This window comes from Escherichia sp. E13S3, from assembly GCF_004212325.1.
GTDB lineage: Bacteria > Pseudomonadota > Gammaproteobacteria > Enterobacterales > Enterobacteriaceae > Escherichia.
The window spans coordinates 1-48,298 of record NZ_RHJR01000008.1 but is presented as its reverse complement, the minus strand read 5'-3'; the positions used below and the strand labels follow the sequence as shown (position 1 = coordinate 48,298).

52 protein-coding genes, 1 tRNA gene, 3 pseudogenes, 1 riboswitch and 1 other annotated feature are annotated in these 48,298 nt (G+C 49.2%); of the genes and pseudogenes, 24 read left to right on the top strand and 32 right to left on the bottom strand.

Annotated elements, in window-relative coordinates:
- From D9597_RS10260 to wzzB, 6 genes and pseudogenes are all read left to right on the top strand, one after another.
- Positions 1-457, top strand: a 457-nt coding sequence (locus D9597_RS10260; protein ID WP_032198334.1) for an ISAs1 family transposase, incomplete at its 5' end; no start/stop codon positions are given.
- Positions 458-468: 11 nt separating this feature from the next.
- Positions 469-1,001 (top strand): annotated as a pseudogene (locus D9597_RS10255) (ISAs1 family transposase); the annotation flags it as partial.
- A 77-nt stretch (positions 1,002-1,078) separates the two neighbouring features.
- Positions 1,079-2,698, top strand: coding sequence for a sulfatase-like hydrolase/transferase (locus D9597_RS10250; protein ID WP_240780428.1), 1,620 nt, complete (start codon positions 1,079-1,081; stop codon positions 2,696-2,698).
- Positions 2,699-2,832: 134 nt separating this feature from the next.
- Positions 2,833-4,239, top strand: a complete 1,407-nt coding sequence (gndA, locus tag D9597_RS10245; protein ID WP_000043455.1) for an NADP-dependent phosphogluconate dehydrogenase — start codon at positions 2,833-2,835, stop codon at positions 4,237-4,239.
- A 244-nt stretch (positions 4,240-4,483) separates the two neighbouring features.
- Positions 4,484-5,650, top strand: coding sequence for a UDP-glucose 6-dehydrogenase (ugd, locus tag D9597_RS10240; protein ID WP_130222311.1), 1,167 nt, complete (start codon positions 4,484-4,486; stop codon positions 5,648-5,650).
- A gap of 144 nt (positions 5,651-5,794) precedes the next feature.
- Complete coding sequence (gene wzzB / locus D9597_RS10235) at positions 5,795-6,775, top strand: LPS O-antigen chain length determinant protein WzzB (RefSeq protein WP_130216536.1); 981 nt, start codon at positions 5,795-5,797, stop codon at positions 6,773-6,775.
- A gap of 95 nt (positions 6,776-6,870) precedes the next feature.
- Here the strand turns inward: wzzB and hisIE are convergent, their stop codons facing one another.
- The 9 genes from hisIE to hisL form a co-directional block, all read right to left on the bottom strand.
- Positions 6,871-7,482: a bifunctional phosphoribosyl-AMP cyclohydrolase/phosphoribosyl-ATP diphosphatase HisIE gene (hisIE, locus tag D9597_RS10230; RefSeq protein WP_053886216.1), complete on the bottom strand. Its 612-nt coding sequence runs from the start codon at positions 7,480-7,482 to the stop codon at positions 6,871-6,873.
- Positions 7,476-8,252, bottom strand: a complete 777-nt coding sequence (hisF, locus tag D9597_RS10225; protein WP_130216367.1) for an imidazole glycerol phosphate synthase subunit HisF — start codon at positions 8,250-8,252, stop codon at positions 7,476-7,478. The genes hisIE and hisF overlap by 7 nt, the downstream gene beginning before the upstream one ends.
- Complete coding sequence (gene hisA / locus D9597_RS10220; protein WP_130216369.1) at positions 8,234-8,971, bottom strand: 1-(5-phosphoribosyl)-5-[(5-phosphoribosylamino)methylideneamino]imidazole-4-carboxamide isomerase; 738 nt, start codon at positions 8,969-8,971, stop codon at positions 8,234-8,236. Before hisA ends, hisF begins: the two co-directional genes overlap by 19 nt.
- Positions 8,971-9,561, bottom strand: a complete 591-nt coding sequence (gene hisH, locus D9597_RS10215) for an imidazole glycerol phosphate synthase subunit HisH (RefSeq protein ID WP_096842980.1) — start codon at positions 9,559-9,561, stop codon at positions 8,971-8,973. The genes hisA and hisH overlap by 1 nt, the downstream gene beginning before the upstream one ends.
- On the bottom strand, positions 9,561-10,628 hold the full coding sequence (gene hisB / locus D9597_RS10210) for a bifunctional histidinol-phosphatase/imidazoleglycerol-phosphate dehydratase HisB (RefSeq protein ID WP_130222309.1): 1,068 nt from the start codon (positions 10,626-10,628) through the stop codon (positions 9,561-9,563). The genes hisH and hisB overlap by 1 nt, the downstream gene beginning before the upstream one ends.
- Positions 10,628-11,698 (bottom strand): histidinol-phosphate transaminase, encoded by a 1,071-nt coding sequence (hisC, locus tag D9597_RS10205; protein WP_130222307.1) that lies wholly within the window; start codon positions 11,696-11,698, stop codon positions 10,628-10,630. Before hisC ends, hisB begins: the two co-directional genes overlap by 1 nt.
- A complete protein-coding gene (hisD, locus tag D9597_RS10200) occupies positions 11,695-12,999 on the bottom strand; it encodes a histidinol dehydrogenase (RefSeq protein WP_130222305.1) in 1,305 nt (434 codons plus the stop codon). The genes hisC and hisD overlap by 4 nt, the downstream gene beginning before the upstream one ends.
- 5 nt (positions 13,000-13,004) lie before the next feature.
- On the bottom strand, positions 13,005-13,904 hold the full coding sequence (gene hisG, locus D9597_RS10195) for an ATP phosphoribosyltransferase (RefSeq protein WP_000131780.1): 900 nt from the start codon (positions 13,902-13,904) through the stop codon (positions 13,005-13,007).
- A gap of 46 nt (positions 13,905-13,950) precedes the next feature.
- Positions 13,951-14,074, bottom strand: a sequence feature (His leader region).
- Positions 14,050-14,100 carry a his operon leader peptide gene (gene hisL, locus D9597_RS10190; RefSeq protein WP_001364200.1) on the bottom strand — a complete coding sequence of 17 codons (51 nt, stop codon included), beginning with the start codon at positions 14,098-14,100 and terminating at the stop codon, positions 14,050-14,052. (Overlaps the previous feature by 25 nt.)
- 434 nt (positions 14,101-14,534) lie before the next feature.
- Here hisL and D9597_RS10185 point away from each other — a divergent pair, with 434 nt between their 5' ends.
- From D9597_RS10185 to plaP, 4 genes are all read left to right on the top strand, one after another.
- A complete protein-coding gene (locus D9597_RS10185; protein WP_130222303.1) occupies positions 14,535-15,359 on the top strand; it encodes an SDR family oxidoreductase in 825 nt (274 codons plus the stop codon).
- 45 nt (positions 15,360-15,404) lie between these two features.
- Positions 15,405-16,334 carry a LysR substrate-binding domain-containing protein gene (locus D9597_RS10180; RefSeq protein WP_130222301.1) on the top strand — a complete coding sequence of 310 codons (930 nt, stop codon included), beginning with the start codon at positions 15,405-15,407 and terminating at the stop codon, positions 16,332-16,334.
- Between the two features lie 214 nt (positions 16,335-16,548).
- Positions 16,549-16,611 (top strand): membrane protein YoeI, encoded by a 63-nt coding sequence (gene yoeI, locus D9597_RS10175; RefSeq protein ID WP_010723108.1) that lies wholly within the window; start codon positions 16,549-16,551, stop codon positions 16,609-16,611.
- Positions 16,601-17,959, top strand: a complete 1,359-nt coding sequence (gene plaP / locus D9597_RS10170; protein WP_000019197.1) for a putrescine/proton symporter PlaP — start codon at positions 16,601-16,603, stop codon at positions 17,957-17,959. Before yoeI ends, plaP begins: the two co-directional genes overlap by 11 nt.
- Before the next feature lie 73 nt (positions 17,960-18,032).
- On the opposite strand, the gene sbcB is transcribed toward plaP, so the two are convergent.
- Positions 18,033-19,457, bottom strand: coding sequence for an exodeoxyribonuclease I (gene sbcB, locus D9597_RS10165; RefSeq protein WP_130222299.1), 1,425 nt, complete (start codon positions 19,455-19,457; stop codon positions 18,033-18,035).
- 211 nt (positions 19,458-19,668) lie between these two features.
- Here sbcB and dacD point away from each other — a divergent pair, with 211 nt between their 5' ends.
- The 4 genes from dacD to D9597_RS10145 all read left to right on the top strand — a co-directional run bounded on the left by dacD (position 19,669) and on the right by D9597_RS10145 (position 23,189).
- Positions 19,669-20,835 (top strand): serine-type D-Ala-D-Ala carboxypeptidase DacD, encoded by a 1,167-nt coding sequence (dacD, locus tag D9597_RS10160; RefSeq protein ID WP_130222297.1) that lies wholly within the window; start codon positions 19,669-19,671, stop codon positions 20,833-20,835.
- A gap of 118 nt (positions 20,836-20,953) precedes the next feature.
- Positions 20,954-21,427 (top strand): DNA gyrase inhibitor SbmC, encoded by a 474-nt coding sequence (gene sbmC, locus D9597_RS10155; RefSeq protein ID WP_130216383.1) that lies wholly within the window; start codon positions 20,954-20,956, stop codon positions 21,425-21,427.
- A gap of 202 nt (positions 21,428-21,629) precedes the next feature.
- On the top strand, positions 21,630-22,688 hold the full coding sequence (locus D9597_RS10150) for an FUSC family protein (protein ID WP_130216385.1): 1,059 nt from the start codon (positions 21,630-21,632) through the stop codon (positions 22,686-22,688).
- Positions 22,689-22,859: 171 nt separating this feature from the next.
- Positions 22,860-23,189, top strand: coding sequence for a DUF496 family protein (locus D9597_RS10145; RefSeq protein ID WP_000450409.1), 330 nt, complete (start codon positions 22,860-22,862; stop codon positions 23,187-23,189).
- A gap of 109 nt (positions 23,190-23,298) precedes the next feature.
- Here D9597_RS10145 and D9597_RS10140 read toward each other — a convergent pair whose 3' ends face one another.
- The 19 genes from D9597_RS10140 to pduA are packed head-to-tail and all read right to left on the bottom strand — an operon-like array spanning position 23,299 to position 37,830.
- The gene (locus tag D9597_RS10140; protein WP_130216387.1) at positions 23,299-23,742 is read right to left on the bottom strand and encodes a EutP/PduV family microcompartment system protein; all 444 of its coding nucleotides are present in this window, start codon (positions 23,740-23,742) and stop codon (positions 23,299-23,301) included.
- Positions 23,743-23,746: 4 nt separating this feature from the next.
- On the bottom strand, positions 23,747-24,097 hold the full coding sequence (pduU, locus tag D9597_RS10135; RefSeq protein ID WP_130216389.1) for a propanediol utilization microcompartment protein PduU: 351 nt from the start codon (positions 24,095-24,097) through the stop codon (positions 23,747-23,749).
- A complete protein-coding gene (pduT, locus tag D9597_RS10130) occupies positions 24,097-24,651 on the bottom strand; it encodes a propanediol utilization microcompartment protein PduT (protein WP_130222295.1) in 555 nt (184 codons plus the stop codon). Before pduT ends, pduU begins: the two co-directional genes overlap by 1 nt.
- A gap of 2 nt (positions 24,652-24,653) precedes the next feature.
- Positions 24,654-25,997, bottom strand: coding sequence for a 4Fe-4S dicluster domain-containing protein (locus D9597_RS10125; RefSeq protein ID WP_130216393.1), 1,344 nt, complete (start codon positions 25,995-25,997; stop codon positions 24,654-24,656).
- Complete coding sequence (locus tag D9597_RS10120) at positions 25,994-27,106, bottom strand: 1-propanol dehydrogenase PduQ (RefSeq protein WP_130222293.1); 1,113 nt, start codon at positions 27,104-27,106, stop codon at positions 25,994-25,996. Before D9597_RS10120 ends, D9597_RS10125 begins: the two co-directional genes overlap by 4 nt.
- Positions 27,107-27,116: 10 nt before the next feature.
- Entirely contained in the window at positions 27,117-28,502 is a 1,386-nt protein-coding gene (pduP, locus tag D9597_RS10115) for a CoA-acylating propionaldehyde dehydrogenase PduP (RefSeq protein WP_130222291.1), read from the bottom strand.
- On the bottom strand, positions 28,499-29,506 hold the full coding sequence (gene pduO / locus D9597_RS10110; RefSeq protein WP_130222289.1) for a two-domain cob(I)yrinic acid a,c-diamide adenosyltransferase PduO: 1,008 nt from the start codon (positions 29,504-29,506) through the stop codon (positions 28,499-28,501). Before pduO ends, pduP begins: the two co-directional genes overlap by 4 nt.
- 11 nt (positions 29,507-29,517) lie before the next feature.
- A complete protein-coding gene (locus D9597_RS10105; RefSeq protein WP_130222287.1) occupies positions 29,518-29,793 on the bottom strand; it encodes a EutN/CcmL family microcompartment protein in 276 nt (91 codons plus the stop codon).
- Between the two features lie 3 nt (positions 29,794-29,796).
- Complete coding sequence (gene pduM / locus D9597_RS10100; protein ID WP_130222285.1) at positions 29,797-30,288, bottom strand: microcompartment protein PduM; 492 nt, start codon at positions 30,286-30,288, stop codon at positions 29,797-29,799.
- Positions 30,285-30,917 (bottom strand): phosphate propanoyltransferase, encoded by a 633-nt coding sequence (locus D9597_RS10095; RefSeq protein WP_130216403.1) that lies wholly within the window; start codon positions 30,915-30,917, stop codon positions 30,285-30,287. Before D9597_RS10095 ends, pduM begins: the two co-directional genes overlap by 4 nt.
- 2 nt (positions 30,918-30,919) lie before the next feature.
- Entirely contained in the window at positions 30,920-31,369 is a 450-nt protein-coding gene (locus D9597_RS10090) for a BMC domain-containing protein (protein WP_130222283.1), read from the bottom strand.
- Entirely contained in the window at positions 31,366-31,641 is a 276-nt protein-coding gene (pduJ, locus tag D9597_RS10085) for a propanediol utilization microcompartment protein PduJ (protein WP_001057752.1), read from the bottom strand. Before pduJ ends, D9597_RS10090 begins: the two co-directional genes overlap by 4 nt.
- Positions 31,642-31,660: 19 nt before the next feature.
- Positions 31,661-32,011 carry a glycerol dehydratase reactivase beta/small subunit family protein gene (locus tag D9597_RS10080; RefSeq protein WP_130222281.1) on the bottom strand — a complete coding sequence of 117 codons (351 nt, stop codon included), beginning with the start codon at positions 32,009-32,011 and terminating at the stop codon, positions 31,661-31,663.
- Positions 32,001-33,833 (bottom strand): diol dehydratase reactivase subunit alpha, encoded by a 1,833-nt coding sequence (locus D9597_RS10075; protein WP_130222279.1) that lies wholly within the window; start codon positions 33,831-33,833, stop codon positions 32,001-32,003. The genes D9597_RS10080 and D9597_RS10075 overlap by 11 nt, the downstream gene beginning before the upstream one ends.
- Positions 33,834-33,842: 9 nt before the next feature.
- Positions 33,843-34,361 carry a propanediol dehydratase small subunit PduE gene (gene pduE / locus D9597_RS10070; protein ID WP_085458842.1) on the bottom strand — a complete coding sequence of 173 codons (519 nt, stop codon included), beginning with the start codon at positions 34,359-34,361 and terminating at the stop codon, positions 33,843-33,845.
- 14 nt (positions 34,362-34,375) lie between these two features.
- The gene (gene pduD, locus D9597_RS10065) at positions 34,376-35,044 is read right to left on the bottom strand and encodes a propanediol dehydratase medium subunit PduD (RefSeq protein WP_130222277.1); all 669 of its coding nucleotides are present in this window, start codon (positions 35,042-35,044) and stop codon (positions 34,376-34,378) included.
- Positions 35,045-35,053: 9 nt separating this feature from the next.
- A complete protein-coding gene (gene pduC / locus D9597_RS10060; RefSeq protein ID WP_130222275.1) occupies positions 35,054-36,718 on the bottom strand; it encodes a propanediol dehydratase large subunit PduC in 1,665 nt (554 codons plus the stop codon).
- An 18-nt stretch (positions 36,719-36,736) separates the two neighbouring features.
- Positions 36,737-37,549, bottom strand: coding sequence for a propanediol utilization microcompartment protein PduB (gene pduB / locus D9597_RS10055; protein ID WP_064529394.1), 813 nt, complete (start codon positions 37,547-37,549; stop codon positions 36,737-36,739).
- On the bottom strand, positions 37,546-37,830 hold the full coding sequence (gene pduA, locus D9597_RS10050; RefSeq protein ID WP_001183614.1) for a propanediol utilization microcompartment protein PduA: 285 nt from the start codon (positions 37,828-37,830) through the stop codon (positions 37,546-37,548). Before pduA ends, pduB begins: the two co-directional genes overlap by 4 nt.
- Before the next feature lie 513 nt (positions 37,831-38,343).
- On the opposite strand from pduA, the gene pduF reads away from it, so the two are divergent.
- The 7 genes from pduF to ldtA all read left to right on the top strand — a co-directional run bounded on the left by pduF (position 38,344) and on the right by ldtA (position 44,704).
- Positions 38,344-39,153: a propanediol diffusion facilitator PduF gene (pduF, locus tag D9597_RS10045; protein WP_130216413.1), complete on the top strand. Its 810-nt coding sequence runs from the start codon at positions 38,344-38,346 to the stop codon at positions 39,151-39,153.
- A 203-nt stretch (positions 39,154-39,356) separates the two neighbouring features.
- The gene (gene pocR / locus D9597_RS10040; protein ID WP_130222273.1) at positions 39,357-40,271 is read left to right on the top strand and encodes a regulatory protein PocR; all 915 of its coding nucleotides are present in this window, start codon (positions 39,357-39,359) and stop codon (positions 40,269-40,271) included.
- Positions 40,272-40,354: 83 nt separating this feature from the next.
- Positions 40,355-40,530, top strand: a riboswitch (cobalamin riboswitch).
- Between the two features lie 218 nt (positions 40,531-40,748).
- A complete protein-coding gene (locus D9597_RS10035; protein ID WP_130222271.1) occupies positions 40,749-41,183 on the top strand; it encodes a cobalamin biosynthesis protein in 435 nt (144 codons plus the stop codon).
- A gap of 134 nt (positions 41,184-41,317) precedes the next feature.
- A complete protein-coding gene (gene cobU, locus D9597_RS10030) occupies positions 41,318-41,863 on the top strand; it encodes a bifunctional adenosylcobinamide kinase/adenosylcobinamide-phosphate guanylyltransferase (RefSeq protein WP_130222270.1) in 546 nt (181 codons plus the stop codon).
- Positions 41,860-42,603, top strand: coding sequence for an adenosylcobinamide-GDP ribazoletransferase (gene cobS, locus D9597_RS10025; protein WP_130208645.1), 744 nt, complete (start codon positions 41,860-41,862; stop codon positions 42,601-42,603). The genes cobU and cobS overlap by 4 nt, the downstream gene beginning before the upstream one ends.
- A 24-nt stretch (positions 42,604-42,627) precedes the next feature.
- A complete protein-coding gene (cobT, locus tag D9597_RS10020) occupies positions 42,628-43,707 on the top strand; it encodes a nicotinate-nucleotide--dimethylbenzimidazole phosphoribosyltransferase (RefSeq protein WP_130222269.1) in 1,080 nt (359 codons plus the stop codon).
- Between the two features lie 61 nt (positions 43,708-43,768).
- Positions 43,769-44,704, top strand: coding sequence for a L,D-transpeptidase (gene ldtA / locus D9597_RS10015; RefSeq protein ID WP_130216425.1), 936 nt, complete (start codon positions 43,769-43,771; stop codon positions 44,702-44,704).
- A 56-nt stretch (positions 44,705-44,760) separates the two neighbouring features.
- On the opposite strand, the gene D9597_RS10010 is transcribed toward ldtA, so the two are convergent.
- A tRNA-Asn gene (locus D9597_RS10010) sits at positions 44,761-44,836 on the bottom strand.
- 324 nt (positions 44,837-45,160) lie between these two features.
- On the opposite strand from D9597_RS10010, the gene nac reads away from it, so the two are divergent.
- On the top strand, positions 45,161-46,078 hold the full coding sequence (gene nac, locus D9597_RS10005) for a nitrogen assimilation transcriptional regulator NAC (RefSeq protein WP_130222268.1): 918 nt from the start codon (positions 45,161-45,163) through the stop codon (positions 46,076-46,078).
- A gap of 101 nt (positions 46,079-46,179) precedes the next feature.
- Positions 46,180-47,130, top strand: a complete 951-nt coding sequence (gene cbl / locus D9597_RS10000; RefSeq protein WP_130222267.1) for an HTH-type transcriptional regulator Cbl — start codon at positions 46,180-46,182, stop codon at positions 47,128-47,130.
- Between the two features lie 98 nt (positions 47,131-47,228).
- On the opposite strand, the pseudogene D9597_RS09995 reads toward cbl, so the two are convergent.
- A pseudogene (locus D9597_RS09995) lies at positions 47,229-47,603 on the bottom strand (integrase core domain-containing protein); the annotation flags it as partial.
- A gap of 5 nt (positions 47,604-47,608) precedes the next feature.
- Here D9597_RS09995 and D9597_RS09990 point away from each other — a divergent pair.
- A pseudogene (locus D9597_RS09990) lies at positions 47,609-47,881 on the top strand (SymE family type I addiction module toxin); the annotation flags it as partial.
- On the opposite strand, the gene D9597_RS09985 reads toward D9597_RS09990, so the two are convergent.
- A partial coding sequence (locus D9597_RS09985; RefSeq protein ID WP_032198334.1) for an ISAs1 family transposase occupies positions 47,842-48,298 on the bottom strand: 457 nt, incomplete at its 5' end. The pseudogene D9597_RS09990 and the gene D9597_RS09985 sit on opposite strands and share 40 nt — an antisense overlap.

Sequence of the window (48,298 nt, the reverse complement as noted above, 5' to 3'; positions counted from 1 at the left end):
AAAGAGTCACGGCAGAGAAGAGATCCGTCTTCATATTGTTTGCGATGTCCCTGATGAACTTATTGATTTCACGTTTGAATGGAAAGGGCTGAAGAAATTATGCGTGGCAGTCTCCTTTCGGTCCATAATAGCAGAACAAAAGAAAGAGCCAGAAATGACGGTCAGATATTATATCAGTTCTGCTGATTTAACCGCTGAGAAGTTCGCCACAGCGATCCGAAATCACTGGCACGTGGAGAATAAGCTGCACTGGCGTCTGGACGTGGTAATGAATGAAGACGACTGCAAAATAAGAAGAGGAAATGCAGCAGAATTATTTTCAGGGATACGGCACATTGCTATTAATATTTTGACGAATGATAAGGTATTCAAGGCAGGGTTAAGACGTAAGATGCGAAAAGCAGCCATGGACAGAAACTATCTCGCGTCAGTCCTTGCGGGGAGCGGGCTTTCGTAATCTTGCCCTGGCTTAATAAATCCTTTGAGGAAAAATTCCCGCAGAAAGAATTAAATAATCCAAAGCATGACAGTTACGCAATTAGTGAAAAGTGTCAAGGCAGAGAGGAAATCCGTCTGCATATTGTTTGCGATGTCCCTGATGAACTTATTGATTTCACGTTTGAATGGAAAGGACTGAAAAAATGATGTGTGTAGTCTCCTTTCGGTCAATAATAGCAGAGCTAAAGAATGAGCCAGAAATGACGGTCAGATATTATATCAGTTCTGCTGATTTAACAGCAGAGAAGTTTGCGACAGCGATTCGAAATCACTGGCACGTAGAGAATAAGCTGCACTGGCGGCTGGAAGTGGTAATGAATGAAGACGACGGCAAAATAAGAAGGGGAAATGCAGCAGAATTATTTTCAGGGATAAGGCATATCGCCATTAATATTTTGACGAAAGATAAAGTATTCAAGGCTGGGTTAAGACGTAAGATGAGAAAAGCAGCTATGGACAGAGACTACCTCGCGTCAGTCTTTGCGGGGAGCCGGAGTTCGTAATCTTGCTCTGGTGATACAATGCTGAATAAATAACATTAAAAATTTCAAATTAAATGGTTTAACCCAATATGAACTTTATGAGTATTATTAGAATAATTTTACCTTTCTGTATCTTTTTGAGTATTTTACTTTACTCTGGAAGGGCGGATTGTGTTTTTTTATTTACTATTGAATACACACTTACAAGTGTGGCAATCTTTCTAATAAAGAGAAAGTTTGTAAGCAATGCTTTGTGGGGGATTTATCTATCCATTTTAGGTGTGCAGGCAGCGTCGCTATTTAGTTCAGGACAATATTTGATGCCTCTTGCTTTGTCGAATGCTGCAGAAATTGAATCCCTAGGTATTGGTGAGGTAATTAAAGTTTTTTTTGTTTTTATTTTATTTGTTATAGTTTCATTCCTTACGATGCCTTCAGGTGCTCTAATCGAGCGTATTAAATATTATAAATTTAATCTTCTCTGTATAGTATTATTGCTTGTGTGTTCTTTCATAAGTGCGGGGCCAGTATATGCTTTTTATGAAACGGCAAAATTGTTCTATTTACAGCAAACCTTTGAGCCTAGTAAGAAGATCGGAGATGCAGGGAAATCTTTTTTAAAAAGAAGTGTTTTTATTAACCCTATAGGAAATAACTACAATTTCAAAGGTCGTAATGTTATTGTAATATTTACTGAGGGGGTTTCATCTGAAATTATGGGCAGCTCAAAACCTGGAGCATTTTCAGTTACGCCTAATTTAAATAAGTTATCTACTGAAGCACTAAGCTTTAAAAACTATTATAACCATACAGCTGCAACCTTTCGCGGGTTAAGAGGTCAGTTAACTTCTGGCTATCAATTTCGGGATGGTTTTACTGATACTGGTACTGGTATTGGACAATTATCTAACTCAGAAATTAATAATATTTATCTTCACCGTCAAACCTCATTACCGGATATATTGAAAGAGTATGGTTATAAAAGTTATTTTATAGCATCCACCGAAAAAAACAACCCACTCAACACAATGTTGAAAACACTTAATTTTGATAAAGTTCTTGGTATGGGGGATTTTATTGGTTATCAACGAGACAGAATGACGGATAAGCAAACATTTAATGCACTGCAATATTTTTTACGTTCTCAGGAAAATAAAAAAGAACACTTCTTTATTGGTGTCTATCCATCTGGTACTCATCATGGTCAAGATAGTCCAAATGAAAAATATTTTGATGGTAAGAACCCGCTCTACAATAAATTCTATAACTATGATTTTCAGTTAGGGAAATTTGTTGACTTCTTTAGGCGTAGTTCATTTTATAATAATACATTATTAATAATAACGTCAGATCATTCAACATTTCCTTCGACAGAATATAAAAAAGCATTTAATAGCGATTCTCGTTACTTTGTAGGCGAAATACCATTTCTGGTTATTGGAGGAAATATCACTCCTGAAACTTTGGATGCAGACGGTAAAAATTCATTAAGCTTTGCGCCAACAATATTGCACATGTTAGGGATTCAGTATTCAATGAACTATTTTTTGGGATGTTCTCTTTTTGATAAGGAATGCACATCGCCATTTTCACATCTTTCTGCTATTGGTAGTGACTATTTCATTACAAGCAAAGAAAATCATGTTGAACTAATGCCAAATAATAGTGATAGTGAATTAATAAAACTTGTTGAACGTTTTTATAATATCAGTGGATAAGTAGATGATTGGGTAAGAAATAATCGATCCCCTAATTATGAAAAATATGACTGTAAAATAAGATATAAATTAAGCTATTCTTTATCTTAAATAAGCCGCAACCCCGCGGTGACCACCCCTGACAGGAGTAAACAATGTCAAAGCAACAGATCGGCGTCGTCGGTATGGCAGTGATGGGACGCAACCTCGCGCTCAACATCGAAAGCCGTGGTTATACCGTCTCTATTTTCAACCGCTCCCGTGAAAAGACGGAAGAAGTTATTGCCGAAAATCCAGGCAAGAAACTGGTTCCTTACTATACGGTGAAAGAGTTCGTTGAATCTCTTGAAACGCCTCGTCGCATCCTGTTAATGGTGAAAGCAGGTGCAGGCACGGATGCTGCTATTGATTCCCTGAAACCATATCTCGATAAAGGCGATATCATCATTGATGGTGGTAATACCTTCTTCCAGGACACCATTCGTCGTAACCGCGAGCTTTCTGCAGAAGGCTTTAACTTCATCGGTACGGGGGTTTCCGGTGGTGAAGAGGGCGCGCTGAAAGGACCTTCTATCATGCCTGGTGGGCAGAAAGAAGCCTATGAACTGGTTGCACCTATCCTGACCAAAATCGCCGCCGTGGCTGAAGATGGTGAACCGTGCGTTACCTATATTGGTGCCGATGGCGCAGGTCACTATGTGAAGATGGTTCACAACGGTATTGAATACGGTGATATGCAACTGATTGCTGAAGCCTATTCTCTGCTGAAAGGTGGTCTGAATCTCTCTAACGAAGAACTGGCACAAACCTTTACCGAGTGGAATAACGGTGAACTGAGCAGCTACCTGATCGACATCACTAAAGACATCTTCACCAAGAAAGATGAAGACGGTAATTACCTGGTTGATGTGATCCTGGATGAAGCAGCAAACAAAGGTACGGGTAAATGGACCAGTCAGAGCGCGCTGGATCTAGGCGAACCACTGTCGTTGATTACTGAGTCTGTGTTTGCTCGTTATATCTCTTCCCTGAAAGATCAGCGCGTAGCCGCGTCTAAAGTACTGTCGGGTCCACAAGCGCAGCCAGCAGGCGACAAAGCAGAGTTCATCGAAAAAGTTCGCCGTGCGCTTTATCTGGGTAAGATTGTTTCTTACGCGCAGGGCTTCTCGCAGTTACGTGCGGCGTCTGAAGAGTACAACTGGGATCTGAATTATGGTGAAATTGCGAAGATCTTCCGTGCCGGTTGTATCATTCGCGCTCAGTTCCTGCAGAAAATCACGGATGCTTACGCCGAAAATCCGAAGATTGCTAACCTGCTGTTAGCCCCGTACTTTAAGAAAATTGCCGACGATTACCAGCAAGCTCTGCGTGATGTTGTTGCTTATGCGGTGCAGAACGGTATTCCAGTACCTACCTTCTCTGCAGCGGTTGCTTATTATGACAGCTATCGTGCCGCAGTACTGCCTGCAAACTTGATCCAGGCACAGCGTGACTATTTCGGTGCGCATACCTATAAGCGCATTGATAAAGAAGGTGTATTCCACACGGAATGGCTGGATTAATCTGATTTAATCAGTATTAAACTAAGGCCCGGCATTTATCGCCGGGCTTTTTTTTGCTATCAATCTTATTGATTTAAATTCATTGCTTAATACTAACTTAATAAATAGCAGCTATTCTTATAAAGAAAATCTGAAATGTTTTTCGTTTCGTTGACCAGACATCATCGTGGCGTTAAAACTTTTAACTCTTATCAGGATGCTAAAACATCATGATTCATAGTTAAGTTAATTCTGAGAGCATGAAATGAAAATCACCATTTCCGGAACCGGTTATGTTGGCCTGTCTAATGGGCTATTAATCGCACAAAATCATAACGTTGTAGCATTAGATATTTTACCATCTCGCGTTGCAATGCTAAATGATCGGATATCTCCTATTGTTGATAAAGAAATTCAGCAATTTTTGCAATCAGACAAAATACGTTTTAATGCCACGTTAGATAAAAAAGAAGCCTACCGGAATGCTGATTATGTAATCATCGCAACCCCGACCGACTATGATCCTAAAACCAATTATTTCAATACATCCAGCGTAGAATCAGTAATTAAAGATGTTACAGAAATAAACCCTCATGCAGTAATGATTATTAAGTCCACGGTTCCGGTAGGTTTTACGGCCGCGATGCAAAAAAAATTCAAGACAGAGAACATCATCTTCTCCCCTGAATTCCTCCGAGAAGGCAAAGCCCTTTACGATAACCTTCATCCTTCCCGTATTGTGATAGGCGAACGTTCTGAACGTGCACAGCGGTTTGCCGCGTTATTACAGGAAGGGGCAGTTAAGCAAAATATCCCGACTCTGTTTACTGATTCAACAGAAGCAGAGGCCATTAAACTTTTTGCCAATACTTACCTTGCAATGCGCGTGGCGTACTTTAACGAGCTGGACAGTTATGCAGAAAGCCTTGGATTGAACACCCGTCAAATCATTGAAGGTGTTTGTCTTGATCCTCGTATCGGCAATCATTACAACAATCCATCATTTGGTTACGGTGGTTACTGTTTGCCGAAAGATACCAAGCAGCTTCTGGCAAATTACCAGTCTGTGCCAAATAACATCATTTCTGCCATCGTTGAAGCTAACCGTACCCGCAAAGACTTTATTGCCGATGCTATCTTGTCGCGTAAACCAAAAGTCGTAGGGATATATCGCCTAATTATGAAGAGCGGTTCAGATAACTTTCGTGCGTCTTCCATTCAGGGGATCATGAAGCGTATCAAAGCTAAGGGGGTAGAAGTGATTATCTATGAACCGGTAATGAAGGAAGAAATGTTTTTCAATTCACGTCTGGAAAGTGATCTCGCGACTTTTAAGCAACAGGCTGATGTCATTATCTCTAATCGAATGTCAGAAGAGCTTAAAGATGCAGCAGACAAGGTCTACACCCGCGATCTTTTCGGTAGCGACTAACTATCTGTAATCAGATGATTTTTGGCGGTAGTTGGTATCTATGTTCATGTAACAATTCATTATATTTATTGTTTATCCTATGGCATTCATACGGATTATCGCTAAACTATGGCGACCTGAAATTTTCCGTCTGTTAGGGTAATGATGAAAGTTGAAAATAATAATATTTCTGGGCACAACAATGACCCGGAACAGATTGATTTAATTGATTTACTGATGCAACTGTGGCGTGGGAAGATGACCATTATCGCCACAATCATTGTGGCTATCGTGTTGGCTATTGGATACCTGGCAGTAGCGAAAGAGCAATGGACATCAACAGCCATTGTCACTCAGCCCGATGTGGGGCAAATTGCCGGCTATAACAACGCCATGAATGTAATTTATGGCCAAGCTGCGCCAAAAGTAGCTGATTTACAGGAGGCGTTGATTGGTCGCTTCAGTTCCGCTTTCTCTGCATTAGCGGAAACGCTGGATAATCAGGAAGAACGCGAAAAACTGACTATCGAGCCCGCTGTTAAAAACCAGCCGTTACCGTTAGCTGTTTCTTATGTCGGGCACACTGCGGCGGATGCACAGAAAAAGCTGGCTGAATACATTCAACAAGTTGATGACCGAGTGAATGAAGAGCTGGAGAAAGACCTGAAGGATAATATCGCTTTGGGTATGAAAACCTTGCAGGACTCCCTGAAAACTCAGGAAGTGGTGGCTCAGGAGCAAAAAACGCTGCGTATCCGCCAGATTCAGGAAGCGTTGCAGTATGCGAATCAGGCGCAGGTAACAAAGCCGCAGATTCAGCAGACTGGTGAAAATATTACTCAGGATACGTTGCTTTTGTTAGGTAGCGAAGCGCTGGAGTCGATGATAAAGCATGAAGCGACCCGTCCGCTGGTTTTCTCGCCTGGTTACTATCAGACTCGTCAAAACCTGCTGGATATCGAAAGTCTGAAGGTTGATGATCTTGATATTCATGCCTACCGTTACGTTATGAAACCCACACTGCCAATTCGTCGCGATAGCCCGAAAAAGGCCATCACACTGATTCTGGCTGTACTGCTGGGCGGCATGGTTGGCGCGGGAATTGTGCTGGGGCGTAATGCTCTGCGTAATTACAACGCGAAGTAATCTTTTCGGTTTTAAAGAAAATGGGCAGGGTGGTGACACCTTGCCCGTTTTTTTGCCGGATGCGACAACAACATCACATCCGGTCAGCCTGCAACTCACTGATGCCGTTTACGCAGGTTCTCAATCACCGTCGTTAAATCCAGGTCCTGATCCTGCAACAGTACCAGCAGGTGATACATCAAATCCGATGCCTCGTTGGTCAGTTCAAAGCGGTCATTTACCGTCGCGGCCAGTGCGGTTTCCACGCCTTCTTCGCCCACTTTCTGCGCAATGCGTTTGGTGCCGCTGGCATACAGTTTGGCTGTGTAAGAGGTTTCCGGGTCGGCAGATTTACGTTCGGCGAGCAGTTGTTCCAGTTGATAAAGGAACAGCCACTGGTGAGCGGTGTCGCCGAAGCAGCTGCTGGTGCCTTTGTGGCAGGTGGGGCCGATGGGATTCGCCAGCACCAGTAACGTGTCGTTGTCGCAGTCCGGGGCAATACTCACCACATTGAGAAAATTGCCCGACGTTTCGCCTTTGGTCCATAGTCGCTGTTTAGTGCGCGAGAAGAAGGTGACTTTGCCGCTTTCGATGGTTTTGTCTAAGGCTTCCGGGTTCATATAGCCCAGCATTAACACTTCGCCAGATACCGCGTGTTGCACAATCACCGGCATCAGTCCGTCGGTTTTTTCCCAGTCCAGTTCGCGGCGTTGTTGTTCTGTTAACATATCCTGATCTCCACGCCCTGTGTTGCCAGGTACGCTTTTAATTCACCAATATTGATTATTTGTTTGTGGAATACCGAAGCTGCCAGCGCGCCGTCAACGTCGGCATCGCGGAAGGCTTCAAGGAAGTGCTCCATAGTGCCCGCGCCGCCGGAGGCAATCAGCGGAACGTGGCAGACTTCACGCACTTTTCTCAGTTGTTCGAGGTCGTAACCGTTACGCACGCCGTCCTGATTCATCATGTTGAGGACGATTTCTCCGGCACCGCGTTTTTGCACTTCCTCTACCCAGTCGAGTGTTTCCCACTGAGTGACGCGGGTGCGGCTTTCATCGCCGGTATATTGATTCACATGATATTTACCGGTTTCGGCGTCGTACCAGGTATCAATGCCGACCACAATACACTGCACGCCAAAGCGATCTGCCAGGCGAGTAATTAATGTTGGGTCTGCCAGCGCAGGGGAGTTGATGGAAATTTTATCCGCGCCAAAGGAAAGAATTTTGGCGGCGTCATCCAGCGATTTAATCCCACCCGCCACGCAGAACGGAATGTCGATTACTTCCGCCACGCGAGATACCCAGCTTTTATCTACTACACGGCCATCGCTGGAAGCGGTGATATCGTAGAACACCAGTTCGTCTGCACCTTCTTCGGCGTAGCGTTTTGCCAGCGGCACGATATCGCCAATGATTTCATGGTTACGAAACTGTACGCCTTTCACCACCTGACCATCACGAACGTCGAGACATGGGATTATGCGTTTTGCCAGCATGCGATGGCCTCCTTCACGGTGAATTTACCTTCCAGTAATGCCCGACCAACTATTACGCCGCGTACGCCAGTACCACGCAGGGCAGCGACATCATCAATGTCGCCAATGCCGCCGGAGGATTGAAATGCCACCTGCGGATATCTGGCGCAGACTTCCTCATATAAAGAGACGTTAGAACCTGCCAGCGTGCCGTCGCGCGAGATATCGGTACACAGCACATGTTTCAGGCCGACGGGCAGATAGGTTTCCACCAGTTGTTCCAGCGAAACGCCCGAGTTCTCTTGCCAGCCGCTAACCGCCACCTGCTTGTTGCCTTGCTCGTCAATGCGTACATCCAGCGCCAGCACTAACGCATCCGCACCGAAGCGTTCAAACCAGCCTTTCACCATTTCTGGTGATTTCACTGCGGTGGAGCCGACCACCACGCGCGCAACGCCTGCTTCCAGTAACGTCGCCACATCTTCTTTGCTACGCACGCCGCCACCAACCTGCACAGGGACGTTAACGCCTGCGACCAGCGTTTTAATCAGAGAAATTTGTCGTTTAGCCGGATCTTTTGCCCCGGTCAGATCCACCAGGTGCAGCACTTCGGCACCCTGCGCGGCGTAATCCTGTAAGCGCGGCAGCGGGTCGTTACCGTAATCGCGCTGTTTGCCGTAATCACCCTGATGGAGACGCACCACAGTGCCGTCGATTAAATCTAATGCCGGAATAATCATCACATCTCCAGGAAGTTTTTCAGCAGCTTAGCGCCAGCGGCACCAGAACGCTCCGGGTGGAACTGCACGCCGTAGAAGTTATCTTTTTGTACCGCCGCGGTGAACGGTTCGCCGTAATTACACTGGGCGATGGTCCACGGATTGACCGGCATTGCGTAACTGTGAACAAAGTAAAAGTACGCGCCGTCTTCAATCCCCTGAAACAGGCGGTTGCCTGCCTGCGGGTAAACGCGGTTCCAGCCCATATGCGGCAGGGGCAGACCAAAGTCGGTCATTTTCGGCACGTCTTCGTCGATGATGCCCAGCAAGTCGACGCCGTTGCTCTCTTCGCTGCGCCGCCCCAGCAGCTGCATCCCTAAGCAGATGCCCAGCACCGGTTGGGTACAGGCTTTGATGAGTTCAAACAGCTCGCGTTCACGCACCTGATCCATCGCTGCTTGCGCAGTGCCAACGCCGGGCAAAAACAGTTTATCGGCCAGCAACACCACGTCCGGGTCACGGCTGACTTTTGGTTCATAACCGTGGCGCGCAATGGCTGATTTCACCGAGTTCAGGTTGGCGCAGCCGGTATCAAGGATCACCACGTTCATTACAGCACTCCTTTCGACGAGGGCAGGGTGTCGCCTTCCACGCGGATGGCCTGGCGCAGGGTGCGACCAAAGGCTTTGAACAGGCTCTCTACACGGTGGTGATCGTTTTTACCTTTGGTTTTCAGGTGCAGGGTCACGCCCATGGTGTAAGAGAGCGAACGGAAAAAGTGCTCGATCATTTCGGTGCTGAGATCGCCTACGCGCTGGTAGGTAAATTCAGCTTTATATTCCAGGTGCGGGCGACCAGAGATATCCAGCGCGCAGCGGGCAAGGCATTCGTCCATCGGCAGCACAAAACCAAAGCGGCAAATACCGCGTTTGTCGCCGAGGGCAATTTTTAACGCTTCGCCCAGCGCCAGGCCGGTATCTTCGACGGTGTGGTGATCGTCGATATAGAGATCGCCTTTGACGTTGATTTCCATGCGGAAACCGCCGTGGGTGGCAATCTGGTCCAGCATGTGATCAAAGAAGCCAACGCCAGTGTTAATTTTGCTGCCGCCTTCGCGATCCAGCCACACCTGAACGTCAATCTGCGTCTCTTTGGTGTTACGTACTACGTGAGCGTAACGGTCGCGTTTAGTGAGCTGCTCGCCAATCATCGGCCAGTTCAGGGTTTCGCGGTCGTAGCGTAAACCATTAATGCCCATGTTTTCCGCCAGTTGAATATCGGTCGCGCGATCACCAATCACATAACTGTTAGCGCGATCCATCGCTTGCTCAGCCAGATAACGCTCCACCAGTTTTACTTTCGGCTTACGGCAGTCGCACTCATCTGCGGGCAGGTGCGGGCAAATCAGCACTTCATCAAACTGCACGCCTTGCGAGGTGAAGATCTGCATCATTAAATTGTGCGGGCCATCGAATTCCGCCTGCGGGAAACTTTGTGTTCCAAGACCATCCTGATTGGTGATCATCACCAGTTTGTAGCCCGCTTTTTGCAGCTTCAGCAGCTCCGGGATCACACCCGGTTCAAAGGCGAGTTTGTCAAAACGGTCCACCTGAAAATCACTCGGCGGTTCGCTAATCAGGGTTCCATCGCGATCGATAAAAAGATACTTCTGACTCATTAAACTTGCTCCGCACGTAAGGCGTCAATGACGCGCTGGCTTTCTTCTCGGGTTCCGACGGTAATTCGCAGGCAGCCGCTTAAAGAGGGTTGTTTATTCTGATCACGTAAGATAATGCCCTGATCCCACAAAGATTTAAATACTGCGCTGGAGGCTTTAAAGCGCGCCAGAATGTAGTTGGTTTCAGAGTCAAAAACCTGCTCCACGCAGGGGATCTCTTTCAGTACGGCAATCAGGTATTCACGTTCAGCAATAATTTGCGCCACCCGTTCACGCATGGCGACGATCCCCTGCGGGCTTAACGCCTGGGCCGCAATGTCGGCAACCGGCGTCGAGAGCGGGTAGGGGGCGATCACTTTCATTAGCAGGTTGATGACTTCTTCGTTTGCCAGCGTAAAACCGCAACGAAGGCCCGCCAGAGCAAAAGCTTTTGACAGTGTGCGCAAAATAGCCAGGTGCGGATATTCCGCCAGCCAGCCAGCCAGCGATGCCTGCGGGCAAAACTCGATATAGGCTTCATCGGCAACCACAATGGCTTTACCGCGCGTTAACTCCAGCAGCGTGCGAAAATCCTGCGGATTGATCAGTTGCCCGGTCGGGTTGTTGGGGCTGCAAACATAGACCACTTTTACGCCATCCAGCTTGTCGGAAATGCCCTGCAAGTCCAGTTGCCAGTTGTCCAGCGTTGGCACTGTGCGGCACTCGACGCCAATGGTTTCGGCGCTGACGCTGTACATGCCGTACGTTGGCGGGCAGTAGAGGATGGCGTCTTTACCTGGTTCGCAAAAGGCGCGGATCAGCAGTTCAATACCTTCGTCCGCGCCACGGCTGACCAGCACCTGCTCCGGCTTCACGCCTGCATACTGCGCGTAATTTTCAATCACCGTTTTCGGCTGGCATTCCGGGTAGCGGTTGAGCGTTTGCTGAGTAAGCTGAAACTCCACGGCTGTGGGGTATTCGTTGGCGTTCAGCCAGACATCGCCGTTACCGCCCAGACGACGCGCCGATTGATACGGCGTCAGGTTGCGGACGTTTTCACGCACTAAATCGGTAATAGTCACGGTGCTCATGCTTGCTCCTTAAGGGCGTTAACACGCAAAGTAACGGCATTTTTGTGGGCGGTCAGGCGCTCGGCGGCGGCCAGTGTTTCAATGGTCGAAGCCAGCGCGGAGAAACCTTCTTTCGACAGTTCTTGCACGGTCATGCGCTTCTGGAAATCCGCCAGCCCGAGGCTGGAACTGGTGGCGGTGTAACCGTAAGTCGGCAGTACATGATTGGTGCCGGAGGCGTAATCACCTGCCGATTCCGGTGACCAGTCACCAAGAAATACCGAACCGGCACTGGTGATGCCATCGACCAGTTCGCGGGCGTTGCGGGTCTGAATGATCAGGTGCTCCGGGCCGTACTGGTTAGAGATCTCTACGCACTGCGCTAAATCGTTGGTCACGATCAGGCGGCTGGCGCTCAGTGCCTGACGTGCGGTTTCAGCTCTCGGCAGTTCTGCCAGCTGGCGTTCGACAGCTTCGGCAACGCGACGCGCCATATCAGCATCGGGCGTCAGTAAAATCACCTGTGAGTCCGGGCCGTGTTCAGCCTGGGAGAGCAAATCAGATGCCACGAAATCCGGCGTAGCGCCGCTGTCGGCAATGACCAGCACTTCCGACGGGCCTGCGGGCATATCGATCGCCGCACCGTCCAGACGCTGGCTTACCTGACGTTTTGCTTCGGTGACAAAGGCGTTGCCAGGCCCGAAGATTTTGTCCACTTTCGGCACAGATTCAGTACCAAACGCCAGTGCGGCAATGGCCTGTGCGCCGCCGACGTTAAACACGTCCTTTACGCCACACAGCTGCGCCGCGTAAAGGATCTCATCGGCAATCGGCGGCGGTGAGCACAGCACCACTTTTTTACAGCCCGCAATACGCGCCGGAGTCGCCAGCATTAATACCGTTGAGAAGAGCGGGGCGGAGCCGCCAGGAATATACAAACCAACCGAAGCCACCGGGCGCGTGACCTGCTGGCAACGCACGCCTGGCTGCGTTTCTACATCTACCGGCGGCAGTTTTTGCGCAGTGTGGAAGGTTTCAATGTTCTTTACTGCCACCGCCATCGCCTGTTTTAGCTCGTCGCTCAGGCGTTCGCTGGCGGCGGCGATCTCCTCAGCAGACACCTTCAGCGCGGTAACCGTGGTTTTATCAAACTTCGCGCTGTATTCCCGCAGGGCCTCATCGCCGCGTGCTTTCACGTTATCGAGAATATCGTTAACGGTGCGGGTAATGCTTTCAGAAGCGGAGATCGCCGGGCGCATTAACAGCTGGCGTTGTTGCTCCGCAGTACAGCTATTCCAGTCAATGATTGTGTTAAAGCTCATGGCGATCACTCCATCATCTTCTCAATCGGCAGGACCAGGATTGAACTGGCACCCAGCGCTTTCAGTTTTTCCATCGTTTCCCAGAACAGGGTTTCGCTGCTGACCATGTGCATCGCTACGCGCTGTTGATCACCTGCCAGCGGCAGAATAGTTGGGCGTTCGGCACCTGGCAGCAGGGCGATGACGTCATCCAGGCGCTCGGTCGGTGCGTGCATCATGATGTATTTTGATTCGCGCGCCTGGATCACGCCCTGAATACGGGTCAGCAGTTTGTCGATCAGCTGCTGTTTGGATTCTTCCATTTCGCCATCGCGCTGGATCAGGCAGGCTTTCGAGCGGTAGATAACTTCGACTTCGCGCAGGCCGTTAGCTTCCAGCGTGGCACCGGTGGAAACCAGATCGCAAATCGCATCCGCCAGTCCGGCGCGCGGGGCGACTTCGACAGAACCATTCAGTAAGCAGGATTTAAAAGAGATGCCTTTCTGGTCGAGATAACGCTTGAGCAGGTGAGGATAAGAGGTGGCGATACGTTTACCGTTTAAGGAGAGCGGGCCGTCCCAGGCTTCATCAACTGGCGTTGCCAGCGAAAGGCGACAACCGCCGAAATCGAGACGACGCAGGGTAAAATAACGCGGATCTTCACCCTGGGCGCGGCGGTTAAGCAGTTCTTCTTCCAGCACGTTTTCGCCGATAATCCCAAGATCTACCACGCCGTCCATTACCAGACCGGGAATGTCGTCGTCACGCACGCGCAGAATATCAATCGGCATGTTTTCAGCCATTGCGATCAGGCGCTGAGTGTGAAGATTAATTTTTATGCCACAGCGCGCCAGCAATTCGCGTGAGTCATCACTTAAACGTCCGGATTTCTGCATAGCTATGCGTAAACGAGTGTTGTCTGTCATTTTCTTTTTCCTCTTTATACCTGTCTGAACCGTTATCAACCGCGCAATAAAAAAGCCCCCGGAAGGTGATCTTCCGGGGGCTTTCTCATGCGTTCATGCACCACTGGAAGATCTGAATGTCTTCCAGCACACATCGCCTGAAAGACTAGTCAGGGTGATGGTGATGATGGTGGTGTTTAAATTGAACGCGTGTCATAAAAGTCTCTGTGAATGTTTATTCAACTGATGTCTTTTAACCTAAACCACTTTCACGTTAGAAAGCAAGGGCTTTTTTATATATTTTGTGGCGAGGGATTTGTTTAATGAATGAGCGGGGAAAGGAGGAGGGCTAAGAGTGAGTACTTTAAAAAAGTAATCGTGAAAACATGTCTTTAAAACCCTCAAGAACATTGTGTTCTGTAACTAAAGCGGGCTTTGTTCATGCCGGATGCGGCGTGAACGCCTTATCCGGCCAACAAATGTTGCGTAAATTCAATATATTGATGTTTTTGTAGGCCTGATAAGCGGAGCGCATCAGACAATTGTATAATTCTATATTTGCTAACAGTTTCGATTCATTCATAGAATGAATTGTCAGTTTTGATACGCTGGCGTAGCCTTATAGATCTAAGGTGTATCAGGAGAAAACGGATGAAAAAGGTCGCAATTGTCGGGTTAGGGTGGTTAGGCATGCCGCTGGCGATGTCACTTTCAGCGAGAGGCTGGCAAGTCACCGGGAGTAAAACTACACAAGATGGTGTAGAAGCGGCCCAAATGAGTGGCATTGATAGCTATCTGCTTCGCATGGAGCCCGATTTAGTTTGCGACTCTGACGATCTGGATGCCCTGATGGATGCCGATGCGCTGGTGATTACGCTTCCGGCACGCCGCAGCGGCCCCGGCGATGAGTTCTATTTACAAGCAGTGCAGGAGCTGGTGGATAGCGCGCTGGCTCATCGTATTCCCCGCATTATTTTTACCAGCTCAACGTCTGTCTATGGCGACGCACAAGGCACGGTGAAAGAAACCACCCCGCGTAATCCGCTGACCAACAGTGGACGAGTATTAAAAGAACTCGAAGACTGGCTGCATAACTTACCTGGTACTTCGGTTGATATTTTGCGTCTTGCGGGGCTGGTCGGGCCAGGGCGTCATCCCGGACGCTTCTTTGCCGGAAAAACCGCGCCTGATGGTGAACATGGTGTGAATTTAGTTCACCTGGAAGATGTTATTGGCGCTATCACTCTGTTGTTACAGGCACCTAAAGGCGGACACATCTATAATATATGTGCGCCAGCTCACCCTGCGCGCAATGTTTTCTATCCGCAGATGGCCCGTTTACTGGGGCTGGAGCCTCCGCAGTTCAGAAATAGTCTGGACAGCGGCAAAGGTAAAATTATTGATGGGAGTCGGATCTGTAATGAACTGGGATTTGAATACCAGTATCCCGATCCGCTGGTAATGCCGCTGGAGTAAACCATCACGCCAGCAGGACGCCGCATACACTGCAAGGGGGCGTGTATGAAACCACTGCTGGATGTGTTGATGATCCTCGATGCCTTAGAAAAAGAGGGCAGTTTTGCGGCGGCGTCGGCCAAACTCTATAAGACGCCGTCCGCTCTGAGTTACACCGTTCACAAGCTGGAAAGCGACCTTAATATTCAATTGCTTGATCGTAGCGGTCACCGCGCTAAATTCACCCGCACCGGAAAAATGTTATTAGAGAAGGGGCGGGAAGTTCTTCACACTGTCCATGAGCTGGAAAAACAAGCGATCAAACTCCATGAAGGCTGGGAAAATGAACTGGTGATTGGTGTTGATGATACCTTTCCCTTTTCACTGCTTGCGCCACTTATTGAAGCCTTTTATCAACATCACAACGTCACGCGTCTGAAGTTTGTCAATGGCGTTCTCGGCGGTTCCTGGGATGCCCTGACTCAGGGGCGAGCAGATATTATTGTTGGCGCGATGCATGAACCGCCATCTTCCAGCGAATATGGTTTCTCGCGGTTGGGCGATCTGGAGCAAGTTTTCGCGATTGCTCCTCATCATCCGCTAGCTCTGGAAGAGGAACCGCTAAATCGCCGTATCATTAAACGCTATCGGGCGATTATCGTGGGTGATACTGCGCAGGCTGGCGCATCTACGGCATCACAACTTCTCGACGAACAAGAGGCCATTACCGTATTTGATTTTAAAACCAAACTGGAATTACAAATCAGCGGTCTTGGTTGCGGTTATTTACCGCGCTATCTGGCGCAACGTTTTCTCGATAGTGGTGCGTTAATTGAGAAGAAAGTGGTTGCGCAATCCCTCTTTGAACCCGTATGGATTGGATGGAATGAACAAACCGCAGGGCTTGCCAGTGCGTGGTGGCGTGATGAGATTTTAGCAAATAGTGCTATTGCTGGTGTTTATGCAAAATATGATGACGGAAAATCAGCCATTTAAATAAAAAATTATATGACAAGCCTCTCATTCTCTTGTCATTTACCCCCCATTTAGGCACAATGCGCCGCTGTCAAAAAATGACTAAAAACCGACGTTTCATCCGCGTCGGTTATTTTTTGCTTCAAACCAATCATTCATACCAAGAGGCCGGGCTTCGTACCGGATAGATATTTACTAAAAATCGACAGTTGTTGTCGCTGAGGAATCCAAAAAAATGGGGCAATTTTTTGCTTACGCGACGGTTATCACCGTAAAGGAGAATGACCATGTCGCATAACGTTACTCCAAACACCTCTCGCGTGGAATTGCGTAAAACGCTTACGTTAGTTCCGGTTGTAATGATGGGTCTTGCCTATATGCAGCCGATGACGCTGTTTGATACTTTTGGTATCGTTTCAGGCCTCACGGATGGTCATGTGCCGACAGCCTATGCGTTCGCATTGATTGCGATCCTGTTTACGGCTCTGAGCTACGGGAAGCTGGTTCGCCGCTATCCTTCTGCTGGCTCTGCATACACTTACGCCCAGAAATCCATTAGCCCGACGGTTGGCTTTATGGTGGGTTGGTCTTCTCTGCTCGACTATCTGTTCGCGCCGATGATCAACATTCTGCTGGCGAAAATCTATTTTGAAGCTCTGGTGCCTTCTATCCCATCGTGGATGTTTGTGGTGGCGCTGGTGGCCTTTATGACCGCCTTTAACCTGCGTAGTCTGAAATCCGTAGCGAACTTCAACACCGTAATCGTGGTGTTGCAGGTAGTGCTGATCGCGGTGATTCTGGGCATGGTTGTTTATGGCGTATTTGAAGGTGAAGGCGCTGGTACGCTGGCGAGCACGCGTCCGTTCTGGTCCGGTGATGCGCATGTCATCCCGATGATTACCGGTGCGACAATCCTGTGCTTCTCCTTTACCGGCTTTGACGGCATCAGCAACTTGTCGGAAGAAACCAAAGATGCAGAGCGCGTGATCCCACGTGCGATTTTCCTGACCGCGCTGATTGGCGGCATGATCTTCATCTTTGCAACTTACTTCCTGCAACTGTACTTCCCGGATATCTCTCGCTTTAAAGATCCGGATGCATCACAGCCTGAAATCATGCTGTACGTTGCGGGCAAAGCGTTCCAGGTTGGCGCGCTGATCTTCTCCACCATTACCGTACTGGCGTCCGGTATGGCGGCGCACGCAGGCGTAGCGCGTCTGATGTACGTAATGGGTCGTGACGGCGTGTTCCCGAAAAGCTTCTTCGGTTATGTACACCCGAAATGGCGTACTCCGGCGATGAACATTATCCTGGTTGGCGCGATTGCTCTGCTGGCAATCAACTTTGACCTTGTAATGGCAACGGCGCTGATTAACTTTGGTGCGCTGGTGGCGTTCACCTTCGTTAACCTGTCGGTTATCTCTCAGTTCTGGATCCGTGAGAAGCGTAACAAGACGCTGAAAGATCACTTCCAGTATCTGTTCCTGCCGATGTGTGGTGCGCTGACTGTAGGTGCGCTGTGGGTTAACCTGGAAGAAAGCTCAATGGTTCTGGGGCTGATCTGGGCGGCTATCGGTCTGATTTACCTGGCTTGCGTGACTAAGAGTTTCCGCAACCCGGTTCCGCAGTACGAAGACGTTGCATAATCTTTAAAGCCGGATGACATAATCATCCGGTAAATCTAAAAAAGCCGGAGTTTATCGCTCCGGTTTTTTTATTTCAGACGATCTCTTCCGCGTACTGCCAAAGCGCTTTTAACAGCGCTACTTTCTCTTTGTCATCGGCATATTGTTGTGCCAGCATCTGCAATTCATCAGCATAACCTTGCAAAAATTCTGCGGTGAAGACCTGACGGCGGTGCTCCAGCCAGCGTTGCTGCTCGGCGTAATCCAGCGTCCCGGGGAAGTTACGCGCCCGATAATTGAACAACAGTTTCTCAATACGTTTATCGACAAAGGTGATATCCAGTGCCGGTAAATTACGCGGCTCGGTTTCCAGGACAATTTTCATTGCTGCGCGATCGGCGTCACTGAAAAAGCCATTATAGAGCTGTGCATCGACGTTATCTGAAGGTGTAAATGGTTCGGCTTCAGCAAATATCGCCACTACTTTTTCGCGGACTTGCGGGTTATCACGCAGAATTTTCAGGTTATCGAGACAATGCTGACGATTAATTCCTAACCTGTCGGCATCTTCCGGGCGTAGCGTATTCGCCTGTGCCAGCACCGGGCATTTATTGATATGCACCAGCTTAACCGGGACTGCGGCGTTATCGCCCAGATCGGCCTTTGCGGTGTACAGACGCTCGCGCAGCGTGTCGCTGTCCAGCTCCAGGAGTGGCGAGATATCTCCCGCCAAATCCACCATAATCACGGCATTGCGATTTTCAGGATGCCACGCCAGTGGCGCCACCCAGCTGGTATTGCCGCGCCATGCGCCAAACATACCGGAAACATGTACCAGCGGTTTCATCTGCGGCACATCAATCAACGCCGTCAGTTTGTGCTTATTACGATGGGTAAAGAGATAATCAAACAGGCGTGGTTGACGTGTTTTCACCAACTTCGCCATCGCAATAGTGGCGTACACATCGGCCATCGCATCGTGGGCGTTGCTATGTTCAATACCATTAGCTTTGGTTAAATGTTCAAGTCGAAAGCTCGGTAAACCATCTTCATTTTCAGGCCAGTTAATCCCCTCCGGGCGCAGGGCATAACAGGCACGCATCACGTCAAGCAGATCCCAGCGAGAGTTATCATGCTGCCAACTCCAGGCATAGGGATCGTAGAAATTACGATAAAAGATATTGCGCGTAACTTCGTCGTCAAAACGCACATTGTTGTAACCAAGAATACAGGTCTTCGGTATGGTAAAAAGCGAGTGAATACGGGCGGCAAAGGCAGCTTCGTTTTCCCCTTTTGCACGCGCTTCCTGTGGCGTGATTCCGGTGATTAACACCGCCCCTGGCTGGGGTAAATAATCGTCCGCAGGCTTACAGTAAAAGACTTCAGGTTCGCCGATAATATTGAATTCGCTATCAGTGCGAATGGCGGCAAACTGCGCAGGGCGATCTAACGCGGGGTGCGTGCCAAAGGTTTCGTAATCATGAAACAAAAAGGTAGATTGTTGCTTACCGTCATTCATCGTTAGGTTAAATCCGTTATTTCTGTTGTATGCCAGAGTATCAAATATCACCGTGCTAATCAGCTTTAGAGCGATATTTTGGCTGCGTGTGGAAACAGATAATGTCAGATTAAAATGAGATAAATGTCACATTTTCTTGCACTTTATTCCAGCCAGTTCATCAGGATTTCCGTAAAAAGAACAGCTATTGGAAACACCTGAGGATTTGCTGTTGAAACGCCGTCTTATTATTGCTGCTTCTTTGTTCGTTTTTAATTTATCGTCTGGTTTTGCGGCGGAAAATATTCCCTTTTCACCCCAACCTCCGGAGATTCATGCGGGATCATGGGTTTTGATGGATTACACAACCGGACAGATCCTCACGGCGGGTAATGAGCACCAACAACGTAACCCTGCCAGCCTGACTAAGCTAATGACGGGCTATGCCGTCGATCGCGCTATCGATAGCCATCGCATAACACCAGACGATATTGTCACTGTGGGACGCGATGCGTGGGCGAAAGATAATCCTGTTTTTGTCGGCTCTTCACTGATGTTTTTGAAAGAGGGCGATCGTGTTTCGGTACGTGATTTAAGCCGTGGATTAATTGTGGATTCCGGCAATGACGCCTGTGTGGCGCTTGCGGATTATATTGCCGGGGGGCAACGGCAGTTCGTCACAATGATGAACAATTACGCTGAAAAGTTGCATTTACAGGATACCCATTTTGAAACGGTTCACGGTCTGGATGCGCCGGGCCAGCATAGCTCAGCCTATGATTTAGCTGTGCTTTCTCGCGCCATCATCCACGGCGAACCTGAGTTTTACCATATGTACAGCGAAAAAAGCCTTACCTGGAACGGCATCACCCAGCAAAACCGAAACGGGCTATTGTGGGATAAAACCATGAACGTTGACGGCCTGAAAACCGGGCATACATCCGGGGCCGGGTTTAATCTCATTGCTTCGGCGGTGGATGGGCAACGCCGTCTCATTGCAGTGGTAATGGGGGCCGACAGCGCAAAAGCTCGCGAAGAAGAGGCTAGAAAATTACTGCGTTGGGGGCAGCAAAACTTTACTACGGTGCAAATTTTGCACCGTGGGAAAAAGGTCGGTACGGAACGCATCTGGTATGGTGATAAAGAAAACATCGCACTGGGAACGGAACAAGAGTTCTGGATGGTGCTGCCGAAAGCGGAAATCCCAAATATCAAAGCAAAATATACCCTTGATGGTAAAGAACTAACTGCGCCAATTGCTGCTCACAAGCGGGTAGGGGAAATTGAGCTGTACGACCGCGATAAATTGGTTGCGCATTGGCCATTGGTTACCCTGGAGTCTGTCGATGAAGGCGGTATGTTTTCCAGATTGAGCGATTATTTCCACCATAAATCCTGACCTTTATTTAGCGCCGACTGGCAGGAGTGCGAGTCTGCTCGCATAATCAACACTCATTCCTTGTGGTATTTACATTGCAAAATACACTGTACAAAAAAACAGTGTATGTGGAGGCGTCATGAACTACGAGATTAAGCAGGAAGATAAACGTACCGTTGCAGGTTTCCATCTCGTTGGCCCGTGGGAACAAACGGTGAAGAAAGGTTTTGAGCAGTTGATGATGTGGGTAGACAACAAAAAAGTTGTGCCTAAGGAATGGATCGCCGTCTATTACGATAACCCAGATGAAACACCTGCCGAAAAGTTACGTTGTGACACGGTGGTTTCCCTGGAGAACAACTTCACTCTACCGGAAAACAGTGAAGGCGTGATCCTGACGGAAATCTCCGGTGGGCAATATGCGGTTGCCGTTGCTCGCGTAGAAGGCGATGATTTTTCTACGCCATGGTATCAGTTTTTTAATACTCTCTTGCAAGACAGTGCTTATCAGATGTCACCTAAGCCCTGTTTCGAAGTTTATCTTAATAACGGAGCGGAAGACGGCTATTGGGATATTGAAATGTATGTCGCAGTGCAGCCGAAAATGGGTTAATGCTGGTGCAACAACAGGGTGTTAACCTGATTGCTTCGCTGTTTTTCGTCATGTAAAAGGGTAAAATTGGCCTTCAGACTTCTGATAATCCCTTCGGGAATGTTCCTGATTACTTGTTGTAAGTCGGCTGGACACCTGGTTTAGTGTCTGGCCGCAGTAATCGTTCTGAGTTAACTTTATCCTTATTTAACGGAGTTCCAGCGTGCGAGCTGATAAGTGCCTTAGTCCGTTTGAAATTCGTGTGTACCGTCATTACCGTATCGTGCATGGTACTCGCGTCGCGCTAGCATTCCTGCTGACTTTTCTCATCATTCGCCTGTTTACCATCCCGGAAAGCACCTGGCCGCTGGTCACTATGGTAGTGATCATGGGGCCTATCTCGTTTTGGGGTAACGTCGTCCCTCGCGCCTTTGAACGTATTGGCGGTACGGTGTTGGGGTCGATTTTAGGTCTTATCGCTCTGCAACTGGAGTTAATCTCTTTACCGTTGATGTTAATCTGGTGTGCAGCAGCCATGTTCCTTTGCGGCTGGTTGGCACTGGGCAAGAAACCTTATCAAGGCTTATTGATTGGTGTGACGCTGGCGATTGTTGTTGGTTCCCCGACAGGTGAAATTGATACGGCATTATGGCGAAGCGGCGATGTGATCCTCGGCTCTTTACTGGCAATGTTGTTTACCGGTATCTGGCCACAACGGGCGTTCATCCACTGGCGCATTCAACTGGCGAAAAGTCTGACCGAATATAATCGGGTCTATCAATCAGCATTCTCACCAAACTTACTCGAACGCCCACGTCTGGAAAGCCATCTACAAAAACTCCTGACCGATGCCGTGAAAATGCGTGGGCTGATTGCACCCGCCAGCAAAGAAACCCGTATTCCAAAATCGATATATGAAGGTATCCAGACGATTAACCGTAATCTGGTTTGTATGCTGGAGCTGCAAATCAATGCTTACTGGGCCACGAGGCCCAGTCATTTCGTGCTACTGAATGCGCAAAAACTGCGCGACACACAGCAAATGATGCAGCAAATAGTGCTGACTCTTGTTCATGCCCTGTACGAAGGTAATCCACAGCCGGTTTTTGCTAATACAGAAAAACTGAACGATGCTGTGGAAGAGTTGCGCCAGTTGCTCGCTAATCATCATGATCTGAAAGTCGTTGAGACGCCGATTTATGGCTATGTATGGCTAAACATGGAAACGGCGCATCAACTGGAGTTGCTGTCAAATCTGATTTGTCGGGCTTTGCGCAAATAAATTCCGACCTTCAGAATCAAATTGTTGCTGCTTCGATTCAGCAAGGATAAAGGGTATGATAGTGAATAGGGATAAAAGCATTGTCATCTGCGGCAGCTATGAGTAATGTTGGCCCTAACGAATAGCGGTTGCTTAAACGAATCCGACTCTCACATTATCAGGGGTATAAAAATGGAAACTACCAAGCCTTCATTCCAGGACGTGCTGGAATTTGTTCGTCTGTTCCGCCGTAAGAACAAACTGCAACGTGAAATCCAGGACGTTGAGAAAAAGATCCGTGACAACCAGAAACGTGTCCTGCTGCTCGACAACCTGAGCGACTACATCAAACCTGGTATGAGCGTTGAAGCAATTCAGGGCATCATCGCCAGCATGAAAGGCGACTATGAAGATCGTGTTGATGATTACATCATCAAAAATGCTGAGCTCTCCAAAGAACGCCGCGATATCTCCAAAAAGCTGAAAGCTATGGGCGAAATGAAAAACGGCGAAGCGAAGTAATTTCTACTTTATTCAATGAGGATTGCCGGGCAATCCTCATTGTTCATTGATTCTTTTCTCCGTGTCGTAAGTCATCATTCCCATCTCATAACATATTGAAATTTCTGGCTTAACGACTGCCTTCTTCTGTATGCAACAAGGCAAGAAGTTCTGCAACCCCGATGTTATTTACCGCACTGGTCACTAACACCTTTCGTGCTCCAGCTTCCCGTAGCCAGCATTTCACCAAAGATATCTGTTCTTCACTGGCTAAATCCACTTTGGTGACTACCCCAATGACCGGGCGATTCATTGACGTGGTAAAGCCTGGCGAAAAAGGTGACCACGGTGCGTCCGCATTAAGCACCAGCGCGATAATGTCTGCTTCACAGGCGCTGACCAGCAGCGCACTGTAAAGACTGCGGTTTTCGAGGTATTCCCCGGGAGTGTCAATGGTGGCCGGTGACCAGACGATGGCCTGCGTTTTCTGATACTGAATGTCTTCCCCGCGCAGGCATTGCGTGAGTGACGTTTTTCCGCACTGGCTGGGTCCGATGAGCATCATACGTTGCATCGAGTCAGGTCCGGGTAATGGGGCAGGCGGTAAAGCGCATCATTTCGCCCAGCGTTCGGGTAACCTGGCTAAGTGCATATTCGATAGCAGAAACATCGCCAGTCAGAACTACCGCGCCGGTAAAACGATCAAGAAAACCAATCTCTACAGCGCCTGACTTTGTGGCGATATCGCACGCGATGATAGATGCTTCGCTGGGGGTAATCGTCAGAATGCCAATAGCGGAAACGGTGTCCGGTAAGCCTAATTTTTTAAACAGATCCTTTCCAGGATTTGCAATAACATGTGCCAGCGTGACCTGTTTACCGGGGACATATTCCTGAATCATTCGTTCAGTCGTGTGCTGAGGTGACATTATCCCTCCACCATCTGACGCCACATGGCTTCATGCGGACGGGCAATTACTGAGCGATAGACCAACAAACCTTTTTCCCTCGCTCGCTCGCTGGCGACAGATACCGCGTTATTAACATCAGAAATATCGCCTGCCACTACCATGTAGCATTTACCGCCAATACCAAAGGCCATATGTACCCGTACGAGCGTGACGTTTGCCGCTTTCACTGCACAATCGGCAGCGTCAATGCAGGCCGCTACACTCCAGGTTTCGACTACACCGACAGCCCGTCGCTGGTCAACATGGTTCAGACCGCTGATTGCGGGCAGGATAGTGGGATGAATATTAGGAAGGACCAGACTGTCGACCAGCATTTCACCTGCAAGGGAAGCGCCGCTGTTGATGGCCTGCTGTACTGCACCGACATCGCCGCCGAGCATCAGCAGAAATTTACCGGGGCAAAGCGTTTTGCTGACCAGTAATTCAACGTTGGCGCTTTTCAGCATGGCATCGCCGGTTTCCATCCCTTTCGCGATACTACTAAGTTCTAAAATACCTACCGCTTTTGACATGGTTAACCTCTCACAAGCGTAATCGCGTTTTCTGTCACATCGCTGACCATGCCATCAATACTGGCATGAACAGGGGCACCTAATGTGCCGTGTGGAATTTGCCCCACGCATTGCCCACGAACGACGCAATCGCCTTTTTGTACACATGGAATTGCGCTGGCACCGATGTGCTGGCGTAACAATAACGTCACTTTTTCGGGTTGTGGTACGTGTTCAGACAATGGCGCGTCCTGATACCACGGGGTTAAGCCCAATCTGGTTACCAGCCGTTTTACTGGAATCAGCCGATAATTTGCCATGGCATCCTCAGGATTTAAGGCACCTTCGTAGCGGAGATTTTTGGCGCGTAATTCCTGCTTAAGCAGGCGGTTTATGCGCATGGGTGAAATACCTACCGGGCAGGCAACGCTGGCGCAGACGTTGCACTCCGAACAGGTGAGCGCTGTCAGTAACAGTTGCGGCGTAGCGAGCTGTTGGTAGTTAACCGCACGTACTAACAAATGCGGTGACAGTTCGTGACCGATTAAATGACGTGGGCAGAGATCGGTGCATAAGCGGCATTGTTCACAAACGGTTTTCGCGACGGCAAGTACGCTGCGGTCATCCTGCATTCGACGTTGGATCAGTGAATGAGAGTTGGGTAAAACCAGCAAGCCGCCAGTGGTTTTGCTGACTGGCGTATCGAGCGATGTGATCAAACTCCCCATCATCGGACCGCCATTGATAAAACCAGGATTATCTACCGTTGCGCCTCCCGCCAGCGCCAGTACTTCGCGTAAAGACATCCCTATGGGAACGGTCACCGTTACGGGTTTAGCAACTGCACCATTAACGGTTAGCGTGCGGCGCGTTACCGGATACTGCTGCTCAACGGCTCTGGCAATATTCAGCACAGTCTGGACGTTATTGACGACTACGCCGACGCTAACGGGTAACGCAGCGGGTGGAACGCGGCGACCAGTTGCCATCCAGATGGTCAGCACTTCGTCTCCTGCGGGGTAAACGTCGGGCAAAATATGCAGGCGGATATCAGGTGGTAACAGTGGCGTGAGTGCGTTTATTGCCAGTTGATACTTTTCTTTCAGCGCGATGATTCCGCTACTGGCCCCGGTGGCTTTCATCGCGTAGTGAACGCCGCGAAGCAGGCGACTGGCTTGCTGCGCCATTAACTGCTGGTCCACTTTCAGCATCGGTTCGCATTCCGCCGCATTCACCAGGAACGTATCAACACGTGCTTGTAGCTTGATATGTGTCGGAAAGCCAGCCCCACCAGCACCTACGACGCCTGCTGCTTGTACTCGCTCGCGGATCGTCTGACCGTCGCAGGAGGTTAACTCGACGTTCATAACAACTCCTCAAGCAGTTCTGCAATAGCATTGGCATCAGCCACACGTGGATTGGTACGCAATGTTGCATCCGCCAGCGCCGCCTGAACCATATCGGGAATACGTGATGACCATTCTGCTCTTTTTTCTTTCAGAGCATTGGCGAGAGTCGGTATTGAACACGCTTTTTTGAGCTGTTCAATATGTTGAATGAGTGCATTCAGGCTTGCGGTGTCATTGGCATTGTCCGGGCATAAATGACACGTTTTAGCCAGCCGGGCGTAGCGTTTGACGGCGCGAGGATCGCCAGCATTAAAACGAATAACTGACGTCAGCAGGAGCGCATTCGCCAGACCGTGGGGCAAATGAAACTGCCCACCGAGTTGATGGGCAATCGCATGATTTAATCCCAGTCCGGCCTGACTAAAGGCAATTCCTGCAAGTGTAGAGGCATTATGCATTTTACCGCGGGTGGCAAGACAATCGCCTTTCTTCACTGCAGTGGGCAGGTAACGAAAAACAATTTGCATGGATTTTTCGACCATTGCATCTGTGAAGTCACTGGCGCGGGGAGAAACATAGGCTTCAAGCGCATGGGTTAAAACATCCATTCCGGTATTGGCCGTTATCGCGGGTGGCACACTGACGACCAGCGAGGGGTCGAGGACTGCGATATCCGGATAAAGTGCATCATCGAAAAGGGGATATTTAATTCCCTTCTCAGGATCGCTGATGACACAGGCGCTGGTCACTTCTGAACCAGTGCCGCTGGTGGTGGGGATGGCTACGCAGGTTTCAATTTCGATAGCACACTGGCGACTAAACCAGACAATCGCTTTTGCGGCATCCAGTGCAGAGCCGCCGCCAAAACCGATAACCACATCCGGGCGTAAAGTTTGCATCTGAGTGATGCCTTTTACCACTGTCTGGATAGTTGGATCGGGCGTTATTTCGCTAAAAATACTGAGGCGATTGCTGTCGGGTAGCGCCAGGCGCAAGGTATCAATCAACGGCGATCGCGCCAGAAAGGTGTCGCAAATAATCCAGATGTGCTTATTCGTGAAACGGTTAAGTACTTTGAGACTTCCCGGTCCGCTGTATAAACGCGTCTGCAGTGAAAAAGTATTCATTTCCGTTTCTCTAGCGAATGGAAAAGCCGCTGGTTAACACACAGCGTCGTGAGCGGGCAAAAGTCCGGGCTGACGTTGTCCCTTCTCCGGTCGGTGTAGCAATGGTGAAGGTCGTAAAGCCTTCGCCGCCGACGCCAATACCCGCCCAGGAAGGACCGTTTTTGACAAAGATTGAAGTTTGCATAACGCGCGCGGCAAGGTTGAGCCGTGAGATGTTCTGCGAGTGCATGATTGCGGTGTGATGCAAACTGTCTTCTACATTCAGCGCAAGTGTGAGAGCGCTATCAAAATCGTTGACCTTCACAATGGGTAGCATTGGCATGAGTTGTTCGCTGGTAACCCAGCTATCATGGGCGTCAACAACAGCAATCAGCAAGCGGGGCGCTTTTGCTGGCAAAGGGAGGCCTGCGGCTTCCAGCAAGGCTGATGGACTTTTGCCGACCAGTTTTTTGTTGGCCACGCCGTCTGGCAGGCAAACAGCACGCAATTTTTCAGTTTGTTCATGGTTAAGAAGAAGGGCGCCAAAACTTTGCATCTGCTGAATCAAATAATCTGCCACTGAGGTCACGACGATTAGGCTTTTTTCAGCGATACACGGCAGGTTGTAATCAAACGAGGCTCCGTTAATGATGTCTTCGGCAGCTTTCACAATATCTGCCGTTTCATCGACGATGCAGGGGGGATTACCCGCACCGGCACCAATCACTTTCTTGCCACTTTTCATTCCCATGGCGACGATACCCGGACCGCCGGTAATCGCCAGAACGCTGATTTTAGGGTGCACCATCATCTGTTCGGTTGCGGCAAAGGTCGGTTCAGATACAGTAACGATCAGGTTATGAATGCCACTACAGCGAAACGCGATGTCTTCGATTATGGCGATCAATTTCAGCGAGACGTTTTGGGCTCCCGGGTGTGGACTGAAGTAGACGCTATTACCAGCTGCCAGCATGCTGATGCTGTTGTTAATGATGGTTTCCGTGGGATTGGTACTTGGCGTGACCGAGCCAATAACTCCAAACGGGGAGTATTCAAACAAAACCATGCCACCATCACCGGTCAGTGCGGTGGTGGTTAAATCTTCAATTCCTGGTGTGTTATCGAGTGCCGCTTTGTTTTTTAAGTACTTATCTTCTTTATTTCCCATTCCCGTTTCGTTAGCGCTCTCTTCCGCCAGTTCTGTAAGACGGGGCGTTAATTCTTCGCGAATGGCGCTGATAATGGCGCTGCGAGTCTTAAGCGGACATTGTTGAAAACGCAAAAAGGCCTGGTGTGCAGCGCCGATAGCTTCATCGACAGTCTGGAAAATACCGTTTTTTTGCGTTTGTGATGTCGTGGGGACTAGCTGCTCGCGCAGAATATTGCGGATCAGTGTTTCTAATTCAGAGTTATTCATTGGTTTTCTCCCACGTTAATTGCCGTCATTGCGCTTTGGGCAATATCCATGTCTTGTTCAACGCTACCACCACTAATCCCAAGCCCTCCAAGCAATATTCCGTCACGCCAGAGGGGGAAGCCGCCACCAAAAGTGACGACTTTGCCTTGCATATGGCTTTCTAGCCCGTAAAGTGGCGCCCCCGGTTGCACGGTATCCGTAAGCTTGTGTGTTGCCGTTTTCATCGCCACGGCGGTCCAGGCTTTTTTCGGTGCCAGTTCACTGCTAACCAGCAGTGCATCAGGCATCCGCCAGGTAACACTTTCTGTTCCGTTGGCATCGACAATGCTGATAACAACGGGAATATGCAGTTCATCCGCACGCATTGCCGCGCTACGAATGAGCTGATGAAGATCCTGAAAAGTGAGCGACATCGTGCGTTCCTTCAATGCTGAAGTGTGGTTGGCTTCGTGATAACGTTTTGTGATTTCCTGAATCATCAGGTTCTGATGAGCAACGTTGTCTTCCACGCGGGCGAGGGCATACAGGCAATCGGAAAGTCGGTTGATATAGTGCAATAAAACATGGCGGACGCTGGATTCCGTTGTCAGTTCAACCAGGCGTCTTTCAGCCCGCCGGGCTACCGTGCGCGCGAAATGCATGCGGCTCGCGGCTTCACAACGTCCAGGCAGAATGAAGCAGTGAACTGGAGGAACAGCGCTCATTGCGCTATCGATCGCTTTTTCAAGTGCGGCAATTTCTTCCGTACTGATGTAACGCTGCTGCGCTGATGGCTGTTCGCTTTCACTGGCGAGCTCGGCGCTAAACCAAAATATCTGTTGCTGAATGGCTTCCAGTAATATGCGATGGCTTTCGATGGCGGTGGCGCAATAACACAGACTGAGTGTCGCGTTCAGTTCATCCAGTGTGCCGTAGGCTTCGACGCGTAGATGAGTTTTACTCACGCGTTGTCCGGTAAATAGAGACGTACTTCCTGAATCACCTGTGCGGGTATAAATCGCCAACTTTCAACTCCTTAGCGCGAAATCGTATCTACAATGCCGACCACTGCCAGGTCGATGGCTTCGTTGGGGCCGCTAAAAACATGTCTGGCGCTGGATCCACAGCTGAGGAGTACCAACTCACCGACGCCTGCACCGACTGAATCAACGGCAACTTCGTCACCGGTTAATGGCGTGAGAGGCAGTTCGCCGTCAGCACTGACCCGGCGAACCAGCAGCAGTTTTTTCCCAACCAGAGAAGGTGATTTTTGCGTGGATACCACCGCGCCAGTGACTCGAGCCAGATGCATGGGTTACTCCTGCCTGATTAACTGAATGTTTCGGGTCATTGCCGCTTCACGCGCAAGTGCGGTCACACAGCATTTCCGTTGCAACACCACTATCCCTGCGCATAACTGCACTACGTCGGCATAACTTAAAAGTTGACCACGATGAAGGTAGATCGGTTGTCCTTGTTCGTCGCACCAGGTTAGCGGTAGATGGGCGAGATGCTTCAATTTGATGGCGTTCAGGAAATGACTCTGCAACGACAATTGAATGTGTATTCCCCAGGCTAACGCCTCGTGAATGTGGATTACCGCTCGATCTGACGTTTCGTTCTCCGCAAGTTGTCGCAGCAACGGTAAATCGACGAATCGAATTTGTAACGAAGCATACTGATGAACTATCTCGTTAACGCTGGCTTCTCGCAGTTGCGAAACCGTCAGCGCGAGTGTTTTCCCCGCACGTTGTTTCAGGCGAAAAATCACTTCTTCAACAATGTGTTGCATCAGTTTGTTATTCATGGCACCGACACCAGCGTGGCAAAAACGTCAGGATTATCAGCGCCTGCGGCGTTGGCCTCGTCGGTATCAATATGCATTTCAAGGCGCATATCTGGTGAGACGCGAACAGCAACGTTATCGAATATCAGTCGTCGTTCATCACCTTCAATGGCGACCGCCACTTTATCGCCATGTGTAACGCCATAAATCAGGGCATCAAGCGAAGACATATGAATGTGCCGTTGTGCGACAATAACGCCAGAAGCGATTTCCAGCTCTGCAAACGGGCTTATCAGACGAATCCCCGGTGTGCCGCTGAGATCGCCAGACATACGTAGCGGGGCGGTGATCCCTAATGTTCTGGCGTCAGTCCGGGAAATCTCCACCTGGCTTGAGTTACGTAGTGGCCCTAACAAGCGAACGTTGTGTAATTTGCCTTTTGGTCCCACCAGCGTAACAACCTGTTCAGCAGCGAATTGACCAGGTTGCAGTAATGACTTTTTCTCGCTAATCGGTTGTTCAGGAAAAAGGCGCACATAATCCGCCGTTGAAAGATGAATATGGCGACTGGAAACGCCCAGAGGGATAGGGCGCTCGCGCATTTCATCCAGAACCTGGCTAACAGTCTCCTGCAAGGTTTGTTTATCCATTGCTACTCCCCTCGCTTATCAGAGTGCAGACAAAGTGAACGTGGCTCACCTTTTTGCCGTTGACACGCGGGATCAAGACACAAATTACAGCTGATAATCTCTGGGGGGGCGACTGTTGCTGGCGTTTCGCTTACTGCCACCGTCATATTCATTGCTTCTGTTGGGCGGGGCAGTATTCCCTCACCCGGGCGGGCAATCACTTTGTGTGCGACGAGGCCATTTCGCTGTTCGGCGAAACTGGCACCCGTCGCGATCGCCGCATTAACCGAGGCGACGTCACCGGTGATTTTAATGAGCGTCCAGCCTGAGCCATTGGTCTTCTCAAGGCCAACCAGCGTGATGGACGCGGCTTTTGCCATAGCATCTGCGCAACTGATGGCGAGTGCCAGACCACTGACTTCAAGTAATCCCAGTGATTGCTTCACGCTGTGCTCCTTAGCGAATGGGGTTATGCAGATTTAGGTAAAATGGCCTCAACATCGCTGTGTGGCCGCGGGATGACATGGCAGGATTTCACTTCGCCAACGGCGCTGGCGGCGGCGCTTCCTGCATCAACGGCGGCTTTTACTGCGCCAACATCGCCACGGACCATCACCGTAATCAGACCCGAACCAATCTTTTCATAGCCAACCAGTTGCACGTTGGCGGATTTAACCATGGCATCTGCGGCTTCAATTGCGCCAACTAACCCTTTTGTTTCAACCAGTCCTAGTGCGTTGTTCATACAGCGTTTCTCCTGTGGATTATGAGTGGCATTCCCTGAAGGGAATGCCTTTTACCAGGCGGGCAGCGTTATTGCCGATGCTGCGCCGGGCATGGTTATCTTGTTGATACATCAGCGTAAACAGTGGCGCTGATGCCGGTAGGTTTTTGTAATGCACAATCAGCTTTTCCTGGTCGCAGGCTATGCCAACCAACAGGGGGGACTGACGAGCAGCCTGCCAGGCGCTATCGATGACTTCACCTGACGGAATATGTTGAATGCGAAAGGGGATACCTTCCTCTTCAATGCCAAGAAGCACCTCATTCCATGTACTGATACAGTCACCTATTTCCGTAACGACAATAGCGGGCGTATGTTCTTTACTTTCCATGAGCCAACTCCCTGTGCCAGGAAATCAGTAGCCCGGTAGCTACCGCATTGCGCGGGCCTTCACTACCACGGATATTCCCCCGTCCGGCGACCAATCGATAATGCGCCAATGCATCGGTGACTAACTGCGGTACTTCGAAATCCAGCGAAGAACCGCCCACCAGAACGACGAACGGAATATCGCGAATATTTCCGGCTGGACTTACCTGACGTAGCGCGCGCAGGGCATTGGTTACGAAGACGCGCTCTTTCGCACTGCGGCGAACAGCACGTACTTTTTCCAGTGTTAAATCGCCGGGAATAGGCACCAGTTCGTCAGGTTTCACCACACAAACGCGGGCAAATACATGAGGGGACAGCAGAGTAGGGAAGAACTGAACGCTGCCGTCTTCATGGCGTAAATGGAACAGGCTTTCTACTTTTGCCAACGGGTATTTTTTGATTTCTTCTGCCAGATAACGATCATTTAAGCCCAGTTCCCTGGCAATAATCATCGTCACCATGTCGCCCGCTCCCGCAAGGTGAGTAGCTATCATTTCCCCTTTCTGATTGATGATGGAGGCATCGGTAGAACCTGCGCCTAAGTCCAGAATTGCCAGAGGGCGTGTGGTTCCAGGGGTAGTCAAGGCTCCCTGAATTGCAGCTTCTGCTTCAGCGCCTCCGACCTGAACATCAACATGCAGTTTTTGCTTAATTTCACTGGCGATCATCGCCATTTGCAGTCGGTCGGATTTCACCATTGAAGCGATACCCACAGCCTGTTCCAGTGAAAATTCACCAGCCAGCCCACCGGTTACGCTGACGGGAACAGAGGTATCTATCGCCAGTAAATCCTGAATAAAAATTTCGTGGCTGGGTTTATTGGTCAGTTCCGCCATAGTCTGGCGAACATGTTCCAGCATACCGCCGATGTTGGTGCCCGGTTCTCCCGTTACGTTTTCCAGTTTTGAGCACTCGCCGACCGCTTTCATAATGGCATCGGCACCAGCAGCAACATCAACTCGTATTGTACGTCCGGCAGAAAGCAGCTCGATGTTTCCGGCGGGTATCGAACGGGCTTTAACGTCGCCAGAAGGTGTTTTCACCACTACTGCAGAACGGTTACCTATGAGTGCTCGTGCAACAGGAACGATATTTTTAGTCTCTTCAGCATTGAGGGCGAAAACAGTGGCAATCCCATACGGATTAGACAGGGTTTCGATAACCTTCCCGGGAACGGCGACTTCAATCGCGGCCAGCATGCCGAGCGGAATACGATCGATGTAGAGGACTTCATCAACAATGGGTAAAGGGATTTCCAGGCGGTTACTGACCAGCACGCCATCATCACGTTGCAGAATAACGCCAGTCAGTTGATATCCGGCACGCACGGAGGCGTTTATCATGGTCGCGATATCGGCAAAATCAAATGCCGATGACACGACCAGAATGTACGGTGTATCCGCCGGGCGTGTTAACAACTCTTGTGGAGTGATGGTGAGCCCCACGCCCAGTCCCACTCCGCCCGGAGTTTTTGGGTTGTGACCAATCATGGTTGATTCGGTAATGATGGTTTCCGTAATGGTTTCCATCGCCACATCGCCAATGACAGGAGTTGCTTCGTTGATACGAATAAGCGAAATATCGCTGACATTGATGCCGACTTTTTTCGTTGCCTGTGCGAGCGCCTCCTGAATACCATGGACGTTACGCAACGTACCTTTGATTCCGGTGGTTTCCGCAAGGGCGCTGCTCACGAACGACAATTCTCCAGACGTACTGAGCGTCGCCAGTGCAACTTCTGTGGTTGAATTGCCGATATCAATGCCTGCTATATATCGCATAGTTCGTCCTTAATCGTCGCCTTTCAGTTTCTTACGCTCGACATAGAGTTCGGCGGCTTCGCGGACAAATGCAGCGCAAATTTTGGCCTGATAACGACGTTCAAGATCGTCAGCAATGGCAATGAGTTCTTGCTTTGTCGAACGATAAGGGCGTAACGCATTGTAGATTTCGAGGATGCGATCGTCCGGCACTGAGGTAAGCTCGGCAGCGCGTTCAAAATTCATCGCCAGGCGATCACGACCCGCATCTCTGGCAATCGCGGCCTGAATACGCAATGTTTCAGGGGTTATACGCATATCCTGGGCGGTGACTTTATCGCTGAGGACATTCTCCAGAGTGAAATCGTCGAGCGTTTTATTGGTCGCCGTTTTAACCCATTCTGGATGTTTATTTGCCAGTGGATAATCCGTCACTTTGGCGCTCTGTATTGACGCGTTGGGTGCCGCAGAAACAGGAGCTGCATCCTGTAGACTGTTCATGCGGTTCAACACGTCCCTGACCATCGACTCAATTGCATCGGTATTCATGAAGGTTTCCTTTGTTAAAACGTCACGCGCAGTTCTTGCGGTTTTTTGCCAGTGACCACGTACTTCGTCTCTTTGATATGTAAAATGGCTGATTTGGCCTGGTATTTAGGCCGCGCCATTTGATCGTTGAGGGTCGGAACTGGTTGTGGAGACTCACGCTTCGCATAACGCGCGGCGTTTTTGCCAATCTGGCGATAAGTTTCCAGCGTCAACAAAGGCGCTTGCGGGAAAAGTTCCAGGTTAGACAAAGGGGGAAGCCCCTGTTGGTGGATAACCGTTGTGCCTTTCGACTGAATACCAATAGCAATGCCGGAACCACTAAGGCGATCGCCTTCGACCGCCACGAATGCGACATCAGACGATTTAAAACAACGAATCACTCGCGCTTTAATGCCTTCTTCTTCGATACCGGCAATCACTTCACGCAAGATGTTTTTATGCGGAATACCGATAATATTGACGGTCTGCGCCAGGCCAAATGCCGGGCCTACAGCAATAATGACTTCATCCTGCTGAGTGCCTTGTTGGGCTTCGCCAATTTCGGTCAAAAAACTCCCGGTATCCGGCGCGGAAGGGGCAGTGGAGGCGACAGGTGCGCGAAATGAAACGGACTTGTCGCTGGTTTGCATTTCTGCCAGCACGTCTTCGATAATCTGACGCAGTAATTTTTCGTTAATTTCCATTTCTCACCCTTAGTCAATTTCGTTGGGATCAAGTGCACCGGGAATATTTTTGATCTCTTCCCAGCGTTCCCCTTGCAGGCGGTAACCTGTAGCTGGTCCGGCGTAATCATTGACATCATTGACCGCAGACAGCACTTGTCCGTCATCGACGATAATGGCTGAGGTATGGAGATAATCGCCGGTCAGTTTCGCTTTTTGCATGTTGAGCATGTCCTGAGCGACATCGGTAAAACCGCCTTGCGCCAGGGCTTTCACCACTTCCAGGCTGTTACGGTTTTTATTGATAATTTCCTGGGCGAACTTAATGTCTTCTACGATGTTGCGCTCTGGCATATCTTTCGAGCCGTGGGCATAGGTCGCCGCTTCGACCTCTTCATCGGTAATAAGGGGTAATCCCATACCGGCAAAGACAGCCTGTAAAGCGCGTGCGGCTTTATTGCGGATGGCGACAACATCTTCTTCGCGCACCGGTCGCAGACCGCCATCAACCTTCAGGTCACGCTGAATGACGTTGTAATCATCGAAGTCTTCGGCGTCTTCGTTTGAACCGGCAAACATGTTGTCGTAGTTCGGTACAGCGGAAAAACCGGAAGAGATAAAGTCAGTACCCGGCAGGAACTGCATCAGGAAACGCGCGGTACGGCGCATATCTGAGTGGGTAAAGGTCTGGTCATTACTGGAGGCACATTCCAGATCCAGCGATGAGCAAATTAAGTTTTCCGCCAGCACTGCGCGGATGCCTGACGGCACAGCTGATGGAACACCGATGCAGCTTACGGAACCATTCTGCAGCCCCTGTACGCCTGCGGCTTTGGTGATGTAAATGCAACGAGCCTCGAGATAAAGCATTGATTTGCCTTCCGCGTAACCCATCTGTACTTCAGAGCTGGAGCCGGAAGTAAAGCGCATTTTTAAGCCGCGAGAAGCATAAGATGACGCGAGAAATCCTTTTGACCACGGGGTGTCATCGCCATCGGTGAAAACAGGTTCTGTACCATAGACAGAAATTGTTTCGGCGTAACAGGTGTGGCCTAACATACCGAGTTTCAGTTCGGTGGCTTCTTCCAGTGAACACTGGGTCAACACGCCCGGGCGCCCTACCTGTGAACCTACCAGCAGAGCGATGGCGTTGAACGGCGCATAGCGAGCAACGGCAACGGTGGTTTCCTGTTCATCAAACCCGCGCCATGCGCCTTCAGCTGCGTCGGCGGCAATTTGTACCGGGTTATCTTTGACGTTGGTGACGTGAGCCTGTTGTGATGGTGTTCGACGGGCGCGCATTTTCTGCATCGCCATCATCATCTCTACCACGTTCATCTGCGAAACCACTTCGACGATTTTGGCGGGCGTCATTGCTGTGGTAAGGGGAACGATATCGCTACGTTTGACATTTGGATCGCACAGCATATTGGCAAGTTTGACCGAATCCATCGCGATGACTTCTTCGGCGCGCGCGAGATTGATGCCGTAACGGGCGATAAAGTGGTCGATCAGGTCAAACTGGCTGGCGGGTTTTCCATCCAGCTCGGTGACAACACCGTTAACAATTTTGATTGACGGTTTTGGATCGTTCGGGCTTTCCATCGCAATGAAGCCTTCTTCAATCCACTCTTTAACGAAACCGTCCTGGTTGACCGGGCGTTTTGCCAGTGCTTCAAATCTTTTCGATCTCATGAATCTGCCTCAGGGAATTCAGATGTAGGAAGGGCGATCGTTTTTCGGTGTATCGCCGAGAGTCGAAAGCACGGTTTTACCGATTTCGCGTGCGGAGATGACCGCCTGGCGGACTGCGCCGGAGTCACCCGAGATAATCAGAATGACTTCATTGCTGTAGCTGGTGCCATGAGCAGGCGAGCTGTATGCCACCACGTCCACATTGGCGGACTTCAGCGCGGTATCGGCCATCAGAACACCCACAGCGGCCGGAGCGCCGACAATAACGCCGCAAGCGCGACCCAGAGGTGCGCCAAACGCTTTTTCCAGTGCATAGCTGGCGCGGGCGGTGTATTGCAGTTCAAGATGTCCGGCTTCGTTGGCATAGACATCACCAAAGGTCCGGTCGAGTTCTTTCAGGGCAACTTCAATACCGCGTTTCACGTCGGAAACATCGTTGCCACCTAAGAGGATTAATGAGCCGTGTCCGGCACCGCCTTTGGTATCGCGAGGAAGTTCAATGCTAATAACTTCAGTGTTCGTAGCTTTTACCGCTTCATCAGCGGCCATAATGTGTGGACCTGCGCCAATACGTGCACCCAGAATGCCAATGGAGCGATAGCGTTTTTCAAGTTTCATCGCGTCCAACAGGGCGCTATCAACGTTCGCAATGACCAGACCTACAGTGTCGCCAATAGCGGTGCCAACAAATTCCGTTAACGTGCAGCTTTTTTCTGCCATAGCCGTCTCTCGTGTTTGATGAGTGGTTTCCGGGAGAACCTCATGCTCTGGCGTCGCTACGCGAGCGATGACCTGCGCCATGATCTGTTCGACCAGTTCATTGCTGCTCATGGGTTAATTCCCTTTGGTAAGATTTTTTCGACATCGGTATGTGGGCGGGGAATAACGTGTACGGCTTTTACTTCACCGACGTTACGCGCGGCGGCGGCACCTGCGTCTGTTGCCGCTTTTACAGCCCCGACATCACCACGAACGATGACGGTCACCAGCCCGGAACCTATTTTTTCGTAGCCAACCAGCAATACATTTGCCGACTTCACCATGGCGTCTGCGGCCTCTATGGCGGCAGTTAAGCCTTTGGTTTCTACCATTCCTAACGCTTCTTGTTGCATAAAGACCTCGCCTGGATTTTTTGACGATATGACTATAAAAAAAAGCGAGGAAAAAGAATGGCTGACTTAGTCGACCAATGAGAAAAATAAATAGAGGACAAATATTATAAAATTGCTTTTATATACTATATGTTATTAATTTATTGGTTGTTTTGTGGGAGTTTTAATGTGAATTAATTGCGTTGGCTGAAGGGGTTAATCGCGAATAATATTTCGTTGGGTTTGGTTCGCGGAAGGGAACTGTGATATTTGTTTAAATTTTATTATGTCATGATGGCAATTTTTTATTGTGAAAGTTTGGCGGTAATTATTACTTTCAACACTGATTAACGCTGTATTGGATGCTTTTGCAATGACAATAATTTGCTATGTCAGCACGATTTTTCCACGAGTCTGTCATGAATGTTGGCAATATTTTTTGCAGAGCAATTTTTATAGTTGCCCTCGATATACACAACAATCAGCAATTCTGTTGGCTGATGAAGAAACAAATTCCGCAAAGAAGGTGTCACTATGAATGATTCACTCAAGGCGCAATGCGTTGCCGAGTTTTTGGGCACCGGACTGTTCCTCTTTTTTGGCATTGGTTGTTTGTGTGCCCTCAAACTTGCTGGGGCAAGTCTGGGGCTGTGGGAAATTTGTATTATTTGGGGGTTAGGTATTTCACTTGCTGTTTATCTTACGGCAGGAATTTCCGGCGCTCATCTCAACCCAGCGGTTACGATTGCTCTATGGTTGTTCGCCGCTTTTCCTGGCCGTAAAGTGCTGCCATTTTGTATGGCACAATTAGCGGGTGCCTTTGGTGGTGCGGTTCTGGCGTATTTTTTATATAGCAATTTGTTTACCGATTTTGAATCTGCCCACAATATGGTTCGTGGAAGTGCAGAAAGTTTACAACTCGCCAGTATCTTCAGTACTTACCCGGCAGCGGCAATAAATGTATGGCAGGCGGCGCTGGTTGAAATAGTCATCACGTCTATGTTGATGGGATTGATTATGGCGTTGACCGATGACGGCAACGGTGTACCGAAGGGGCCTCTTGCACCTTTACTGATTGGTATTCTGGTTGCTGTTATTGGTGCTTCTACTGGACCATTAACCGGTTTTGCCATGAATCCAGCGCGTGATTTTGGGCCAAAAATGTTCACCTGGCTTGCGGGTTGGGGAGAAATAGCGATGACTGGCGGACGCAATATTCCTTATTTCATTGTACCCATTATTGCCCCGGTCATTGGTGCCTGCGTTGGCGCGGCGATTTATCGCTTTCTCATTGCACAAAATTTACCTGTCAATAGTGTTACGCCTAAAGATATCCGCGAATAGCGAAATAACCTGGCGGTTATAAACGTTTATTTTTTTACTGTTTGTGATCTGCTTTCCGAACTTATTAAAAAGTCTCCCGCTTCATGGAGGCTTTTGTTATTGTCCTTTGTGCTTCTCGTCAGTAAATCATCAGGGATGATGTGAAGATTAAATGTAAAACAATTGTTTTTACAATAACAATAAATTAACTGGGAGGTTTTATCATGATTTCTGCGGCGACACTTAATTCAGAACTCATTAATAAAATCGCGCAGGATTTTGCGCAGGCGACCAGCCTTGCGGTTGTCGTGGTCAATATCCACGGTGATGAAATTTCCGAACTTTTTAACTTCACCCCGTTTTGTCAGATGATGCGGCAACATCCACAGCTTAGCACTCGCTGCCGCATGAGCGATCGTTGTGGAGGCCTGGAAGCTTCTAAATCCGATCAACCTTGTATTTACCGTTGCCATGCAGGATTAACCGATTTCTCTATTCCTTTGGTGATTGCCGGGCATTTAGTCGGCTTTGTGTTGTGTGGACAAGTCCGCCTGCGTAATGGTGATGTCGATTTGATCGATATTCTGAATGTCGATGATCGTTGGCAAGCAGATCCCGAATTACTTAATGAATTTCGCAAAGTCCCGGAGATGGATTACTCGCGAGTTATGGCCTCTGCTGATTTGTTGAAGTTGATTGTGGAAAATTGCCTCAAAAAGCAACTCAATTTTGTCGTGATTAAAGAGAATAAACCTCATTCGGATTCAGTTCGTCAGACACGTGCGTCTAATCCCCACGATAATAAAATGAAAAAAGCATTGCGCTATATTGATGCGCATTTATCAGACGATTTACGCCTGGAGGATGTCGCCTCGCATGTTTATCTAAGCCCTTATTATTTCAGTAAATTGTTTAAGAAATATCATGGAATTGGTTTTAATGCATGGGTAAACCAACAACGCATGGCCAGCGCCCGTGAGTTGCTGTGCCATAGTGACTGGAGCATCGCCAGCATTGCGCGTAATTTAGGCTTCTCTCAAACCAGTTATTTTTGCAAAGTTTTTCGACAGACCTATCGGGTAACGCCGCAGGTATACCGTCAGCAAATTAGCGAAAATACGGCTGCGGAAACGGCATAAATTCAATGTAAAAAATGAGGGATGATTAAATATACTCTGGCAGTAATAATTCATTTACGTGTTATGGGAAAATTGAAATCGGCTCATAGCATACGCTGACATGTTTGGCACATTTGTGCCTGGGAAGAGGGTGGAAATCCCTCGCAGCCCCCGCTGCTGTAATGCTGACAACCCCGAAAATGCCACTGATCGTGAGATCGGGAAGGCCGGGGGAGGATGACGCTAAGCCAGAAGACCAGCCTGTCAGTTAATACCAACAACTTCGGTGGGAAGTGGGTTGTCTGGAAGCGCCCGGTTGAGCACTGGCGCGTCTTTATACCCCTACCACCCTGAAAGGATCAGGGGATGGCGGCAGCATTTATTTCATTCATCGTCGTGTCGACAGGCGCCAGGGCTGCACTTATGGTGTGGCAATCTTTTTTTTGTGGCATATCAACCTGACCGTTATTACAGGAAACTAAGCGGAGGGTGGTGGTCATGAAAACGATAAAACCTGAATCGATAGCTCTTTTTTGCCTCTCATCTGGCGATATTGAACTCGCTAAACATCTGGCTGAAATGTTGCCTATTACCTGTTTTGTCGGTGAGGATTGGCAGCAAGGTTTCCTGCCTTTTAACGGTGGGCCAGAACAATCATTATCAGATGCGTATAGTGATTATTCAGTGCTGTTATTGATTGCTGAAAGCGGGACACTCATACCAGAAAGGCTCCCTCTGCCTGATGGCGTGACGGTAATCTTAATAGCAGAGCACAATGCTCGTTTGCTGAATGGCACGGCTAGTGGGGCTGTAGCGTTAATCCATTATCTGAATGAAATGTGTCAATTCAGAGAAACCGTTGCTAATGACACATTTCGTCGGTCGTTAACGCAGGGAAATCGGGCTATTTCACAATGCCTCCCTCATTCGTAATGGATTGAGAATGCTGGATTTTTATTTTTAATACGCGCAGTATTAATCGAAGAAATGTTATTACGGTCAGTAACAGTGGAACATCCATTGCTCTGGTCAATGAATACCATCATACAATTGAACCGGGAGTCCGTATGATGATTTTGGTGACGGGGGGCGCACGGAGCGGGAAGAGCCGGCACGCCGAGGCGCTTATTGGGGACACTCCACAGGTCCTGTATATCGCTACTTCGCAAATTTTTGATGATGAGATGGCCGCACGGATTGAACACCATCGGCAAGGCCGCCCGGCGCACTGGCACACGGTGGAACGCTGGCAAAATCTTGATGAGTTAATTAACGCAGACATTAATCCGCAGGCTGCCGTATTGCTGGAATGCATTACAACAATGGTGACTAATCTTTTGTTTGAATATGGCGGCGATAAAGATCCTGAAAAATGGGATTATGACGCGATGGAGCAGGCGATTAACGGTGAGATTCAGTCGTTGATTGCCGCCTGTCAACGTTGTACTGCAAAGGTCGTATTAGTGACCAATGAAGTGGGCATGGGGATTGTGCCGGAGAATCGTCTGGCGCGACATTTTCGTGATATTGCCGGGCGTGTAAATCAGCAGTTGGCCGCTGCGGCAGATGAAGTATGGCTGGTGGTTTCGGGTATTGGAGTAAAAATCAAATGAGTAAATTATTTTGGGCGATGCTCTCTTTTATTACGCGTCTGCCTGTACCGCGTCGTTGGTCCCAGGGGCTGGATTTCGAGCATTATTCTCGCGGTATCATTACTTTTCCCTTAATTGGTTTATTGCTTGGCGCCATTAGTGGACTGGTCTTCATGGCGTTGCAGGCATGGTGTGGTATACCACTGGCGGCACTGTTTAGCGTGCTGGTGCTGGCGCTGATGACAGGGGGATTCCACCTGGACGGCCTCGCAGATACCTGTGATGGCGTATTTTCTGCACGTAGCCGCGATCGCATGTTGGAAATCATGCGTGATAGCCGTTTGGGTACTCACGGTGGTCTGGCGCTGATTTTTGTGGTTCTGGCAAAGATTCTGGTGCTAAGCGAGTTGGCACTGCGTGGCGAACCGATCCTTGCATCGCTGGCGGCAGCATGTGCGGTTAGCCGTGGGACTGCCGCATTGTTGATGTATCGTCATTGTTATGCCCGGGAAGAAGGGCTTGGTAATGTGTTCATTGGCAAAATTGACGGGCGACAAACCTGCGTCACACTCGGTTTAGCCGCTATTTTTGCTGCCGTATTATTGCCAGGTATGCATGGTGTGGCTGCTATGGTGGTGACGATGGTGGCGATTTTCGTCCTCGGTCAGCTTCTCAAACGGACTCTGGGCGGGCAAACCGGCGATACGCTGGGAGCAGCCATAGAACTTGGTGAACTGGTCTTCCTGCTGGCACTGCTATAAGACTGATTACCGAAGAGACGTTACATGCAAACACTCGCCGAATTATTGAATACGATCCCTGCCATCGATCCTGCCGCTATGTCGTGTGCACAACGGCATATTGACGGGTTACTCAAACCTGTCGGTAGTCTGGGAAGACTGGAGGCGCTTGCCGTACAACTGGCAGGAATGCCGGGACTGAATGGTGTGCCTCATGTGGGCCAAAAAGCAGTGCTGGTTATGTGTGCCGATCATGGTGTCTGGGATGAAGGGGTCGCTATTTCTCCGAAAGGAGTGACAGCCATCCAGGCTGAAAATATGACACGTGGAACAACTGGTGTGTGTGTGCTGGCAGCACAAGCGGGCGCTAAAGTTCACGTGATTGATGTTGGGATTGATACCGTTGAGCCTATCCCTGGGCTTATTAACATGCGTGTCGCACGAGGTAGCGGTAATATTGCCTCGGGTCCGGCAATGAGCCCCTGTCAGGCTGAAGCGTTACTTCTGGACGTCATACAATATACGCGCGAGTTAGCGAGAAATGGCATCACGCTGTTTGGTGTGGGTGAACTGGGTATGGCAAATACCACACCGGCAGCGGCGATAGTCAGTGCGATTACTGGACGCGATCCTGAAGAAGTGGTCGGTATTGGCGCAAACCTGCCGACAGATAAACTGGCTCATAAAGTTGATGTTGTTCGTCGGGCAATAACATTGAATCAACCGAATCCACAGGATGGTATTGATGTGCTGGCCAAAGTCGGTGGGTTTGATTTGGTCGGAATGGCTGGCGTAATGTTAGGTGCCGCTTCCTGCGGTTTACCCGTGTTGCTGGATGGATTTCTTTCTTACGCCGCTGCACTTGCCGCCTGCCAGATGTGTCCTGCAATCAAACCGTATCTCATTCCTTCTCACCTGTCGGCAGAAAAAGGGGCGCGTATAGCGCTGTCACATTTGGGGCTGGAGCCTTATCTCAATATGGAAATGCGTTTAGGTGAGGGGAGTGGCGCAGCGCTGGCGATGCCCATCATCGAAGCCGCCTGCGCGATATACAGCAACATGGGTGAGCTTGCCGCCAGTAATATTGTTCTACCGGGAAAGACGACTTCTGAATTGAACAGTTAAAAACGAAAAGTCAGAGAAAAGCTATACTTATCGGATAGCTTTCGCGACTTAGGAAAGGGACATGATGCGTCGTGTAAATATTCTTTGTTCATTTGTTCTGCTTTTTGCCAGCCATAATAGTCTGGCGGTAACTTATCCACTCCCTCCAGAGGGTAGCCGTTTAGTAGGGCAACCACTGACAATAACGGTTCCTGATCACAATACCCAGCCGCTGGAAACCTTTGCTGCACAGTACGGGCAAGGCCTGAGTAATATGCTGGAAGCGAATCCGGGCGCTGATGTTTTCTTGCCGAAGTCTGGCTCGCAACTCACCATTCCGCAGCAACTGATTTTGCCCGCCACTGTTCGTAAAGGGATTGTGGTTAACGTCGCTGAGATGCGTCTTTATTACTACCCGCCGGACAGTAATACTGTGGAAGTGTTTCCTATCGGCATTGGTCAGGCTGGGCGAGAAACCCCGCGTAACTGGGTGACTGCCGTTGAACGTAAACAAGAAGCACCAACCTGGACACCAACCCCTAATACTCGCCGTGAATATGCAAAACGAGGGGAGAGCCTGCCAGCATTTGTCCCTGCGGGTCCCGATAATCCTATGGGGCTTTATGCCATCTATATTGGTCGGCTTTATGCCATCCACGGCACTAATGCCAATTTTGGCATTGGCTTGCGGGTGAGTCAGGGCTGTATTCGTCTGCGCAATGATGACATAAAGTATTTGTTCGATAATGTTCCCGTCGGGACGCGCGTGCAAATTATCGATCAGCCGGTGAAATACACAACGGAACTGGATGGCTCAAAGTGGCTGGAAGTTCATGAACCGTTATCGCGCAATCGGGCGGAATATGAGTCTGACAGAAAAGTGCCATTGCCGGTAACGCCTTCATTGCAGGCATTTATCAACGGGCAAGAAGTTGATGTGAATCGCGCAAATGCTGCGTTGCAACGTCGATCGGGAATGCCTGTGCAAGTTAATTCTGGCTCCAGGCAGATGTTTTAAAATAGTTGTTACGTAGAAAGCAAAAAACCTGCTCGAAAGCAGGTTTTTTTTGAATTTGGCTCCTCTGACTGGACTCGAACCAGTGACATACGGATTAACAGTCCGCCGTTCTACCGACTGAACTACAGAGGAATCGTGTGAACGGGGCGCATACTAATGGCAGCGTTCCGCGATGTCAAAGGGGGGAATGCATTTTTTTGTTCGTTTGCTGGCAATTTCGACAAAGCGATGAACATTCAATCTTTTTTGTAATGTTCCATTGTAGTGCATGCCATCCTTTTATGGGGCAATGAACGCTCGTTCTGTAACCCGGATGAAAAGACAAAACAATCATAATCTCTTATTTGACAGGCGATTAGCTTTCGCGTTAGCGCCAAACTTAAACTGGCAAGCATCTTGCAATCTGGTTGTGAGTAATACTGGCACTTGGGCCGATTCTTAAAAACCGGAGGCAACATGAACTTCAGACGCCTGAAATACTTCGTAAAAATTGTAGACATTGGTAGCCTGACCCAGGCTGCTGAAGTGTTGCATATCGCGCAGCCTGCGCTCAGTCAGCAGGTCGCCACACTGGAAGGCGAGCTGGATCAACAACTTTTGATTCGCACTAAACGTGGCGTTACTCCAACAGACGCCGGAAAAATTCTCTATACCCATGCGCGGGCAATTTTACGTCAGTGTGAACAGGCCCAACTGGCAGTTCATAACGTAGGTCAGACATTATCGGGTCAAGTCTCAATTGGCTTTGCGCCAGGAACCGCCGCGTCGTCTATCACCATGCCCTTATTACAGGCGGTACGTGCCGAATTTCCGGAAGTGATTATCTATCTACATGAAAACAGCGGCGCTGTTCTTAACGATAAACTTATAAATAGCCAGCTTGATATGGCGGTAATTTACGAGCATTCCCCTGTGGCAGGCGTATCCAGCCAGGCTTTGTTTAAAGAAGATCTTTTTCTTGTCGGAACTCAGGATTTTCCAGGGCAAAGCGTTGATGTTAATGCTATAGCACAAATGAATCTCTTTCTTCCCGGCGATTACAGTGCCGTAAGACTCCGCGTTGATGAGGCTTTTTCTTTACGGCGACTCACGGCAAAAGTCATCGGTGAAATTGAGTCTATCGCCACGCTTACCGCAGCGATTGCCAGCGGCATGGGGGTTGCAGTGTTACCCGAATCAGCCGCGCGCTCGTTATGTGACGCAGTTAACGGATGGATGTCACGTATTACCACACCGTCAATGAGTCTCTCCTTGTCATTAAATTTACCAGCCAGAGCAAAACTGTCGCCACAGGCACAAGCAGTGAAAGAGCTTTTATTGTCAGTGATCAGTCCTCCAGTCATGGAAAAAAGACAATGGCAATTGGTTAGCTAAACGTTATATCTGGATGGAATAAGATGCAGGTTTTTATTATTTGTTATGCCGGGCGTTAGACTTTAACAATAGCGGAATGTCTGATCTGCCCGGAGTTTACCGTGAATTTCCAACAACTAAAGATAATCCGCGAGGCTGCACGTCAGGATTACAACCTGACAGAGGTTGCGAATATGCTTTTTACCTCACAGTCAGGTGTCAGCCGTCATATTCGAGAGCTGGAGGATGAGCTTGGTATAGAAATATTCGTTCGTCGGGGCAAACGACTGCTTGGTATGACTGAACCGGGCAAAGCATTGCTGGTAATTGCAGAACGCATTCTGAATGAAGCCAGTAATGTTCGTCGACTTGCCGATCTCTTTACCAACGATACATCTGGCGTTCTCACTATCGCAACGACGCATACTCAGGCACGCTACAGCTTGCCAAAGGTCATTAAAGCCTTTCGCGAACTTTTCCCGGAAGTGCGGCTTGAGCTTATCCAGGGAACACCACAGGAAATTGCGACGTTGCTGCAAAATGGCGGGGCTGATATTGGCATCGCCAGTGAGCGTCTGAGCAATGATCCGCAACTCGTCGCCTTCCCGTGGTTTCGTTGGCATCATAGTTTGCTCGTTCCAGATAATCATCCCTTAACAAAAATTACGCCATTGACGTTGGAATCAATAGCGAAGTGGCCGTTGATCACTTACCGACAGGGGATTACTGGTCGCTCGCGGATTGATGACGCATTTGTCCGCAAAGGTTTGCTGGCAGATATTGTATTGAGTGCGCAGGATTCTGATGTTATCAAAACCTACGTAGCCCTTGGCCTGGGGATTGGATTAGTCGCCGAACAATCCAGTGGCGAACAAGAGGAAGAGAATTTAATCCGTCTGGAAACGCGCCATCTTTTCGATGCTAATACCGTCTGGTTGGGACTAAAACGAGGCCAATTACAGCGTAACTATGTCTGGCGTTTTCTGGAACTGTGCAATGCAGGACTGTCGGTTGAGGATATTAAGCGACAGGTGATGGAAAATAGTGAAGAGGAAATTGATTATCAGATATAGCAAAAAGCCCGCTATAAAGCGCTATGCCGTTCACTTAAGCTGTATTAGCTCAGACCTGATCTGACAGTTACCGGTTATTTATACAGGTATCTGTCAGATTACATCTGGCTTAAATTTTTCTCGGCCCAGATGCGCTTTCCATCAAGTAACGTTTCCATTGGCGTCCGCCCATTGCACATTTTTCCCTGATGGGTTCGCTCATTATTATAGTGAGCCAGCCATTCATTAAGATCCGACTGTAATGTATCAAGATCGCCGTACAGTTTTTTACGGAACGTTACCTGATAAAATTTGTTCAGGATTGTTTTATGGAACCGCTCGCAGATGCCGTTGGTCTGCGGGGACATCGCCTTCGTTTTCGTGTGTTCTATGTCGTTTATTGCCAGATAAAGCTAATAATCATGCTGCTCTACTTTGCCACAGTACTCCGTGCCTCTGTCGGTCAGTATTCTCAGCATCGGCAGGCCCTGAGACGCCCCAGCGCCACTATCAGGTGGGCTATGTTAGCGTCTGCCACCAGAACCGTAAAACAGGCATGACCACGCATTATTCACAGCATCCCAGCCTGCACCTTAAGGGCGACTGGCTCGCTGAGGCGGGATTTGATACCGGGACGGGTGTCACGGTGAAGATCTCGAAGGGATGTTTGATCTTGATCGCTGAGAGCAACGAAGTACAGGAACTGCGGAAGGAACTTTATACAGGGCAAAATTACGAAAGCCCGCTCCCCGCAAGGACTGACGCCAGGTAGTTTCTGTCCATGGCTGCTTTTCGCATCTTACGTCTTAACCCTGCCTTGAATACCTTATCATTCGTCAAAATATTAATAGCGATGTGCCGTATCCCTGAAAATAATTCTGCTGCGTTTCCTCTTCTGATTTTGCAGTCGTCTTCATTCATTACCACGTCCAGACGCCAGTGCAGCTTATTCTCCACGTGCCAGTGATTTCGGATCGCTGTGGCGAACTTCTCTGCGGTTAAATCAGCAGAACTGATATAATATCTGACCGTCATTTCTGGCTCTTTCTTTTGCTCTGCTATTATTGAACGAAAGGAGACTGCCACGCATAATTTTTTCAGTCCTTTCCATTCAAACGTGAAATCAATAAGTTCGTCAGGGACATCGCAAACAATGTGAAGACGGATTTCTTCTCTGCCGTGACTCTTT

What these genes read in the sequence shown, in the direction of transcription:
- D9597_RS10250 (WP_240780428.1), top strand. Translation starts at nt 1,079, where the DNA reads ATGAGTATTATTAGAATAATTTTACCTTTCTGTATCTTTTTGAGTATT.
- gndA (WP_000043455.1), top strand. Translation starts at nt 2,833, where the DNA reads ATGTCAAAGCAACAGATCGGCGTCGTCGGTATGGCAGTGATGGGACGC.
- ugd (WP_130222311.1), top strand. Translation starts at nt 4,484, where the DNA reads ATGAAAATCACCATTTCCGGAACCGGTTATGTTGGCCTGTCTAATGGG.
- wzzB (WP_130216536.1), top strand. Translation starts at nt 5,795, where the DNA reads ATGAAAGTTGAAAATAATAATATTTCTGGGCACAACAATGACCCGGAA.
- hisIE (WP_053886216.1), bottom strand. Translation starts at nt 7,482, where the DNA reads ATGTTAACAGAACAACAACGCCGCGAACTGGACTGGGAAAAAACCGAC.
- hisF (WP_130216367.1), bottom strand. Translation starts at nt 8,252, where the DNA reads ATGCTGGCAAAACGCATAATCCCATGTCTCGACGTTCGTGATGGTCAG.
- hisA (WP_130216369.1), bottom strand. Translation starts at nt 8,971, where the DNA reads ATGATTATTCCGGCATTAGATTTAATCGACGGCACTGTGGTGCGTCTC.
- hisH (WP_096842980.1), bottom strand. Translation starts at nt 9,561, where the DNA reads ATGAACGTGGTGATCCTTGATACCGGCTGCGCCAACCTGAACTCGGTG.
- hisB (WP_130222309.1), bottom strand. Translation starts at nt 10,628, where the DNA reads ATGAGTCAGAAGTATCTTTTTATCGATCGCGATGGAACCCTGATTAGC.
- hisC (WP_130222307.1), bottom strand. Translation starts at nt 11,698, where the DNA reads ATGAGCACCGTGACTATTACCGATTTAGTGCGTGAAAACGTCCGCAAC.
- hisD (WP_130222305.1), bottom strand. Translation starts at nt 12,999, where the DNA reads ATGAGCTTTAACACAATCATTGACTGGAATAGCTGTACTGCGGAGCAA.
- hisG (WP_000131780.1), bottom strand. Translation starts at nt 13,904, where the DNA reads ATGACAGACAACACTCGTTTACGCATAGCTATGCAGAAATCCGGACGT.
- D9597_RS10185 (WP_130222303.1), top strand. Translation starts at nt 14,535, where the DNA reads ATGAAAAAGGTCGCAATTGTCGGGTTAGGGTGGTTAGGCATGCCGCTG.
- D9597_RS10180 (WP_130222301.1), top strand. Translation starts at nt 15,405, where the DNA reads ATGAAACCACTGCTGGATGTGTTGATGATCCTCGATGCCTTAGAAAAA.
- plaP (WP_000019197.1), top strand. Translation starts at nt 16,601, where the DNA reads ATGTCGCATAACGTTACTCCAAACACCTCTCGCGTGGAATTGCGTAAA.
- sbcB (WP_130222299.1), bottom strand. Translation starts at nt 19,457, where the DNA reads ATGAATGACGGTAAGCAACAATCTACCTTTTTGTTTCATGATTACGAA.
- sbmC (WP_130216383.1), top strand. Translation starts at nt 20,954, where the DNA reads ATGAACTACGAGATTAAGCAGGAAGATAAACGTACCGTTGCAGGTTTC.
- D9597_RS10145 (WP_000450409.1), top strand. Translation starts at nt 22,860, where the DNA reads ATGGAAACTACCAAGCCTTCATTCCAGGACGTGCTGGAATTTGTTCGT.
- D9597_RS10140 (WP_130216387.1), bottom strand. Translation starts at nt 23,742, where the DNA reads ATGCAACGTATGATGCTCATCGGACCCAGCCAGTGCGGAAAAACGTCA.
- pduU (WP_130216389.1), bottom strand. Translation starts at nt 24,097, where the DNA reads ATGTCACCTCAGCACACGACTGAACGAATGATTCAGGAATATGTCCCC.
- pduT (WP_130222295.1), bottom strand. Translation starts at nt 24,651, where the DNA reads ATGTCAAAAGCGGTAGGTATTTTAGAACTTAGTAGTATCGCGAAAGGG.
- D9597_RS10125 (WP_130216393.1), bottom strand. Translation starts at nt 25,997, where the DNA reads ATGAACGTCGAGTTAACCTCCTGCGACGGTCAGACGATCCGCGAGCGA.
- D9597_RS10120 (WP_130222293.1), bottom strand. Translation starts at nt 27,106, where the DNA reads ATGAATACTTTTTCACTGCAGACGCGTTTATACAGCGGACCGGGAAGT.
- pduP (WP_130222291.1), bottom strand. Translation starts at nt 28,502, where the DNA reads ATGAATAACTCTGAATTAGAAACACTGATCCGCAATATTCTGCGCGAG.
- D9597_RS10105 (WP_130222287.1), bottom strand. Translation starts at nt 29,793, where the DNA reads ATGCATCTGGCTCGAGTCACTGGCGCGGTGGTATCCACGCAAAAATCA.
- pduM (WP_130222285.1), bottom strand. Translation starts at nt 30,288, where the DNA reads ATGAATAACAAACTGATGCAACACATTGTTGAAGAAGTGATTTTTCGC.
- D9597_RS10095 (WP_130216403.1), bottom strand. Translation starts at nt 30,917, where the DNA reads ATGGATAAACAAACCTTGCAGGAGACTGTTAGCCAGGTTCTGGATGAA.
- pduJ (WP_001057752.1), bottom strand. Translation starts at nt 31,641, where the DNA reads ATGAACAACGCACTAGGACTGGTTGAAACAAAAGGGTTAGTTGGCGCA.
- D9597_RS10080 (WP_130222281.1), bottom strand. Translation starts at nt 32,011, where the DNA reads ATGGAAAGTAAAGAACATACGCCCGCTATTGTCGTTACGGAAATAGGT.
- D9597_RS10075 (WP_130222279.1), bottom strand. Translation starts at nt 33,833, where the DNA reads ATGCGATATATAGCAGGCATTGATATCGGCAATTCAACCACAGAAGTT.
- pduE (WP_085458842.1), bottom strand. Translation starts at nt 34,361, where the DNA reads ATGAATACCGATGCAATTGAGTCGATGGTCAGGGACGTGTTGAACCGC.
- pduD (WP_130222277.1), bottom strand. Translation starts at nt 35,044, where the DNA reads ATGGAAATTAACGAAAAATTACTGCGTCAGATTATCGAAGACGTGCTG.
- pduC (WP_130222275.1), bottom strand. Translation starts at nt 36,718, where the DNA reads ATGAGATCGAAAAGATTTGAAGCACTGGCAAAACGCCCGGTCAACCAG.
- pduB (WP_064529394.1), bottom strand. Translation starts at nt 37,549, where the DNA reads ATGAGCAGCAATGAACTGGTCGAACAGATCATGGCGCAGGTCATCGCT.
- pduA (WP_001183614.1), bottom strand. Translation starts at nt 37,830, where the DNA reads ATGCAACAAGAAGCGTTAGGAATGGTAGAAACCAAAGGCTTAACTGCC.
- pduF (WP_130216413.1), top strand. Translation starts at nt 38,344, where the DNA reads ATGAATGATTCACTCAAGGCGCAATGCGTTGCCGAGTTTTTGGGCACC.
- pocR (WP_130222273.1), top strand. Translation starts at nt 39,357, where the DNA reads ATGATTTCTGCGGCGACACTTAATTCAGAACTCATTAATAAAATCGCG.
- D9597_RS10035 (WP_130222271.1), top strand. Translation starts at nt 40,749, where the DNA reads ATGAAAACGATAAAACCTGAATCGATAGCTCTTTTTTGCCTCTCATCT.
- cobU (WP_130222270.1), top strand. Translation starts at nt 41,318, where the DNA reads ATGATGATTTTGGTGACGGGGGGCGCACGGAGCGGGAAGAGCCGGCAC.
- cobS (WP_130208645.1), top strand. Translation starts at nt 41,860, where the DNA reads ATGAGTAAATTATTTTGGGCGATGCTCTCTTTTATTACGCGTCTGCCT.
- cobT (WP_130222269.1), top strand. Translation starts at nt 42,628, where the DNA reads ATGCAAACACTCGCCGAATTATTGAATACGATCCCTGCCATCGATCCT.
- ldtA (WP_130216425.1), top strand. Translation starts at nt 43,769, where the DNA reads ATGATGCGTCGTGTAAATATTCTTTGTTCATTTGTTCTGCTTTTTGCC.
- nac (WP_130222268.1), top strand. Translation starts at nt 45,161, where the DNA reads ATGAACTTCAGACGCCTGAAATACTTCGTAAAAATTGTAGACATTGGT.